48 protein-coding genes (1 of these 48 running past the window's edge) are annotated in these 57,671 nt (G+C 25.6%); 5 read left to right on the top strand and 43 right to left on the bottom strand.

Annotated elements, in window-relative coordinates:
• From J2Z53_RS03625 to J2Z53_RS03615, 3 genes are all read right to left on the bottom strand, one after another.
• A protein-coding gene (locus tag J2Z53_RS03625) for a L,D-transpeptidase family protein (protein WP_209795876.1) crosses the window boundary here: on the bottom strand, positions 1-808 show its 5' portion. The gene continues 110 nt to the left of window position 1, outside the view; the window shows 808 of its 918 coding nt (coding positions 1-808); the start codon lies at positions 806-808; the stop codon falls past the left edge of the window.
• A gap of 214 nt (positions 809-1,022) precedes the next feature.
• On the bottom strand, positions 1,023-2,012 hold the full coding sequence (locus J2Z53_RS03620; protein WP_209795875.1) for an FUSC family protein: 990 nt from the start codon (positions 2,010-2,012) through the stop codon (positions 1,023-1,025).
• An 85-nt stretch (positions 2,013-2,097) separates the two neighbouring features.
• Positions 2,098-3,045, bottom strand: coding sequence for a helix-turn-helix transcriptional regulator (locus J2Z53_RS03615; protein ID WP_209795874.1), 948 nt, complete (start codon positions 3,043-3,045; stop codon positions 2,098-2,100).
• Positions 3,046-3,183: 138 nt separating this feature from the next.
• Between J2Z53_RS03615 and J2Z53_RS03610 the strand changes: the two genes are divergently transcribed.
• Entirely contained in the window at positions 3,184-4,215 is a 1,032-nt protein-coding gene (locus J2Z53_RS03610) for a hypothetical protein (RefSeq protein WP_209795873.1), read from the top strand.
• 58 nt (positions 4,216-4,273) lie between these two features.
• Here the strand turns inward: J2Z53_RS03610 and J2Z53_RS03605 are convergent, their stop codons facing one another.
• From J2Z53_RS03605 to J2Z53_RS03505, 21 genes are all read right to left on the bottom strand, one after another.
• Positions 4,274-5,260, bottom strand: a complete 987-nt coding sequence (locus J2Z53_RS03605; RefSeq protein WP_209795872.1) for an LCP family protein — start codon at positions 5,258-5,260, stop codon at positions 4,274-4,276.
• Positions 5,261-5,651: 391 nt separating this feature from the next.
• Complete coding sequence (locus J2Z53_RS03600) at positions 5,652-7,070, bottom strand: lipopolysaccharide biosynthesis protein (protein WP_209795871.1); 1,419 nt, start codon at positions 7,068-7,070, stop codon at positions 5,652-5,654.
• Between the two features lie 675 nt (positions 7,071-7,745).
• Positions 7,746-8,801 (bottom strand): dTDP-glucose 4,6-dehydratase, encoded by a 1,056-nt coding sequence (gene rfbB / locus J2Z53_RS03595; RefSeq protein ID WP_209795870.1) that lies wholly within the window; start codon positions 8,799-8,801, stop codon positions 7,746-7,748.
• A gap of 13 nt (positions 8,802-8,814) precedes the next feature.
• Positions 8,815-9,699: a dTDP-4-dehydrorhamnose reductase gene (gene rfbD / locus J2Z53_RS03590; protein WP_209795869.1), complete on the bottom strand. Its 885-nt coding sequence runs from the start codon at positions 9,697-9,699 to the stop codon at positions 8,815-8,817.
• Between the two features lie 18 nt (positions 9,700-9,717).
• Positions 9,718-10,281: a dTDP-4-dehydrorhamnose 3,5-epimerase gene (gene rfbC, locus J2Z53_RS03585; RefSeq protein ID WP_209795868.1), complete on the bottom strand. Its 564-nt coding sequence runs from the start codon at positions 10,279-10,281 to the stop codon at positions 9,718-9,720.
• 59 nt (positions 10,282-10,340) lie between these two features.
• On the bottom strand, positions 10,341-10,634 hold the full coding sequence (locus tag J2Z53_RS03580; protein WP_209795867.1) for an LbetaH domain-containing protein: 294 nt from the start codon (positions 10,632-10,634) through the stop codon (positions 10,341-10,343).
• 1 nt (position 10,635) lies between these two features.
• Entirely contained in the window at positions 10,636-10,818 is a 183-nt protein-coding gene (locus J2Z53_RS03575; RefSeq protein WP_209795866.1) for a hypothetical protein, read from the bottom strand.
• Between the two features lie 3 nt (positions 10,819-10,821).
• Positions 10,822-11,007, bottom strand: a complete 186-nt coding sequence (locus J2Z53_RS03570; protein ID WP_209795865.1) for a hypothetical protein — start codon at positions 11,005-11,007, stop codon at positions 10,822-10,824.
• Between the two features lie 100 nt (positions 11,008-11,107).
• Positions 11,108-11,359, bottom strand: a complete 252-nt coding sequence (locus J2Z53_RS03565; RefSeq protein ID WP_209795864.1) for a hypothetical protein — start codon at positions 11,357-11,359, stop codon at positions 11,108-11,110.
• Positions 11,360-12,066: 707 nt separating this feature from the next.
• Positions 12,067-13,137 (bottom strand): glycosyltransferase family 4 protein, encoded by a 1,071-nt coding sequence (locus J2Z53_RS03560; RefSeq protein WP_209795863.1) that lies wholly within the window; start codon positions 13,135-13,137, stop codon positions 12,067-12,069.
• A 64-nt stretch (positions 13,138-13,201) separates the two neighbouring features.
• On the bottom strand, positions 13,202-14,161 hold the full coding sequence (locus J2Z53_RS03555; RefSeq protein ID WP_209795862.1) for an oligosaccharide repeat unit polymerase: 960 nt from the start codon (positions 14,159-14,161) through the stop codon (positions 13,202-13,204).
• A gap of 321 nt (positions 14,162-14,482) precedes the next feature.
• Positions 14,483-15,568: a glycosyltransferase family 4 protein gene (locus tag J2Z53_RS03550; RefSeq protein WP_209795861.1), complete on the bottom strand. Its 1,086-nt coding sequence runs from the start codon at positions 15,566-15,568 to the stop codon at positions 14,483-14,485.
• 44 nt (positions 15,569-15,612) lie between these two features.
• Positions 15,613-16,659, bottom strand: a complete 1,047-nt coding sequence (locus J2Z53_RS03545; RefSeq protein ID WP_209795860.1) for a mannose-1-phosphate guanylyltransferase — start codon at positions 16,657-16,659, stop codon at positions 15,613-15,615.
• A 49-nt stretch (positions 16,660-16,708) separates the two neighbouring features.
• A complete protein-coding gene (gene rfbA, locus J2Z53_RS03540; RefSeq protein WP_209795859.1) occupies positions 16,709-17,593 on the bottom strand; it encodes a glucose-1-phosphate thymidylyltransferase RfbA in 885 nt (294 codons plus the stop codon).
• Entirely contained in the window at positions 17,593-18,528 is a 936-nt protein-coding gene (locus J2Z53_RS03535) for a glycosyltransferase (RefSeq protein WP_209795858.1), read from the bottom strand. The genes rfbA and J2Z53_RS03535 overlap by 1 nt, the downstream gene beginning before the upstream one ends.
• Entirely contained in the window at positions 18,529-19,200 is a 672-nt protein-coding gene (locus tag J2Z53_RS03530; protein WP_234925766.1) for a sugar transferase, read from the bottom strand.
• Between the two features lie 37 nt (positions 19,201-19,237).
• Complete coding sequence (locus J2Z53_RS03525; RefSeq protein WP_234925765.1) at positions 19,238-19,999, bottom strand: tyrosine-protein phosphatase; 762 nt, start codon at positions 19,997-19,999, stop codon at positions 19,238-19,240.
• Positions 20,000-20,650 (bottom strand): CpsD/CapB family tyrosine-protein kinase, encoded by a 651-nt coding sequence (locus J2Z53_RS03520; RefSeq protein WP_209795857.1) that lies wholly within the window; start codon positions 20,648-20,650, stop codon positions 20,000-20,002. It abuts the gene before it with no gap.
• Positions 20,651-20,659: 9 nt separating this feature from the next.
• On the bottom strand, positions 20,660-21,370 hold the full coding sequence (locus J2Z53_RS03515; RefSeq protein WP_209795856.1) for a YveK family protein: 711 nt from the start codon (positions 21,368-21,370) through the stop codon (positions 20,660-20,662).
• Between the two features lie 477 nt (positions 21,371-21,847).
• The gene (wecB, locus tag J2Z53_RS03510) at positions 21,848-22,972 is read right to left on the bottom strand and encodes a non-hydrolyzing UDP-N-acetylglucosamine 2-epimerase (protein WP_209795855.1); all 1,125 of its coding nucleotides are present in this window, start codon (positions 22,970-22,972) and stop codon (positions 21,848-21,850) included.
• 22 nt (positions 22,973-22,994) lie between these two features.
• Positions 22,995-24,593, bottom strand: coding sequence for a peptide chain release factor 3 (locus J2Z53_RS03505; RefSeq protein WP_209795854.1), 1,599 nt, complete (start codon positions 24,591-24,593; stop codon positions 22,995-22,997).
• 412 nt (positions 24,594-25,005) lie between these two features.
• Here J2Z53_RS03505 and J2Z53_RS03500 point away from each other — a divergent pair, with 412 nt between their 5' ends.
• Positions 25,006-26,595 (top strand): sigma 54-interacting transcriptional regulator, encoded by a 1,590-nt coding sequence (locus J2Z53_RS03500; RefSeq protein ID WP_209795853.1) that lies wholly within the window; start codon positions 25,006-25,008, stop codon positions 26,593-26,595.
• Positions 26,596-26,626: 31 nt separating this feature from the next.
• Here J2Z53_RS03500 and J2Z53_RS03495 read toward each other — a convergent pair whose 3' ends face one another.
• The gene (locus J2Z53_RS03495; protein WP_209795852.1) at positions 26,627-28,015 is read right to left on the bottom strand and encodes an aspartate ammonia-lyase; all 1,389 of its coding nucleotides are present in this window, start codon (positions 28,013-28,015) and stop codon (positions 26,627-26,629) included.
• Positions 28,016-28,288: 273 nt separating this feature from the next.
• A complete protein-coding gene (locus tag J2Z53_RS03490) occupies positions 28,289-28,876 on the bottom strand; it encodes an AAA family ATPase (protein ID WP_209795851.1) in 588 nt (195 codons plus the stop codon).
• A 240-nt stretch (positions 28,877-29,116) separates the two neighbouring features.
• Here J2Z53_RS03490 and J2Z53_RS03485 point away from each other — a divergent pair, with 240 nt between their 5' ends.
• Positions 29,117-29,401, top strand: a complete 285-nt coding sequence (locus J2Z53_RS03485) for a hypothetical protein (RefSeq protein ID WP_234925764.1) — start codon at positions 29,117-29,119, stop codon at positions 29,399-29,401.
• Between the two features lie 209 nt (positions 29,402-29,610).
• On the opposite strand, the gene dltC is transcribed toward J2Z53_RS03485, so the two are convergent.
• From dltC to J2Z53_RS03440, 9 genes are all read right to left on the bottom strand, one after another.
• Positions 29,611-29,838 carry a D-alanine--poly(phosphoribitol) ligase subunit DltC gene (dltC, locus tag J2Z53_RS03480; RefSeq protein WP_209795850.1) on the bottom strand — a complete coding sequence of 76 codons (228 nt, stop codon included), beginning with the start codon at positions 29,836-29,838 and terminating at the stop codon, positions 29,611-29,613.
• Positions 29,839-29,959: 121 nt separating this feature from the next.
• Positions 29,960-31,141 carry a D-alanyl-lipoteichoic acid biosynthesis protein DltB gene (gene dltB, locus J2Z53_RS03475; RefSeq protein WP_209795849.1) on the bottom strand — a complete coding sequence of 394 codons (1,182 nt, stop codon included), beginning with the start codon at positions 31,139-31,141 and terminating at the stop codon, positions 29,960-29,962.
• The gene (dltA, locus tag J2Z53_RS03470) at positions 31,141-32,661 is read right to left on the bottom strand and encodes a D-alanine--poly(phosphoribitol) ligase subunit DltA (protein WP_209795848.1); all 1,521 of its coding nucleotides are present in this window, start codon (positions 32,659-32,661) and stop codon (positions 31,141-31,143) included. The genes dltB and dltA overlap by 1 nt, the downstream gene beginning before the upstream one ends.
• A 108-nt stretch (positions 32,662-32,769) precedes the next feature.
• Entirely contained in the window at positions 32,770-33,981 is a 1,212-nt protein-coding gene (dltD, locus tag J2Z53_RS03465; RefSeq protein WP_209795847.1) for a D-alanyl-lipoteichoic acid biosynthesis protein DltD, read from the bottom strand.
• A gap of 476 nt (positions 33,982-34,457) precedes the next feature.
• Positions 34,458-34,814, bottom strand: coding sequence for a DUF1667 domain-containing protein (locus J2Z53_RS03460; RefSeq protein WP_209795846.1), 357 nt, complete (start codon positions 34,812-34,814; stop codon positions 34,458-34,460).
• 65 nt (positions 34,815-34,879) lie between these two features.
• Positions 34,880-36,121: an NAD(P)/FAD-dependent oxidoreductase gene (locus tag J2Z53_RS03455; protein ID WP_209795845.1), complete on the bottom strand. Its 1,242-nt coding sequence runs from the start codon at positions 36,119-36,121 to the stop codon at positions 34,880-34,882.
• Positions 36,122-36,132: 11 nt separating this feature from the next.
• Entirely contained in the window at positions 36,133-37,563 is a 1,431-nt protein-coding gene (locus J2Z53_RS03450) for an NAD(P)/FAD-dependent oxidoreductase (RefSeq protein ID WP_209795844.1), read from the bottom strand.
• A gap of 340 nt (positions 37,564-37,903) precedes the next feature.
• Positions 37,904-39,397, bottom strand: a complete 1,494-nt coding sequence (gene glpK / locus J2Z53_RS03445) for a glycerol kinase GlpK (protein ID WP_209795843.1) — start codon at positions 39,395-39,397, stop codon at positions 37,904-37,906.
• 115 nt (positions 39,398-39,512) lie between these two features.
• Positions 39,513-40,070: a glycerol-3-phosphate responsive antiterminator gene (locus tag J2Z53_RS03440; RefSeq protein WP_209795842.1), complete on the bottom strand. Its 558-nt coding sequence runs from the start codon at positions 40,068-40,070 to the stop codon at positions 39,513-39,515.
• A gap of 671 nt (positions 40,071-40,741) precedes the next feature.
• Here J2Z53_RS03440 and J2Z53_RS03435 point away from each other — a divergent pair.
• Entirely contained in the window at positions 40,742-41,032 is a 291-nt protein-coding gene (locus J2Z53_RS03435; RefSeq protein WP_209795841.1) for a hypothetical protein, read from the top strand.
• Positions 41,033-41,107: 75 nt separating this feature from the next.
• On the opposite strand, the gene J2Z53_RS03430 is transcribed toward J2Z53_RS03435, so the two are convergent.
• The 7 genes from J2Z53_RS03430 to J2Z53_RS03400 form a co-directional block, all read right to left on the bottom strand.
• Positions 41,108-49,375, bottom strand: coding sequence for a GH36-type glycosyl hydrolase domain-containing protein (locus J2Z53_RS03430; protein ID WP_209795840.1), 8,268 nt, complete (start codon positions 49,373-49,375; stop codon positions 41,108-41,110).
• Between the two features lie 164 nt (positions 49,376-49,539).
• Positions 49,540-50,817, bottom strand: a complete 1,278-nt coding sequence (locus J2Z53_RS03425) for an L-cysteine desulfidase family protein (protein ID WP_209795839.1) — start codon at positions 50,815-50,817, stop codon at positions 49,540-49,542.
• Between the two features lie 49 nt (positions 50,818-50,866).
• Positions 50,867-51,796, bottom strand: a complete 930-nt coding sequence (locus J2Z53_RS03420) for a DMT family transporter (protein ID WP_209795838.1) — start codon at positions 51,794-51,796, stop codon at positions 50,867-50,869.
• 147 nt (positions 51,797-51,943) lie between these two features.
• Entirely contained in the window at positions 51,944-53,044 is a 1,101-nt protein-coding gene (locus tag J2Z53_RS03415; RefSeq protein ID WP_209795837.1) for a sensor histidine kinase, read from the bottom strand.
• Positions 53,034-53,711: a response regulator transcription factor gene (locus J2Z53_RS03410; RefSeq protein ID WP_209795836.1), complete on the bottom strand. Its 678-nt coding sequence runs from the start codon at positions 53,709-53,711 to the stop codon at positions 53,034-53,036. The genes J2Z53_RS03415 and J2Z53_RS03410 overlap by 11 nt, the downstream gene beginning before the upstream one ends.
• Positions 53,712-53,926: 215 nt before the next feature.
• Positions 53,927-54,436, bottom strand: a complete 510-nt coding sequence (locus tag J2Z53_RS03405; RefSeq protein ID WP_209795835.1) for a PepSY domain-containing protein — start codon at positions 54,434-54,436, stop codon at positions 53,927-53,929.
• A 301-nt stretch (positions 54,437-54,737) separates the two neighbouring features.
• The gene (locus tag J2Z53_RS03400) at positions 54,738-56,036 is read right to left on the bottom strand and encodes a M18 family aminopeptidase (protein ID WP_209795834.1); all 1,299 of its coding nucleotides are present in this window, start codon (positions 56,034-56,036) and stop codon (positions 54,738-54,740) included.
• A 247-nt stretch (positions 56,037-56,283) separates the two neighbouring features.
• Here J2Z53_RS03400 and J2Z53_RS03395 point away from each other — a divergent pair, with 247 nt between their 5' ends.
• On the top strand, positions 56,284-57,468 hold the full coding sequence (locus J2Z53_RS03395; RefSeq protein ID WP_209795833.1) for a cation diffusion facilitator family transporter: 1,185 nt from the start codon (positions 56,284-56,286) through the stop codon (positions 57,466-57,468).
• 104 nt (positions 57,469-57,572) lie between these two features.
• Here the strand turns inward: J2Z53_RS03395 and J2Z53_RS03390 are convergent.
• Positions 57,573-57,671 (bottom strand): hypothetical protein (locus J2Z53_RS03390; protein WP_407927652.1); only part of this gene is annotated, 99 nt, incomplete at its 5' end.

The raw sequence follows: 57,671 nt of genomic DNA, 5'->3' as shown, positions 1-57,671 counted from the left end.
TAAATATTGCTGATCCTCTACCACCATCATAATCAATTGCTATAGCATATTTATATGCAACATTTTCTTTAATTAATTTTTCTGCTGATTTCCAGTCCTTTTTAGTTCTATCAGCATCAACCCATTCATTATAATGACTTGAATGTGGATCATCTACCCAATAGTCACTACTTTTAACTCTCCTATATTCTAAGCTTGTACCTGGATTTGGATTTATACCAAAAGCAAAAAGCAATCCATAAGTTCCCCTTGGAGTAATTCCATCACCTTCTCCTCTTTTTCTACCTACTCCACTATATCCAACATAACCATCAGTTAAAAAATTCTTAGTCCATCCACCATTTTCCTTTGTATAAAGACCAATTGTGGCACTACTTCCACTAGATTTTACTACAATTAATTGATCAGTAGTTTTTGCTGCTGGTAAGTTGCTTACAAAACTATTATTTTCTACTTTCTTTGAACTTTCTTTGCTTCTATTATTTGAACTTGTTTTTTTAACTGTAGCTTTATTTTCACTTTTACTATTATTTTCTTTATTATTTTTATCCTTTGAATTATCCTTTACACTATCTTTTTTCTCATCTTTATTATTTTTAATTTCTTTATTATCTTTTTCCTTCTTATTTGAATTATCTTTTTTATTATTAATAGCTAAAGTATTTTTATCTATCTGCCTAGAATTAGATTTATTAGCTGATAAATTTTTTGCTTCATTATTTCTATTTATAAAATAATACCCTCCTGCTGAAATCATCACTACTAAAATTAAAGTTATTATACATATTAACTTTTTTCTTTTGTTCATAATATCGTCCCCTTTTATTTTTATATCTCATTAAAATTATAAAAAATCTTTTAAAACAGAATATAAACTTTAAGTAAACGTTTATTGTAAAATATAGATTTTTATAACAAATAATAACACCATATATTAAATAAAAAAGTATGAAAAAAAGCCTAAATATACTCAATATATTTTTAGGCTTTTTAATAATATTAAAAATAACTTTTAAAGTAAGTTAATCTTCAATTTTAATGTTTGATTTTTCAAATCTACTATATAATAACTTATTAACAACAACTGCAATTAAAACTCCAATTAAAACAAATGCAATTCTCATTGGAACAGAAACAGATGCATCAAACAGTATCATTGCAGCTGCTAAAGCATTTAATGTTACAAATATCATTTGAATTTTATATGGTTTAATAAATGTATATATATAGCTTAATACTAATAAAACTATACTATCCATTGATTTTGGTACTACAAAATAAAATAATATTATAAATAATATAGCACCTACTATAGTTCCAAGTATTCTTTCCCCTACTCTTTCTTTAGTTTGATCATAATGAGGTTGAGTTAATGATAAAACTGTTGCACTAATCCACATTCCTTTAACAAAACCAAATATTCCACCTATAAACATAGATATAGTTAATCCAATTGCCATTCTTAAAGCAAAATTGATTTGAAGAGGATCTTTATCTTTAGCTGAAAACATTTCTCTTATGCTTCTATGATCATCATGACAAATTTTTCTGTGACTAAAATAATAAATTACTCCAACAAGAATTCCTCCAATTAAAAGACTTAATATCCTAATTTCTAATTTTTCTGATGTTACAGGGTTTCCTTGAAGAAAAACATAACATAAAAGAAATGGTAGATATGCCTTTTCTTCAATTTTATTTGAAAATATATAAGCCATAATAAGTACTGATATAAAATTAATAGGTATTCCTAAAAATGGATTTATCATACTTAAATATGAAGTAAGTCCCATTCCAGTAAAAGCAACAATTATTGCAAGAATTGCATCTTTAAACTTTAAATTTAAATGCATAACATTAAACATAAGGATTGCAGTAATTATTGTTACTCCAACTAAAGTGTTTTCAGGTCCAAATATTTTAGAAAATAATGAAACAAATATTATTATTCCAATTATCATGATTAAGTTTCCAATAAGTTTTTTGCTGTCTATCTTTTTTGTAATATCCATAAAACATCATCTTCTCCTTTTTTAATGTAATACAGTATATATTACCACAAAATTTTTATTATCTATATAAAAAAGTATAATTTATCTAAAAATTATACTTTTCATTCATATTTTTTATTTCAGTAGCTATTTTTTCTACAAGTCTTTTTGGTTCTAACACTTTAACTTTGCTTCCTTGACTTAAAAGCCACATTATTATTCCATCCCCAATTACTTCAGTAGTAACTAAATATTTATTATCCCCTATAATTCTAACTTTTGATGTAGGAAGCCTGTCCTTAACAGCTTCAATATTTCCCCCTTCAAACTCAAATTGAACTCTGTTGTACTCTCCAGAATACATAAACTGTACTCTTTTCTTAAATTCTCCTTCTTTAAATCTATCCTTATAATTAACTTTATACTTTCTGCTTGTATCATTTATATCTTCTATTCTATCAACTCTTAATACTATAGTAGTATCACTATTTTCATAATTAGCCAATAAATAAAAATAAAACTCTGAAAATACTATTCCAAGAGGTGATAAACTTCTATTTACTCTTTTCCCATCACTTCTTTTATATTTAATATTAATTATTTTTTGTTCATTTATAAAGTAAGTCAAATCCCATATCTTATCTATAATATTACTTTTATGCTCCAATTCAACATAATTATAATTTTCATTTCTTATAAATTTATTTATAAATTTTCTATCTTCAGTTCCTACCCTCTTTAAAAGCTCATTTAAAATTAAATTCTTTTCTTCTAAATTAAAAGCTCTACTATCTAAAATTATTTTTAATAACAATAATACAACTTTAGAAATTCTCTTTTTATTTTCTAGCTCATATTTTTTTTCATTTTTTATTTTAATTACTTTTTTATTTTCAATTTTAAAATAATCTATATAATCATTTATAGTGTTTATATCTCTTCTTATAGTTCTCTCATCAACTTGAAAGCTTTCAGCTAAATTATTTCTATCTAATTGCTCTCCATCATTTAATTTATCATAAATTTTAAGTAATCTCATTACTTTACTATTCATAATTTTTGTCTCCTATTCTATTGTCAATGGTTTTTTGGTCAAATTTTGTCCAAAAAAAGGTTTATTATATAATTATAAACTTATTATACTATTTTATACAATATTATTTAACATTATTTAATTAAGGGGGAGTTTTAAGTGAAAAAAATAGGTATAGTTTTAATAAGTATATTCACTATATTAAGTCTGACTCTTATGGGCTGTGGATCTAAGGACCTATCATTAGGTACATTAATTAAAGACTTACAGAAAGGTAATGTAGAGGAAGCTAAAAATCTTCTAATTAAATCTGATACTAACGATGAATTTAAACTTTATAATTCTAATTTATCAAAGGATTTATTAAAAGAATATTATAAGAATGTAACTTTTAAGGTAGTAAAAATGAATAAAGAATCTAAAAGTGCTACTGCTAAGGTTAAATTTGAATATCCTAATATGAAAACCTTAGGTGAAGATGCATTTAAAGATACCTTTAACGGAAAAGAAATAGCATCTGTTAAGGATTCATCTAATACTATTATCAAAAATATTACAGAAAAACTAAGCAAAGGTTCTTTTAATAAGGAAAATAAAGAAATAGACATAAACTTTGAAAAAGGAACTGATAATTGGCTAATAAAAAATAATGCTGATTTAAATGACATATTATGTACTCAATTAAATTACATAACAGTTTTAACTGAAGGATCTAATTTTACAATGGAAAGTGTTACTGCTTTAAAGAACTTAGATGTTGATTGGTTCTCTAAACATAATCAAACTTTTAATCACAAATCAATTTCTGATATTAATAAAGTTAAACCATACTTAACAAAGATTTCTTCAAAGGATAAAATTAAATTTAATAGCTGTAGTATTGATGGTGATAAATTAAATGTTAATGTTACAGTAAGTACACCAAATATGCCAAAGCTATTAAGTGATAATTATGCTGATATTAATACTAAGTATGCTAATACTCCACTTGAAGCACAAACTGAAGAAAATGCAGCTAAAATACTTACTGATTATTTAAGTACTAGTAAATTCGAAATGCTTGAAAATAAGTTTGATATAGGAACTGTTTATAAACCTGATGATAATAAAATAGAATTAGCAAAGGATACTATATCTGGAGATACAATAGCAAATTACATGTTTGGTGATATGGATAACCTTGGAATGTAATCATAATATATAAAAAATAGCTAAAAGTAAATTTATACTTTACTTTTAGCTATTTTTATTAATTATCGTTACTATGTTTTGGTAATGGCTTATTATCATATATATAACTTTGAATTTCATTTAAAGTTTTCTTTTCGTTAAATACTAAATACCATACACCATTTATCATTTTACCTTGACAGTCTCCATTTAGAGGAAATCTTGCAAGTTCTAATTTTCCTTTTAATAATGGCATTGAATCCTTAGCTAAGCCTATCATATCTAATGATGACATATTTGTTTCTACATAAGGCAAAAATTCATTTATTAATGTTGGATATTCACTCTTTGGAGAATTATGCATTTTATTAAATATGGCTTCAATTACAGTTCTTTGTCTTTCTGTTCTTTTATAATCTCCACCAGCTGTATATCTTATTCTACTATAAGCAAGAGATTGAGTACCATTTAAATTTTGCATTCCGGTTCTAGTTACATGTGCAGAGTTAGTTTTGCTTACATGATTTATACTATCTATATAATTATTAATATACTTTAAATCAGCTTTAGTAATATCAATATTTACTCCGCCTATTTTATCAATTATTTTAGGAAGAGATGTAAAATTAACTGCCATAAAATCTTCTATATTAAGCTTAAAATTTTCGTTTAATGTTTTTATAGCAAGTTCTGGTCCACCATAAGCATATGCATGTGTAAGCTTTGTCTTACAATGGCCTGGTACATCAACATAAGAATCTCTCATAATTGATGTAAGTTTTATTTTATTATGCTTATTATCAATAGTTAAAATCATAACTGCATCAGAACGTCCTCTTGTTCCTTGTGGTTCATCAATACCATACAAAGCAATATTTTTTATTTCGCTTTTTGCTTTATCTTTTTCAATATTTTGATCTATTGAAAGATTATCTTTATTGACATCTATCTTTTGTACTTTACTAAGTTTAGAGTTTACATATAAGAATCCACCACCAAGTACAATAACTAAAATTGCAACTATGATTATAATAATAACTTTTAATTTACTTTTCTTCTTCTCCATAGTTTTCTTCCTTTCTTAATTTATTTTTCCAAAAAAATTTAATATCATGTAATATTTTACAACAAATTCATTTATAATTATAGTAAAAAGATTACATCAATATTAATATTGATGTAATCTTTTATTTTTAAATTAATTTATATTAGTAAATTTTCTTATATATTTATCAAAATTATATAACATAAAACACCACTAAAAGTATTTAGTAATATATCATTAACTTCAAAAAAACTACCTACATTTGTAATTAATATTAATTTAATATATTATATACATTCTATACTTATTGATATTAGTAAACACATTAAAAATATACTATAAGTTTAAGGAATGGAACTACTAATATAAGTTCACCTGCTATTTTATAAATAATTCCATTAAAATAATTTTATTATAAATATATCTTATTAATAAACTTTTTGATAAATTTATTAATTATGATATTTAATAATTCTTTAAACTCTTTATTTTGATGATATAAAATAAAAATAAGTATTGAATATATTAAACTAATTAATATTGAATCAAATATAAGATCTAAAAATATATTATTAATTATAATGCATCCACTTATAAAATTATAAATAAAATTTGAAAATCCAATTGCTAAAATATTTCTTATTAATATATTCAATGCTTGTTTAATATAATTAGATATTTTTATTTTAAATCCCTCCTTAAATAAAATATAAGGTTTCCATAATTCAACTATTATTATATTACTTATAATAGTTCCGATAAAAATTCCAACTATACCAGACTTCCAAGCTAATATAATTGAAAATATTAAATTTAAAATACTTTCAATTATAGGTGCAACCACATCCCAATATATTCCGAACCCATCTTTAAACCTATCTACAGTTCCTCTTGAAATTTGTATATATAAATTTATAACCAATACAAAAATAATATATTTAGGAAATAAATACTCTTTTCCAACCCAAAAAATAATAAATTTATTAATTAATTTATAAACACCAAAAGAAAAAAAACCTGCCAATAAATTATCTAATAAATATAGTTTTCTAAAAATCTTATAAGATCTTTCCTTACTTTCTTCTGCTATTAAATTTCCTATACCAGGCATAACACTTCCAATTACATTTCCTAGAAGTCCTGATAATGCATTTATTATCATAATATAATTTGTATATATACCAGTTTCTTTTAAAGTAGAAAAAATACTTATTAAAATAGCATCAGTTTGACATACAACAAATCCTGCAATTTTATGAAAAAATACATTACTTATATTTTTACCAATTTTAAAATTTTCTTTTTTTATAATCTTTATTGATTTATTGCTTTTATAATTTATACTATTTTTATATTCTAAATTAATTTTTTTATTTGCTAAAGCCATTCCTAAAACATTAAATGAAATCTCCAATAATATCCAATCAAGAAAACTTTCGGTAATATAAATTACTATACATTGAACAATCATTCTAATTATTTTTGTAATATTTAAATAATAAGCTATTTTATATTGCTTTTGATCTGCAATTATTAACGTTTGCTTATATGTAAATAAATATGAAATAGAACAATTTATAAGATATAAAAAATAATATAAATATGCTAATTTTATATTAACTTGTCCTTTTATTAAAAATGGTAAAAAAATTGATAAGAATGAACCTAATATTAGTATTATTTTAGTTATATTTTTATAATAATATTTAAATAATATCATTATATCATTTACTTTTTTATAGTTTTTTTTACTTAATGGTTCATATAATGAATATCCAACTGCGGCTCCTACTCCAAGTTCGGCTACATTTAGAAATCCAATTAAACTCATATATAAGCTATTTAATCCATTAATATCTGCACCTAATATTCTTATAAAAAAACTTCTTGATATAAACGAAAATACTATATTAAAAATATAAAATATAAAATTTATTTTAGCATTTTTTAAAAAATTATCCGTTCTTATGTTATCACATCCTAAATTAATTTTTCTTAAATAAAACTTGAATTTTAAAATACTATATCTGCTTTAATAAATAACTTCTAATCCACACTATAAAATTATCTATATTATAATAAAAAAAATATATAAGTTTGGATTTGTATCATAATAACTTATAAGTAATCTAACAACTAAAAATTATTATTTAATTTTATATATGCCAATAAAATTAAAATCCATTTATGAATTTATATCTAATAAATTATCTTAATTATAAATACGACTTTATTAATTAATGTAATATTATTGTATTTTTAAAGTTTCCAATTAATCTTTAAATCTATTTTTTTATTAATATATTTCTTCTATATAGTTTATTTTTTGTAAAATGTTATTGTTTTGTTATATACATTTTCTATATTATATTTACCTCTACTCTAATATCGCCTAAATTTTTCTACAACTATACTATTATTACTTTTATCTTATAATAATTCCATTAACAAATGAATTCTAATGTATTCAATTTTATCTATTAATAATATATTTATATTATTAACTTTACTTTTCTTTATACATATTTTTATAATACTTTTGATATTCACCAGATGTTATATTTTTCATCCAATCTTGATTATCCAAATACCATTTTATAGTTTTATTTATTCCAACCTCAAAAGTTGTTTCTGGATACCACCCAAGTTCTTCTTTTATTTTAGTTGGATCTATACCATATCTTCTATCATGTCCTTTTCTATCTTCAACATACTTAATTAAATTTTCTGTAACTTCTTTATCAACACTTTCATTAATATAATTAATAACTGTTTTTACTATTTGTATATTAGTTCTTTCATTGTGACCACCAACATTATAAACTTCCCCTAACTTACCGTTATTAATTACCATATCTATTGCTTTTGCATGATCTTCAACAAATAACCAATCTCTTATATTCATTCCATCTCCATAAATAGGCAAATCTTTATGATTTAAGCAATTATTTATTAAAAGTGGGATTAACTTTTCTGGAAATTGATATGGTCCATAATTATTTGAACATCTTGTTATATTAATTGGCATCTTATATGTATCATAATAAGCTTTAACCATAAAATCAGAACTTGCCTTACTTGCTGAATATGGGCTATGTGGATCTAATGGTGTTGTTTCAAAGAAGTATCCTTCTTCCCCAAGAGAACCATATACTTCATCTGTTGACACTTGAAGAAACTTAACTCCGTCTTTCCAGCCTTTTTCTATTTCCCATGCATTTTTTGCACAGTTTAGCAAATTTACTGTTCCTAAAACATTTGTTTTTACAAATATTTCCGGTTCAAGTATACTTCTATCCACATGTGATTCAGCTGCAAAGTTAACAACATAATCTACATTATATTTTTTAAAAATATTTGAGATTAAATCTTTATCACATATATCTCCTTGAATAAATATATACCTTTCATCATCCTCAACAGACTTAAGATTTTCTAAATTGCCTGCATATGTTAATTTATCTAAATTTATTATTTTTATATCTTCACATTTATTAAGCATATAAAGAATAAAATTTGATCCTATAAAACCTGCTCCACCTGTAACTAAATATGTTTTCATTATATCTCCACCTCTAATTATCAATTTTCTTAATAAAACTTTCTATAGCATCTTCCCAGTTTCTCATATTATCTCCAATCGTACATCTAAGCATCATATTATCTAATGAAGAATATTCTGGTCTTTTAGCTACTGTTTTAAATTCTTCTGAGGTACAAGGAACTATTTCACAATCGATATTTGAAAGTTCTATTATTTTCTTTGCAAAATCATACCAAGTACATTCTCCTTTTCCTGTACAATGGTATACTCCATATTCCTCTGTCTCTATAAGTTTTAATATATGATAAGCTAAATCATTTGCATTAGTTGGATTTCCAACTTGATCATTAACAACTGTTAATTTTTCTCTTTCTTGTCCAAGTCTTCTCATTGTATATACAAAATTATGTCCAACATATCCATAAAGCCATGCTGTTCTAACTATAAAATATTTTGAACATAATTCCCTAACAAATTTTTCTCCTTCAAGTTTTGTTTTGCCATATACACTATATGGTGAAGTTAAATCAAATTCTGTAAATGGAGTTTCTTGTGTTGATCCACTAAATACATAATCAGTTGAAACTTGTACTAATTTTGAATCATTTTCTTCTGCTGCAATAGCTAAGTTCCTTGAACCTAATGTATTAACTTTAAATGCAAACTCTTTATCTGTTTCACATCCATCAACATTAGTAGCTGCAGCACAGTTTATTATTACATCTGGATTTTCAACCTTTATAACTTCTTTAACTTGTGATAGATTTGTTATATCAAGCTTATCAACATCTAATGCTATAACTTCATACTTTTTAACATAACGTGATATATCTCCTATTTCTGACTTTCCTGAATTAATTGTTGAAATTAATTCATTACCAAGTTGACCTTTTGCACCTGTAATAAGTATTTTCATAATATATTCCTCCATTGCCTAATATACAAATGGTAAATCAAGTTCTTTTAATCTTTTTTGATTCTTATCTTTTTCTGATAATAAAATTTTATCAATTCCATCTAATGGCCATTCAACATCAATGTCTGGATCATTCCATAAAACTCCACCATCATATTCTGGTGCATAAAAATTTGTGCATTTATAATTAAAAGTGGCTTCATCTGAAATCACTAAAAATCCATGTGCAAATCCTTCTGGAACATAAAATTGCCTTTTATTCTCTGATGTTAAAAGCACCCCTTCCCACTGTCCATATGTTGGTGATCCTTTTCTTAAATCAACTGCTACATCATAAACGGCTCCACTTACAACCCTAACTAATTTACCTTGAGTATTCTTAGTTTGAAAATGAAGTCCTCTTAAAACTCCTTTACTTGACTTTGACTCATTATCTTGGACAAATTCCATAGTAAGTCCAGCCTCAAAGAAATCTTTCTTACTATATGTTTCCATAAAGTAGCCTCTTTCATCTCCAAAAATAGTTGGTTCTATAATATATAAATCTCTAATTTTTGTTTCAATAAAATTAAACTTTCCCATTCAACTAATCCTCCTTACTAAAAAATATCATAAGTATTTTAAAATATTTACTACTATTATTAAGTTTTATTAGAAAATATTAAACTTTGATTATTTTTAACTACAATATTACTAGGAATAGATTTATATATAATACATCCTTCCCCTATTACAACGTTATCTCCAATTACAACATCTTTTAATATAACTACATCTAATGCAATCCAGCAATTTCGTCCTATATTAATTTTACCTATATTAAATCCTTGATTAGATATTTTATCATCTAAGTTATCATACTTATGATTATAATTATAAAATTTTACATTTTCTCCAATTATGGTATCTTTTCCTATAGTTATTTCCCCAAACAATTTATAGAGCAATTATTAAAAAACAATTATCACCTATTTCTAAACTTCCATGACCTTCAATTATAATATTGAAATTTTTTCTAAAAGCTACTTTCTTTCCAAACTTTATTTTTGATTTAAAATTTATTCTGTAATAGCTTATTTTTAATATAATTCTTATTTTTGTTATAATTTTTTTAATCATATATCACCTAATGTTAATTCTTTCTTTAATTTTTTTGTATTTGCTTACTAGATATGACTTTAGTAAAGTTCTCTTATCCAAAACATCTAATTCCATATCTATGCTCCAATTTTCCGATAATCCATCAACTAATCCACCCCAATTTGCCATTACACTATCAATTGAATGTATTTCTTTTACTTTTGCCATACCTAATTTTGAGTTCCTTATATATTCCTCCTTTTAGCAACTCGTTATTTCTTTTATAAAAATTAAAATATGTAAGATTACATTTATTTTTTCTCCTAAATTATATATATTTTTTATATGTAATATCATTAAATATATTATTTATAGCATACCCCGGAGCAGTAATACTTGGTACTTCTAAAGCTGTTGACTCTAATATCACTGTCCCCATTACAATAACTATATTTGAATCTATAATAAAACTATGTAACTTTCCATATTCAATATCGCCTTTAAATATTATTTTATTATTTTTATATGCTTGTGTTTTTTTGCAAACTTTATTATATTTTTTTCTCTCATCCAGCTCCAATTATAATTAATTCGCAATTATTATTTACTTTTAAGATTTTTTCAAAATCTTCTATAATTCCATAAATATAACCCTTAAAATATACTAATAGATAATATTTTAAATTTTTCTTCTTTAATTTTAATCTTATTTTCATGACTATCATTAAAATTTACCTATCGATAAATGAATTATATTTCTATTATTAAGTGTCATATCATAAAATCCTTCCATGTACCTTTAATATTTCTTAATTAATATAAAAAATAAGATTCTTTGAACCAAGAAACTGTATTAATTTTTTAAAGTCTTGATTTTTAAATTAAACTTCTTTTCAATATGCACTAAGATTATATACTCCTGTAATAAATTTCGTATTCAATAATCTAAATAAAATAATCCTATATGTGAAAGTGTATAGGCCTATAACTTCTATTAGAAATATATCATGAACATTTTCTATATGCTGTATTATTTTATTTATAGTATTCATAAAATTAATAAATAATTATAAAATCCATCCTTAATTTAATGACATATTACTATTTTAGCACCTACTTATTCAAATAATTTATGTAAAATCCCACAACTGACTGTTATCAGAATGATTTTAAAATCATTTTTTACTAACCATTTAGTTTTTATGATTACTAAAGTTTTAATTCCTCTTGAATTAATATATGACTTAAAACCTACAGTTTTTTTCTATATTCATAAATACACCTTCTTTACATTCCGTTTATTATGTTATTAATTAAATTTTTTTTATTTTCATTAGAAAATTTACTTTCTACTATTTCTATTTCTCCAACCGATAATTTACTAAGCTCTTTCAAGTCTCTTGATGATATATCAATTATTTTATCAATTAATCCTTTTTTCTCAAATAACATTTCCTTATTATTAATCATCTCAGGTATTCCATCAATATTATTACCTATAACTATGGTACCCCTAGCCATAGCTTCAATAACAACAGTAGGAAGTGGATCTTGTCTACTAGGTACTATCAATAAATCTATTTTGTCATATATTTTTTTAATTTCATCAGGTTTTAAATTTTCATAAATAATTATATTGTTAGTATATATTTTTCTCAATTCATTTAATTTTTTATAGTATTTATAATCATATGAAGAATACGCTATGTGTACATTAAAGCCTAATTTGACTAAACTAGGTATACTGTTAAGTATTAAATCTATTCCCTTTCTTTTTATTAATGATCCAACAAATCCTATATTATTTATTCCATTGATCTTTTTATCTTTTTTTAAATATTCTTTATCCAATCCATTATACACAACCACGGATTTTTTAATTCCCCAACTTTCCTTGTTAGCCTTAGAAACATTTATGACTACATCATATTCATTTAAAGATTTAGATATAAAATTTCTTGTTATTATACTCTTAAAATTTCTTTTCATATCATGAATATGTGCTATGCTTTTTAAACTATTCTTTTTTATATACTTATTCATAAGCATAGCTTCTACTGTATTATTACAATATATAATATCTGGATTAACTTTACATATTATAGGTGTTATTTTTTCGTTAACTTCTTTTGAAATATAATCTGGCATAAATCTAATTAAATTTTTATTATAATTAATATTTAATGAAAAAACTCTATTTGAGCCATATTCTTCTATAAATTTATTCTTAACATTTTTATCTTTATAAATAATTATAAAAATTGGTTCTATATCTAAATTATCTTTAATGTATCTATTTAAAACTATTTCTGCACCTGAATATGCAATCCCCGATATAATAAAACATATTTTTTTCATATTACTCACTCTCTTATCTATATTATTTATATAATAATTAACATATAGTGTATATTTAATTGTCTTAGCTTAACTTTTTTTTAACAAATGGTATCATAAATATTATAGCTAATATATTTATTAATGAAACGGTAAAAGCTTGTATACCAATATTAATTAATTGTATTCCCATAAAATTCAAAAACAATAAAAATGTAATTATATTCTTATTCTTCAATAAACTTTTCTCTATACTAGCAAGAATTAATCCTTTTATAAAATATGAAATCATTATTATTACTATAGAATATCCTCCAAAATCTGCATATATCGACCCAAATTCTCCAAATGAAGGAGCTCCCTTCATTAGCATTGTTTGTTCTGGAAAAAACATATATGATATTCTAAATAATCCAAATATATCTGGCTTATTTGCACATAATATTCTAGGTAAAATTGAATATACATTATTCTCAAAAGTTATTAGCCCATTAAAGAAGCGATCTCCTATTTGACCTACTAGCATACTAAAATTTCTCACGTAATCACTATAACCAGACAAGCTTAGTATTACATTAAAAAAATCTTGTCCTTTTAAATATTGACTAGTTAAATAAAATATAACTACTATTATACTAGTCATTAATAACGCTATTTTAAACAATTTAAATATATTATATCTGTCTTTGTTTTTGCAATAAAAATAATAAAATATCAGTATACATATTGGTGATATCATATTTGCTTTAGACCCTGTAAAAAAACTAATTACAAATATCAAAACTATTTTGAATTTACTCTCATCTATAAATAAAGTTAAAATTAAATATAAATTTAAAAGAGCTACTAATATAAATGTTAGATATCCATATCCAACTCTAGTTTGCTCATAAAAATGTCTTGGATTAGAAAAAATACTAAATCCCATCTTAGATATTATTGTTGTTATTATTAAGATAATTAAAATTAATATAATTCTTCTAAACCCTATTTGTTTTCTTTTACTACATTCAAAGTTAATCTTTATCCTAGGCAAAAATTTCATACTTATTAAATAACCTATACAAAAAAAAATTAAGCTTGTGCCATAATAAATTAATATATATTTATAATCAAACTTTTGATTACTAAACATTTCATATATTATAGGTAATATACATATAAACACTATCACATTCGCAAACCTGTATAATATCCCATTTATATATGCATGTATATTTATACTTACAAAAATATACATGCATAAACTTAATATTAAAAGTCCTATTAAATACGCCATCTTTTTCCTACCTTTTTTTGTAATATTCTTATTATTAAACATTACATCATAATATTAATATATAGCTTTTATTTTATTATACGTAAATTAAATATTATCAAATATTTTTGATAACTGTTTTCCACACTTTTTCCAAGAAAACCTCTCTATATTTTTTAATCCCTTACCTATTAAGTTTCTTCTCTCAGTTTCATCTAAATTAAACATATACTCTAAGCTTCTTTTAATCTCATCTATATTATTTGAATCAAAATATACTGCAGCTTCTCCACCAACTTCCGGTAATGATGTCGAATTTGAAAGTAATACCGGTGTCTTATTTGCCATAGCTTCTAATACAGGTAGACCAAATCCTTCATATAAAGATGGAAATATAAAAAACTTTGATGCTTGATATAGCATTTCTTTTTCTTCTTCAGATACATATCCTAAAAATATTACTTTTTTATCTAAGCCATACTCACTAACAATCCTTTTTAGATACCTACCATATTCAACATTATAATTCCCTACTATTACAAGTTTACTTTTTGTTTCTATATCAGAATATGCTTTGATGACAGAATGTAAGTTCTTGTACTTGTAATTTATTCCTACCATTAATATATAATCATCTACATCAAATTGATTTTTTACAAATTCTATGCTTTTATCTATATCTACAAACTTTGGTTTATTATATCCGTTATACACAACTTCTATTTTCTCACTTGGAATTTTATAGTATTCGACCAAATCTTTTTTTGTATAATTAGAAACAGTAATTATCTTCTTACAATTTTTAATAACTTTTGGTAATATATACTTGTAATATATATATTGATGAATTCTACCTTGAGGATAGAATAGTGGTATCATATCATGAATAGTTATAATCTGATTTAAGTTTTTTCTTATAACTCCATGTTGAGTAGGAGAAAAAATAATATCACCATCTTCAAGTAAATTATTTATAACTTTATTGAATTTATAATTTCTTAAAAATATTCTTTTCAATTTATTTTTACTTTCTATATTTACTATAGTATTTTTTACAGAATAATTAAGTTTTTTATGAGATATAATAGTTTTTATTTTATTCTTATCTATGTTATCTAATACATTTTTTGTAAATACACCTAATCCGGTTGGATTTTCATCTAAAATCATCCCATTAAAAATTATATTCTTCATAATAATATCTCACTCAACTTTCTTAATTGTTATATTTATATTCTTTATAAAAACTTTTTATATTCTCTTAAATTTTCCATATAGTCTTTATTTACTATAAATATCGCATCATCTGTTTCAACAGTCATAGTATCTTCTATTCCTATCATCACAATCTTTTTATTATTATTTATCGCAATATTCGATTTCGACTCAATTACCTTAACATTTTTTGTAACTATATTATCATCTACATCTTTTTCTTTATATCTCTCAACTGATTTCCAAGTTCCAATATCATCCCAATTTATGTTACTTGGAATTACATATATATCATTTGATTTTTCAAGTATTGCATAGTCTACTGAAATTGCTTCAGTTCCTTTATAATTTTCATTTATAAATTCTTGAAGTTTTTCTTCTTTCACACTCTCAATTTCCTTTAATGCATCATATGTACTTGGAGTAAATTCTCTTATCTTAGTTAATATATTGTCTATAGTCCATATAAACATTCCACCATTCCAAAGATAAGAACCATCTGCTAAATATTTCTTGGCTAAGTCTAGACTTGGCTTTTCAACAAATTTTTCTACTTTTATTACTTCATTATTATTAACACGAACTTTACACTTAGTAAATTTAATATATCCATATCCTATTTCTGGTCTGTTTGGTATCATTCCGAAAGTAAGTATAGCACCATTATTATTTTTTAAGTATTCCTCACCATCTAATATTATTTCTCTAAATTTATTTTCATCCTTTATTAAATGATCTGAAGGTAATACAAGCATAGTTGATTCCTTATAATATCTTTTAATAACTAATGCAGATAAAGCTATACATGGCGTTGTATTTCTTCCTTGTGGTTCTATTATTATATTTCTTTCTGGAAGTTCTGGTAATTGATTTTTAACTAATCCAACATATTTTTCAACAGTACATATAAAAATCCTTTCTATTGGTATTATTGGTTTTATTCTATTAATAGTCATCTGTATCATAGTATTGTCACCAATAAGATTTAAAAATTGTTTTGGTCTTTCTTCAGTTGATAAAGGCCAAAATCTTGTACCCTTACCACCTGCCATAATTAAAGCACATAACATAATATAATCACCTCATAAGCAACTTTTTATATTTAGTTGCTGCAACTTCTTAATATGATCTGTTTTCAACTTCTTCAACAATATCAACTAAATATTTTCCATATCCTGTTTTCATTAAAGGTTTTGCAAGTTCTATTACTTTATCACAACTTATCCAACCTTTTCTATATGCAATTTCTTCAAGACAAGCAATATATGTTCCTTGAGTATTTTGAACAGCTTCAACGAAATTTGATGCCTGAAGCATTGATACATGAGTTCCGGTATCAAGCCACGCCATTCCTCTACCAAGCACTGTTACACTTAGGTTTCCTTCTTCCATATAAGCTTTATTAAGATCAGTTATCTCAAGCTCACCTCTTGATGATGGCTTTAATTTTTTTGCTTTTTCTATTACTGAATTATCATAGAAATAAAGACCTGGAACTGCATATTTTGATTTTGGTTTTTCTGGTTTTTCTTCAAGGGATAAAACTTTTCCGCATTTATCAAATTCAACAACACCAAAATCTCTTGGATCTTGAACATAATATCCAAATATCATTGCGCCATCTTTGAGATTAGCTGCATTAATTAACTTTTCTGAAAAACTTTGTCCATAAAATATATTATCTCCAAGTATCATAGCAACGCTATCATCACCTATAAATTCTTCACCAATTATAAATGCTTCTGCAAGTCCATTTGGTTGTTCTTGAACCTCATATTCAATATTTAATCCAATTTCCGAACCATCTTTAAATAGTTCTTTAAAGTTAACTATATCTCTAGGTGTTGATATAATTAAAATATCTTTTATTCCAGCAAGCATAAGTACTGACATCGGATAATATATCATTGGTTTATCATATATTGGAACCATTTGTTTTGAAATTGCTTTTGTCACTGGATAAAGTCTTGTTCCGCTTCCTCCTGCTAATAGAATACCTTTCATTATTTGCTCCCCCTTATATTATCTTTTTCTTTCCAATATGCTTTATTCAATGTAAATTTATTTATTAACTTATAATTTAAAAATTCATAATTTTTCCCAATATTACTTCCTATAAACCTTGCTCCAAAGTCAGGTAATATCCTTAATAAAACGCTTAAATTTTTATCCTGAATCGCTCTTTTAGTTATATACTTGGCCATTGCTATGCCATTTCCATTACCACTATAGTGATTAAATTGATTATTAGTTTTAAAAAATACTCCAGTATCAAAATACCTTCTAAACAAATCTTTCAATTTAAAATTATGAGAATGATATATTTCAGAATCTGAACAATATTTTATTCTAAATCCATTTGAAATTATCTTTTCAGCTAAATACATATCTTCATTTATTAATAATTTTTTTCCATCATATGCATTTAACTTCTTATAAATATTTGTTTTTATAGCCGAAGATGCATCTGAATAAAAGAATGTATATAAACCTAATCTACTAATATCATTTTTTGATACAATTCTTGATTTATCTTTGTAATTAAATTCTCTTGTATATTTTTCTATATTCTTATACTTACAAATTTGTCTGCTAAAACTGGCTTCACATTCATTATTCTTAATTGGTTTTATTAAATTTATTAACCATTTATTATTCTTAGGAATAATATCTTGCGATATAAATACTAATATATCATTTGCATATTTGAGAGCCATTTTTTCTCTTGTTAAACTATGAGAAAAATCTTCTTTTTTTACTAATTGATACTTTAAATTATTGTTTAATAAATATTGCAAAGTATCATCATTAGATTCTGTTAATGCATACACTATTTTTATATTATCGTCTTTATCTATTTTTTGATTTAGTATACTTTCATTTAATTTTTCTATATATTTTTCTGCATTATATAAAGGGCAAATAACTGTTATATCCATTTATATAGCTCCCTCTTTCTTTATAACTGATACTACCGTTTTAAATATTATCTTAATATCCATAGAAATAGATCTATTATCTATATAGTACATATCCATTTTTACTCTTTCATCATAACTTGTATTACTTCGACCATTTGCTTGCCAATAACCTGTAAGTCCTGGCTTTACACTAAACAATTTTTCAGAATAAACTCCATACTTATGGATTTCCTTCTCAACTATTGGTCTAGGACCAACAATACTCATATTACCTTTTAAAATATTAAACAATTGTGGCAATTCATCCAAGCTTGTTTTTCTTAAAAAATTACCCACTTTAGTTATTCTAGGATCATTATCCAATTTAAAGTTTGTATAATATTCTTTTTTTTGTTCTTCAGTAAATTTTTCGAAAACCTCTGCTGAATTACTTACCATTGTTCTAAATTTATAAACATTTATTTTTTCTCCATTCTTTCCTATTCTAATATGTCCAAAAATCGCCTTTCCTTTACTATCTATCTTTACTGCAATTGCAACAATAATAAATAAAGGACTTAATGCTATAATTCCTAAAAGTGATCCAATTATATCAATCGTTCTCTTGACTATGTTATAAACAACATAACTTTTTTGTTCCTGCAAAGTATTTTCATCGACTATTCCATTATTAACTTCTGATTTCTCCAAGCATTATTCCTCCTATCCTTACCTTGCTTCATTTATTTTAGAAGAACCCTCTTTTTTTAACTCTATTCCCTTCAAAGAAAATCTCTTCATTTTTTAAAAGTTTTTCTGTATTTTCTACAAATATTTCTTCTATTCTTCTGTTCTTCTTAAATACTTCCCTGCATTCATCTAATATTCCAGTTCTTCTTCTATTGTTATCATGAGCATCACTTCCAACAAAACCATATACACTATGTTTTATAAGAATTTCTGAAGTTTTCTTAACATCCCTTCCAAAGTCTCCCCTTATACTTCCTACATTAAGCTGAAAAAGACAACCTTCATCTATAAGTTCATTTAATCTTTCAGGATTTTTAATTACATCAAGATATCTTTCTGGATGTGCTATTATTGGTTTTATTCCTTTAAGATTAAGTTCATAAATATAATCTACTGCTTCTTTGGGAATCTTTCTCATTGGAAATTCCAAAAGCATATATCTACTATCATTTATAGTTCCAATAAGTCCTTTTTCTAAATCTTCAAGTATTCTTTCTGAAAAGTAAACTTCTTGTCCATAATGAACATTTATATTTAACCCCTCTGCATTAACAAAAGATTTTAAATAATTAACTATCATCTTAACCTCATTAAAAGGCGTTTCAAAATAGCCTCTCCTAAAATGAGGAGTTGCTACTATATCTTTAGTCCCAAGACTTTCTGCTCTTTTTATCATATCTAATGCTATATTCAAATGTTTTGGCCCATCATCTATTCCAGCTATTATATGTGAATGAATATCTATTATATTTTTCTTCATTTAATTTCCATAATAATAGTAGTATTTACCCTTACTACTTTCTCCTCCATTAAGTACTGTTCCAAGAATATTTGCTCCAACCTTCTCTAAAGCTTTCTTTCCATCAATGACTACTTCTTTCTTTGTTTTTTCAGCTCTAACTACAAGAATAGATCCATCAACCTTTGTCGAAAGTATTTGAGCATCTGTTACTGCATGAACTGGAGGAGTGTCTAAAATTACTACATCATAAATTTCAGAAAGCTCATCAAGTAATCTTTCCATAGATTTTGATCCAAGCATTTCTGATGGATTTGGTGGAACCTTTCCTGAAGGTAATATATGAAGATTATCTGTATACTTAATAATTGCCTTTGATATTTTGTTATTATCTAAAACTACATCTGAAAGACCTAAGTTATTTGAGATTCTAAACTTCTTATGTAAACTTGGTTTTCTTAAATCACAATCTATAATAAGAGTTTTCTTTTCATCCTGAGAATATGCAAGAGCAAGATTACCTGAAGTAGTTGATTTACCTTCTCCTGGTTCTGAACTTGTAACTAATATTTTTTTTATTTCTTTATCAAAGGATGAATATTGAATATTTGTTCTTAATACTCTATAAGCCTCTGCCGCAACTGATTTTGGTTGTTTTTCAACTATAAACATATTCTCACCTTACTTTCCATGTTTTCTTCTTCTTTCTATTCCCTCTTCTGAGCTAAGCTCAGGGATTGTCCCTAAAACAGGAAGATCTAAAGCCTTTTCAACTTCTTCCTTTGATTTAAATGTATTATCCATAAATTCTAAAAGTAATGATAATCCAACACTAACCATTAATCCAAGAACAAAAGCTATTAAAATATTAAGAGTTTTATTTGGACTTACTGGTTTATCTGGATAAGCTGCCTTTTCAACTATTTGAATATTTCCACTTGGAATAAGCTTCTTAGCTTCCTTTATAAATTCATCTGTAAGGTTTTTAACTATAGAAACATCTTCACTAGGATCCTTTCCTGTGTAAGAAATTTCCAATATTTGAGTATCCTGTCTTGGTGTTATCTTTAAATTCTTTTTAATATCTCTTACTTTTTCGTTTATATTTGCTTTATTCAAAGACTTTTTAATTAAATCATCTGTTTGTGCAACCTCTGCATAGGTAGTTAATAATTTTTGATACATCATTACATCATTACTATTATATTCTTGAGCTTTTTTATTTTCCTTACCTATAAAAAGTTTTGTTGTAACTTCATATTTAGGTGATATAACAAAAAAACTAATAATTCCAACAATTATTGTAAAAGCTAATGTAATCCCCACAATTATTTTCCATCTCTTTTTAATAGCATCTAGTATTTCGCTAATGTTTATGTTCTCTTCATTCATATACTATCTCCCATCCTAATGTCTTTTAAATTTCCTTAAATTTTTCATAATTCCTAAAATTTAATGTTTTTTTAATAAATACTAAACAATTATAACATAAACTATAATTCTTTTCCTTCTTATTCCATAATCCTTATAATCTGTTTTCTTTTTTTTAATATTTTATACATATTGTATTAATATTTTTGGAAATTAACTGTCTTTATTATATATATTACTATATATATAATTTTTTTCAATATTTTTAATTCTACAAATTCTCATATATATTCACAAAACTTAATATATTATTTTGTAAATATTAACTAAAATTATAATTATTAAAAAAATTATAATTTTATATTTTATAATTCACATTTTCTCTAAAAATATTTTTATTTACATTAATTTTAAAAATATAAAAAAAGCCTAAGAATATAACCATAAAGCTAGTTATTTATATATTCTTAGACTTTCAATATTTATATTTTTATGAAATTATTTATTAAAATATTTATCTATTTCATCTAAAATTCTTTTACATGCATTTCCATCTCCATACGGATTTTCAGCATGTGCCATTTCTTTATAAGCTTTTTCATCTGTTAAAAGTTTTTTTGCTTCATTATATATGTTTTCTGTTTCAACTCCTGCAAGCTTTATTGTTCCAGCTTCTACTGCTTCTGGTCTTTCTGTTTCTGTTCTAAGTACCATAACAGGCTTTCCAAGAGTTGGTGCCTCTTCTTGAATTCCACCTGAATCTGTCATTATAAGCTTAACTCTTGACATAAGATTTGCAAACTCTACATATTCTAATGGTTCTATAAGGTGAACTCTTCCTTTATACTTATCAAAATAATTATGTGCAAGTTCCCTTATTGCTGGATTTTTGTGCATTGGGAATATTACTTCAATGCTTTCATCTTCTTCAACTAACTTTATCATAGCCTTAAAGATATTTTCCATTGGCTCTCCCCAATTTTCTCTTCTATGGGTTGTAAGTAATATTACATTTTTATTTGTGTAATTTATATCATTTAAAACTTCTTGTTCGAATTTTAAATTTTCATCTATTACACTTAAAAGAGCATCTATTACAGTGTTTCCTGTTATAAATATTTTTTCTTTACTTACCCCTTCTCTTAAAAGATTTGATTCATTAGTTTTTGTTGGAGCAAAATTTAATGTTGCTATACATCCAGTTAATTTTCTATTTGCTTCTTCTGGAAATGGTGAATATATATCATAAGTTCTAAGTCCTGCTTCAACATGACCTACTGGAACTTTATTATAAAATGCAGCTAATGCTCCATTTAATGTAGTTGAAGTATCTCCATGTACTAATACAATATCAGGTTTTGCTTCCTTTATTACTTCATCTACTCCTTTTAAAACTTTGTTTGATATATCTACTATTGTTTGACCATGTGCCATTATATTTAAATCATAATCTTGTTTTACATTAAATATTTCAAGTACTGTATCTAACATTTCTCTATGTTGTGCTGTTACACATACTATTGATTCAAATCTATCATCTCTTTCAAGAGCTTTAACTAAAGGACACATCTTTATTCCTTCAGGTCTAGTTCCAAAAACTGATAGCACTTTTATCTTTTTCATTAATATCTACCCCTTTTAATAATTAATTCTCTGATTTACCTACATCTGATAATACAAGACCTTTATTATGTTCTAAAGCCCAGCTTATGCCCCAAGTATTTTGGAATATTAAAAGGTTTCTATCCTTTAGATCTTTAACCTTTTTAGTATCTGATGTAAGATTTAATTTATCTACATCAATATTTCCGTCATTTTCAATCCATCTAACAAATCTATATGGAAGTCTTTCCATTTTTATATCAACGTTATATTCATTTTTTAATCTATATTCTAAAACTTCAAATTGAAGCACACCAACAACTCCAACTATTATTTCTTCCATACCTATATGAAGTTCTTTAAATACTTGAATTGCTCCTTCTTGAGCTATTTGAGTAACACCTTTTATAAATTGTTTTCTCTTCATTGTATCTATTGGTCTAACTCTTGCATAATGTTCTGGTGCAAAGGCTGGTATTCCTTCAAATTTAAACTTTTTACTTGGTGTACAAATAGTATCTCCAATTGAAAATACTCCTGGATCAAATACCCCAATTATATCTCCTGCATATGCTTCTTCAACTATTTCTCTATCTTGAGCCATAAATTGTTGTGGTTCTGAAAGTTTAATTTTTTTGTTTTGTTGCATATGATAATAATCTTTGCCTTTTTCAAACTTACCTGAACATATTCTCATAAAAGCAATTCTATCTCTATGAGCTTTATTCATGTTTGCTTGTATCTTAAATACAAATGCTGAAAAATTATCATCAAAAGGATCTATTTTTCCTATACTTGAATTTCTTCCAGTAGGTGCTGTTGTCATTTCTAAGAAATGCTCTAAAAATGGTTCAACGCCAAAGTTTGTAAGAGCTGATCCAAAAAATACTGGAGTTAATTGTCCTTCTCTTACTTTCTCTACATCAAATTCATCTCCTGCAATATCTAGAAGTTCTATATCTTCCATAAGTTTTTCATGAAGATCTTCTCCTAATATTTCTTTAAATTTAGGATCATCAACTTCTCCTTCAATTGCCTTAACTTCCTTTTGACCATGTTCTCCACCTGTAAAGGCTATAATTCTTTTATTATCTCTTTCATATACTCCCTTAAAATCTTTTCCTGAACCTATTGGCCAGTTCATTGGATAAGTTTTTATAGAAAGTTCATTTTCAATGTCTTCTAATAATTCAAATGGATCTCTTGACTCTCTATCCATCTTATTTACAAAAGTAAATGTTGGTATTTCTCTTAAAGCACATACATTAAATAATTTTTTAGTTTGCGCCTCAACTCCCTTTGCAGCATCTACAACCATTACTGCAGAATCTGCTGCCATAAGAGTTCTATATGTATCCTCTGAGAAGTCTTGGTGTCCTGGTGTATCTAATATATTTATACAATGTCCATCATAGTTAAATTGCATAACTGATGATGTAACCGAAATACCTCTTTGCTTTTCTATTTCCATCCAGTCTGATACTGCATGCTTTGATGCCTTTCTAGCCTTTACTGAACCTGCAAGTCTTATGGCACCTCCATATAGTAAGAATTTTTCTGTTAATGTTGTCTTACCTGCATCTGGGTGAGATATTATTGCAAAGGTTCTTCTTTTTTCTATTTCCTTTCTTAAATCAGCCAAGAATATTTCCTCCTTAATTTATGTTAATTCAAATTGTATTCTTTATTATAATCCACTCTCGATTATAACATAAAAGTTTCTATTTTCTATAGTTATACTAACTATATTTAAAAAATTTTATTCTTATTCTCTTTTTTTCTATGATATTTTCCTTTTTAATAATTATACCATGCTTTAAACTAGTATTTATTTTAGATAGAACTTAAAGACAACCTTAAATAAGTCTAAAGGGCTATATAAAATAAATACTACATTAGAAGTATTTTTATAATATTTCATGGTATCATTTTCATATGCTGTTGAATTTATTATTAGTGTGCTTTAAAATAATACATAAAGATAGTAATTTTTAACTATTTCAACACACTAATCTTGTATTTTGTGCACACTTGTATTTTAAGGAGGGACAGCTTTGAAAAGAATTGACTTAGTTTACTCTACAGTTGAAAAATTAGATACAGGAAAAGGGGTTACTACAAATGAAGTCTCTGAAAATTTACATATAGAAAGATCTAATATTAGTAAAAACCTAAATAGTCTTGTTAAAAATAAAAAACTTTATAAAAATTCAACACGTCCAGTAAAATATTTTCTTAAAAATCCTAATGATATAAATTTTGATAATAAATCATCATTAGATAAAATATCTTATCTTTTTCCATCCCTTACAGATGCATGCAAACTTGCTAAAACTGCAATTCTTTATCCTCCAAATGGAATGGATTCTTTAATTATAGGAGAAACAGGTTCTGGTAAATCAATGTTTGCAAAACTTATGCATGAATATGCTGTATCCTTCTTTAATAAAAAAGATATTCCTTTTATCCACTTTAATTGTTCTGATTACTCAAATAATCCACAACTTTTAAGTTCTCAACTATTTGGAGTAAAAAAAGGAACCTTTACAGGAGCTACTGAAGATAGACAAGGATTAATTGAAAAAGCTAATGGTGGAATATTATTTTTAGATGAAATACATAACCTTCCAAGTGAAGGACAAGAAATGTTATTTTTATTTATGGATACTGGATATTTTAGAAGATTTGGTGAAGTTTCTAAAAAAATAAAATCTTCTGTAAGAATTATATGTGCTACAAATGAAGATATAAATGAAACTCTTCTTAGTACATTTTTAAGAAGAATATCAATTAAAATAAAGATTCCAAGTCTTCGTGAAAGAGGCTTAGAAGAAAGACTGACTTTAATTGAAACCTTTTTAAAAAATGAAAGTATAAATTTAAATAAATCTATTTATATTTCTTATAATACTATGCTTTGTTTTTTATCTTATGATTGTATATATAATGTTGGACAATTAAAAAATGATATAAAATTATGTGTTGCTAATGCTTATACTGAATATTTTATAAATAATAAAAAAAATATAAAAATAAACAGTCCTGACCTTCCAAAAGAAATTAGTAAATCTTTATCTCTCCCCTTAACTAAAGAAAAAAGTCTTTTGGAAAAACTAAAACCTGACGGAAATTATTTTGTATATAATAAAGATACTAAAATAGAAAGCCATTCTTTTCAAAACAAAAGATTATTAATGCTTAAATCTTATAGAAATTTGCTTATTGAAGTTAATCGGTTAGTTATAAATAAAACTTCTAGTGCTTTTGAGTTTAATGAATTACTAATAAAATATTTAGAGTGCATAAATAACTATGCTAATGAATATAAATATAAACTTCCTTATGCAACCTTTACTGAAATTAATGAAAAACTTTATGCCTTTGACAATAATATAAAAAAGTTTTTTAACATAGCTTTATACGAAAATATATTTAATATTCACTTAGATTTAATTTATGACAGAATAAACTTTATAAATATAGATATAAATAAACTTGAAAATAAATTAAAATTATTATTTCCAGAAGAAATTAAATTAGCTTCTGATTACAGAAAAATTATTGAAGATAATTTAAATATATATCTTCCATTTTCTGAATTTATATTCATTATTTTAATAGCAATATTTATTAAAAATAATTAAAAGGGGGTGTATTTTACACCCCTTTATAAATTTATTTATTTACATTAGCCATTTTTGCAATATCAAGTATTTTACTCATTTCATCTTCTGTAATATTTAACTCTTCTTTTATAACATCTTTTACATTTTTATCATTTTTAAGAGCTAATTTTGCAATATGAGCTGCTTTATCATATCCTATTATTGGTGCAAATGCTGTAACTATTCCTATACTTCTTTCAACTAATCTCTTACATAGGTTTCCATTTGCTTCTATTCCATTTATACAATTTACAGTAGCTGTATGTATTCCATTTGCAAGTATTTTAATTGATTGGAACATATTTGCAAACATTATTGGATAGAATGCATTTAATTCTAATTGTCCTGATTGAGCTGCTAAAGTTATTGTAGTGTCATTACCCATTATTTGGAATGAAATTTCTTTTAATAGTTCTGCCATAACTGGGTTTACCTTTCCTGGCATTATTGAAGAACCATTTTGTCTTGCAGGTAAAGTTATTTCTCCAAATCCTGTTCTTGGTCCTGATGACATTAAAATTAAATCTCCTGCTATTTTACTTACATTAATTGCACAAACCTTTAAATCTCCTGAAAGTGCAGCTATTATATCTGCATTTTGAGTTGAATCTACTAAATCATCTGATTGTTTTATATTTAATCCAGTTAAATTTCTTAAAGTAATAGCAATTTTCTTTTCATATTCAGGATTAGCATTTATTCCAGTTCCTATAGCAGTTCCTCCTATATTAACTACTAATAAATCATCTAATCTTTCTTTTAATCTATTTATATCCCTTCTAATTGCTCTTGCATATGAAGTAAACTCTGCTCCTAAACTAATTGGTACAGCATCTTGCATTTCAGTTCTTCCCATTTTTATAACATGTTCAAATTCCTTACCTTTATTTAATAGAGCTTCTTCAAAATTCTTTAATTGTTCTAAGCATTGTTTTAATAATATATGACAATTTATTAATCCGGCTGTTGGAATTACATCATTTGTTGATTGTCCCATATTTACGTGATCATTTGGATGAACAGGGTGTCTAAGTCCCTTTTCACATCCTAACATTTCATTTGCTATATTTGCAACAACTTCATTCATATTCATATTCATTGAAGTTCCTGCTCCCCCTTGTACTGGGTCTAATATAAATTGATCTATATATTTACCTTCAATAATTTCATCACAAGCTTTAACAATTGCATCTTTAAGTTTTTCGTCTAATTCTCCAACTTCATAATTTGTTATTGCACAAGCTTTTTTAACTATTGCTAGGGTTTTTATAAAATCCTTATCTAAAGTTAAGCCACTTATTCTAAAGTTTTCATAACCTCTTAATGTTTGAATGCCATAGTAAGCATCCTTTGGTACCTTTTTGCTTCCTACTGAATCCATTTCTTCTCTAAATTCCATGTCTAAAACCTCCAAATAAATTTTATTTACCCCAATCATTTATATTAACTAGCAATTGTTATGCCATACTTTGTGATTTTCTAAAGCCTTTAATTTAGTATGTATAATTTAATATATAAATTTTTGAATACAGTAATATTTATTTTAAAACTTTTTGACACACTTAATTATATAAATTGTCACACTATTTAAGAAAACATTTACATTAAGGCACAAACTAACTTTTAATTAATAAATATATACACAAAATAAAAAAAGGGATATAATCCCTTTTTATTTTTCTGGCATTGCTGCCTTTATTTCAATATCATTTATTCCTATGAATTTAAGTATTTTCTCTGATCTTTCTTTAGTTGAACCTTTTACTATTTTAAATTTAACATTTTCAGATTCTAAAAATCCTAAAATAGCTTTATCAATAGATTGTGCCATTTCTTCATCTTGCCATCTTACACCATCCTTTGCATAACCAAATTCTCTTGGTACAAAGAATATATAATCATACTTTTGTAAATCCCTCAATGCTAAAGCATATAAATCTTTAAGAATTTCTATTTCTTTTACTGTTCTTTCTTTATCACCTAACATAAATCTTCCATATATGTAAGGTACAAAAGTAGCATAATCTGTTATTGCATAATCAAACTCATTTAATCCTTCTTCTAATTGTGCTTGTCCTAAATATATACCATATTGTTCTGCAATTGTTTCTATCATACCTTTATCTCTTAAGTAATCCGTACTGTATTCAGTTGCAACTCCAACATTTAAATCTCTTATTTTTAGATCAACATATAATTGCTGTATTAATGTAGTTTTTCCACATCTTGGACCACCTAGCACTGCTATTCTTATTGGCATATAATCTCTCCTCTTTCATCTAATATCTTAATTTCTTAGAAATTAGAATCCCATGTTTTTTTGTTTTTAATTTAAGAAAACACAATAATTATATCAGCTTAAATATTAATTTTCAATTATTTTAAAAATCTATATATTTATAGTGGTATTTTATATATTTTTAAATTTTCTTATAAAAATATATTTTTTATGTATTAAATAATAAGATTTACAAAAGCTATATTTAAGGAGGAGATATTAATGAAAAAACATAAAAATAAAATATCACAAACTAAAAAACTTAAAGATGAAATAGAATCTAAATGTTATCTTCCTGAAAAAAGAACTGATTATCATCCAAAGGATAGTGAATTAACTAGTACAGCTCCAAATGGAGATACTACATTACTTCCAAATCCAGCAACAGATCCTATTGTTTGCAATAATATTTCTTATATGGAATTTGATTATACTCAAAGTATGGCAAATGAAATTGATGATCTTGAGTCAATAAAAGAAATAATAAAAAATGATAAAAAAAATTAAAATATCTAACCCTTATAAACTAAAGTAACCAAAATAAGGATCTCTCATATAAAATTATGAAACATATGCGTCTAATTTCATAATCTAGAGAGGTCCTTAATTTGTTTTTTCCTTATAGAAGTAAAATTAATTTACTTAATTTAAAATATGAATATCTTTATAAAAAAATAATGGAAAGTAAAATTACCTCCCATTATTTTAAACTTATACTATCTAGTTTCTAAGAATGCTACTAAGTTATTAACTGTAGCCATATCTGTTCTTTCTAAATCAGTTGGTTGAAGCTTTATTCCTAATTTTTCTTCTATTTGTAATAATACTTCTATTATTGCAAGTGAATCTAAAAGTCCTGCTTCAAATAAATTTAAATCTAAATCATCTCTTATTTCATCGCATCCTGTTACTTCTTCAAAAATTTCAATTACTTTTTCTTGCATTTTCTCTTCTCCCTTATCTCTTTCTTTAATTTAATATCTTAAGTATATACTATATATATTAAACTAAATTTGTATTTTTTATATAAATTTTATATAAATTTATTCTTAAAAATCTTTATTTCTATCTTATTTTACTAAAATATCCTGAGAATATTAAAAGTCCAAAACATGCTATATGGAATGTTAATACGATCTGTACAACTACAAACCATTTTTCCTTCTTATGAGCTTTATAGAACTTGGATTTTCTTTGATATATATCAGTTAATACTAATACGCCACCTTGATATAAACCATAAACGATATAATACCAAGTTAGTCCATGCCAAAATCCCATAGTAATCATTGTAATCATTTGGGCTACATGAGCTGCTGTTGTTCTCTTTTTAAATCTTTTCTTTCTCATAGATGATATAACAAATCTTGAAAATATATAATCTCCAAACCATCTTGATAGAGATATATGCCATCTAGTCCAGAATTCCTTCATATCTTTACTTATAAATGGTTTATTGAAATTATCTGGTGCTTTTATTCCAAATATGTAACTTGTACCTACTGCAAATAAACTATATCCACCAAAGTCAAAGAATAAATATAAACTATATGCATACATATAACTTAAAGCTCTCATTACAGTAAAATGATCAGTGTGTATTTTTGTAAGCCATAAAGTATTTATAAGGAAGGCTATAACAAATTTATAACCAATCCCTAAAAATATCTTTTTAATTCCTGGCATTAAATATTCATCTAAATATTCTTGTCTTGTTATTTCTTTATCTAAATCTTTTTCAAATCTTCTTGATCTATCAATTGGTCCTGAACTTAATGTTGGGAAGAATAATACGAAATAAAGAAATGTTGATAACTTTACTTCTTTTATTGCTTCATCATATATTTCAATAACCATTTGAATTACTCTGAAGTTAAGATAAGATATTCCTATAAATCCTATAACCCCAATTTTTGCATGAGGTATTATTTTACCAAATTCAGGTGAAATCTTATTTAATATAACAGGTAACATTGATCCAAAAAGGAATAATCTATAAATAAATTTGCTATCTGTCTTTCTTCTTACATGCAAATATCCATATACTATTATTAATTCCCATATAATAAATGCACATAAAAACTTAAATTGCAAGTGTGTGCCAACTATAAGGAATATCATGAATAATGTTGCAATCATTCCATAAAACTTTATCTTCTTGCCTAATAAACCTAAAACTACTGCTGGTATGGCTGTTAGAAACAATATATACAAATAAAGATAATCTCCATATTGTGAAAAAGTCATTACATTTCCTCCATAAGTTTCTTTCTATCTATTTTACCATTTATATTAGTTGGAAACTCTTCTATTATCTTTATATTTCTTGGAATCATGTAATTTGGTATAAACTTTTCTAAACCTTTTTTAATCATCATTCCATTTTTTAAATTACTTAAATCATTTTTTTCTTTTAATTGTACAATTCCTTGAAGATATGCAATCTTTTCATCTTTGTAAACTGGAAGGACAACTGCATTTTTAACATTATCAACTTTTCTTAAGTTGTTTTCTATATCTTCAATTTCTATTCTAAAACCATTAAGCTTTATTTGGAAATCCTTTCTTCCACAGTAATATATTCTACCGTCCATTAAGTATGCCATATCACCTGTTCTATAGGCTCTAAACTTTTCACCATTAAAGTCATCATAATAGAATGCTTCATTTGTTTTTACTTCATTTTTAAAGTATCCCTTTGAAACAGATTTTCCTATTATTATAACTTCACCTTTTTCTCCTTCTTTAACATCGTTGCCATTCTCATCAACAATTCTAATTTTTGTTGTTTCCATTACAACTCCAACTGGAAGGCTCTTTTCATCGTCAAGCATTTCTTGTGTTATATCATTAGCACTTATTCCAACTGTAGCTTCTGTTGGTCCATAACCATTTATTATTCTTGTATTTTCAAATCTCTCCATAAGTTCCTTTGAAAGGCTCTTTGGAAGAACTTCTCCTATAAATATCATTGACTCAAGATTTTTAAGCATCTTGCTATCAAAATCCTTCTCTGTAATACATACCCCTGCAAAAGATGGTGTTGAAACCCATATATTCATATTTGACTCTTTTAATTGAGAGAATAATTCTTTATAGTTTGCAAGAGTCTTCTTTGAAAGTGAGAATAATGTAGCACCATGAGTTAATCCTGGATAAATTGTTGTAACTGAAAGGTCAAATGAATATGCTGCTTGGTTCATTATAACTTTTTCGCTTCCATCAATATTTAAGTATTCACTTATCCACTCAACAAAATTATCTATATTGTTACTACTTATTTGAACTCCCTTTGGCTTTCCTGTACTTCCTGAAGTAAATAATATATAAGCATTTTCATCTTCTTTTACCCATGATTCTTCTGCTATTACTTCATCTTTATAATCTTCAATTATTTTAAGTAATTCATCTTCATTAATTACTTTTACATTTTCTCCAAATGCATCTTTTTCTAAATCACTAAAGTTGAATATTACTTGTGGTTTAACTTCTTCTTTTACATTTAAAACTCTATCTAATGGGAAACTTATATCTAAAGGTACATAAGCTCTTCCTGATTTTAAAGCCCCAATCATACATGCCATTATTAAATTATCTTTATTACCATATATAACTATAGGAGTGTTATCCTTATGAGTTTCTTTTAAATATGCTCCTATACTTTCTGAAAATCTATCTAAATCTTTATATGATAATTCTTGTCCATCACATTTTAGAGCTATTCTATTAGTCTTTGCGTATTTTTTAATTCCTCTAATTATTTCCATAGTAATTTCCTCCAAAGTTAAAATTCATTATATATAAATGGTATTTGTTTAAATGGTGCAAAAGTAAACAATAATATAGCTGCTATTATAACAACTGTTAACACTATGCTACTTATTAAATACTTGTGCTTCATTATATTGTTTGTACAATCTTTCACTTACGTCCAACCATCCTTTCGTTCCTAAATGCATTATGTCTCTTAGATAATAATCTGTATTTTCTTCATTCTTTAAATTCATAACATTAAAGCCTTTTTCTTTTGCTAATTTTGCAATAGTATCATAAAATTTATATCTTTCTTCTTTTGATATTCCTTTATAATCAAAATACCATGGAGAAACTGGCATTATTACTACAGTTGGCTTAACTCCTAGGTTTTCACATACTCTTAAGAAATACTTATAATCATTTAATTCTTCTGATTTTAGTAAATCAACCTTTGAGTATACATTTTTTAGTTTCTTCCACCTTGGTTTTAAAGTTTTATTATAATAATTATTGTCAATTTTAAATTTATTGTTTTTTACTCTCTTCTTAGCATCTTTTATAGCTATTTCATTTTCTTTTTTCCAATCTATTGGCTTTCCTAATTTATCATAGTTTTCTGACTTGTTAGGTAATTTTTCAAGTCTCCTATATAGCATACCCTTTTCCTTTAATATAACCATCTTTTCTCTAAATTTAAAATATGGTTTTAAAAGTACTTTTTCAACTTTCGCTAAAGTGGTATGTGAATTGTAAAGTCTAGCATATAATCTTTCACTAGCATATTCATCACTTCCCTTTAAAAGAGTATTGAGTCTCTTACATAGATGTTCTTTATTTTTCTTAGATATTTTAGGGTTGTTTAAAAATGTATACATTTGTACAGGAGAAAACCTTACTTGAAATGTATTTTTAACAATACCCTTTTTTTCAGTAAACCACTGCAAAGATACTAATAAAACAACTTTTTTATTTCTTATATTTGGATCTGTACTTCCTAATATAATTGCATCTTGTAATTCCTTTGTTCCAGCCCTACCTATTATAAATACCTTATCTTTACTTCTATTTGTATTAAAGTAACGTGAAGGATGCTGTTTAGTTGCATGTCTTAATTCTGATGAACCTAACATCATTATATCTCCACCTTCAAGGAAATGGTTGTTAATTAATACCCCTTTATCTTTTATGTTAGATTCAAATTCATCCATAAGAGGTACTAAGTTTTTACTTTTATATAAAGAATCAATCTTATGGTCTAAAAACTTATTTAAACCGAAAGCAAAACCTACCCCTATAATTAGTGGTATTATAAAATATAATACTTTTTTCATACCGTGCTCCTCTCTAAATATCTAAATAAAATTCATTTAACATAATATTACTATTACAAAAGATAATCAATCATATAAAATAAACTTTTTTTAATAAATAATGAATAAGAACTTAAGAAAATATAAAATTTTATTTTATAAATATAAATAACTTTACATACTTTCCATTTAAAGCTATAAATTTATATTAATATGAATTTATCTCTTATAAAAGTTTAACAAAATATTAATTAAATACTTTATTATAATTCTATAAAATAGTTATAGTTAGAACTTCTGTATATAAAGTTCTAACTACTTTCATATACGATATACTAACCATATTATATTATAATTTAAAAATACTTCATATACAATTACAAAATTAGAACAAAAAAATTAAAATTATTATTAATTTAAAAAATTCTCAAAAATTAAGAGCAATTTAGGATTATATTACATCCTAAATTGCTCTTATTATATAATAAATTAGTGTTTTACATGCCTTTTTCTATATTTCTGCTAGCTATAACATCTATTCCTGTTCCTAATACATTCTCTATTATTACATCTCCCATTTGAATTGGAGCTTCTACTTCTGTTTGATTTATTATATCAACACATTCAAAGTTTAAATGTTTTGGGATAGCACCATTTGTTTTTACTGGTACTACAGGAAGTTCTCCACCTTTTACCTTTACTGTTGATGTAACAACTCTAACTGGATTTGTAACTTCATTTATTCCATATACTTCTCCTCTTTTACAGGTATTACCTGTAACTGTCTTATTTTCTACATCCACTTTAAGATGACATCCCATTGGACAATTTATACAAATTAATTCTTTAATCATTATCCTATTCACCGTCCTAAACTATATAATTATTTTAATTATCTTTTGATCTTATACCTATTAAATTATTCTAAAGAAATTGTTATATCTCCCTTAACACCTTCTAAAAGCTTCTTAGGTAAAATTATTTTTTCCATTTCAGCTGGTGCTAAATGACTTCTCTTAAATGAAGCAATTTCTCTATCTCCTTCTCTAACTACTAAAACTTTGTCATGATAAATATTATTTACTCTCATAAATACTGTCATACTTCCATCAATAGCTTCTACATTAACTCTTTGAGGAACAGTGTAATTTATATTTTGACCATTTATTATTTTTATTTGTTCTCCTTTTGGAAGTTCGCCTTTAATATATTTAGCAGCTGACTTTCCTGCATGCTTTGATTCTTGAGTAACAAAATCAACTAGGTCATGAACATGTACAACATTACCACATGCAAATATTCCATCTATTGATGTTTCCATACTTTCTGATACAATAAGTCCATTTGTTCTCATATCTTTTTCTATTCCAGCCTTTGATGATAATTCATTTTCTGGAATTAATCCAACTGAAAGAAGTAATGTGTCAACATCAAATTCTTTCTCTGTACCCTTTATAGGTCTTCTATTTTCATCTACTTGAGCTATAATAACTTTTTCTAATCTTTCTTTTCCTATAATATCTACTACAGTATGAGATAAATATAAAGGTATATCATAATCTTCAAGGCATTGAACAATATTTCTGTTTAATCCATTTGAATATGGCATAAGCTCAACAACACCTTCAACCTTCGCTCCTTCAAGTGTCATTCTTCTTGCCATTATAAGTCCTATATCACCTGATCCTAATATAAGCACTTTCTTACCTGGCATATATCCTTCCATATTAATATATCGTTGAGCTGCTCCTGCTGTAAATACTCCAGATGGTCTATCTCCAGGAATATTTATAGCTCCTCTTGTTCTTTCTCTACATCCCATTGATAATATTATAGCTTTTCCTTGTAATACAATATATCCTTCTTCTGGATTAATAGCATGTACATTTTTATTATCATCTATTTCAAGTACCATTGTGCCAAGTTTAACTTCTACATTTGTATCTTTAAGCATGTTTATAAATCTTTGAGCATATTCAGGTCCCGTTAATTCTTCTTTAAAAGTGTGTAGTCCAAAACCATTATGGATACATTGATTTAATATACCACCTAATTCATTATCTCTCTCTATAATTAATATCTTCTTTATTCCATTACTATAAGCTTCATAAGCTGCTGCAAGTCCTGCAGGACCTCCTCCAACTACTATTAAATCGTACATTACTATCCCTCCTATTTTGTTTTTCCTACTAATATATATGATCCATCTTTTTCAAGATTAATATCTTCCATATTTAATTTTAATTCTCTTGCTATAATCTCTTGTACCTTTGGTCCACAGAATCCACCTTGACATCTTCCCATTCCTGGTCTACATCTTCTCTTAACACCATCTAATGTCATATTTCCAAAACATCTCTTTATAGATGCAACTATTTCTCCTTCTGTTATGCTTTCACATCTGCAGATTATTCTTCCGTATCGTGGATCCTTTTTAATTACTTCAGCCTTTTCTTCAGGTGATAATTCCATAAATCTTATTTCTCTTCTAATTGGATTAAAGTTTTTGTTTTCTTCTAAATCTAATCCACAATCCTTTAAAATAAGAACAACATCTTCTGCTATTGCTGGAGCTGATGAAAGTCCTGGAGATTTTATTCCTGCAACATCAATAAAGTTTTTAACATCTTCTGCTTCTTCTACTATAAAGTCTCCTCTATCTGATGTAGCTCTAAGTCCTGCAAAGTTTCTAATTGATTCTCTAAAGTTAACTTTGTTAGTAGTTTTTAGTGATTTTTCTCTTATAAATGCTAATCTTTCTCCTTCAGTCTTAACATCTTCTTTATCATCTAAATCTTCTGCATCTGGTCCAACTAATAAGTTGCCATGAACAGTTGGAGTTACTAAAATTCCCTTACCAAGTTTTGATGGACATTGGAATATTGTATGACTTACTACATTTCCTTGAGTTTTATCCATTACAAAATATTCACCTTTTCTTGGTGTTATTTTAAAGCTTTTCTTGCAAATTAAGTTGTGAACATCATCAGCATGTACTCCTGCTGCATTAATTACATATTTAGATTCAATTATTTTTCCATTTTTAGTAGTAATTTTAAATATATTATTTTCTTTCTTTATATCTGAAACTTCAGAGTTTAATAAAATTTCTCCTCCATTTGCTACTCCATTTTCCATTAAGGCAATTGTATATTCAAATGGACCAACTATTCCTCCTGTTGGTGCATATAAAGCTCCAACAACTTCATCATTAAGATTTGGTTCTTTTTCTAAAACTTCTTCTTTACTTAAAATCTTAAGTCCTTTAACTCCTATTTTATTACCATTTTCATAAAGTTTTTTGATTGTTTCCATATCCTCATCTGAAAAACCAATTATTAATGAACCATTTCTTTTAAATGGTACATCAAGATCTTTACAAAGATCTTCAAACATTTCATTTCCTTTTACATTGTACTTAGCCATTAAAGTTCCAACCTTTGGATCGTAACCTGCGTGAATAATAGCTGAATTTGCCTTTGATGTTCCCATTGAAACATCATTTTCTTTTTCTAATACTACTACCTTTAAATTGTATTTTGTAAGTTCTCTAAATATTGAAGCTCCTATGACCCCTGCTCCTATAATTGCAACATCATACATACTATAAAACCTCCTAGATTTATTTAAAATTGTTAATTAATATATTTTCATTTCATTAACTTAGCGATAGCGACTTCTCTAAGAAAATTTAACTAAAAAAAATATTTTTAGTTTATGTAACATTTGTAGTGAATCACATAATATTTGTTTTTATTCACGACAAAAAAGCCAAGCAAAAACTAAGGATTATTCATCCTTAATTTGTGTGCTTGACTCTAATTCTCTTAACACCAATATTTATTTTATATTAATATTCTATCATTTTTTATCTTTTTTGTCAATAATTTTTAAAAATTACTTTTATTGTTTAAAATTATTAATTAATTGCATAAAAATTTTACTATTCTACCCAATTGCCAACTCTTTCAACTGCCTTTTCCCAACCTTTACATAGTCTTTCTCTTTCTTCTTCTTTAAATGTTGGTTTAAATGTTTCACTTGCATACCAAGATTTTGATATTTCCTCTTTATCCTTCCAATATCCTACAGCAAGTCCTGCTAAATATGCAGCTCCAAGAGCTGTTGTTTCTGTAATTATTGGTCTTGTAACATTTGTATTCATTATATCTGCTTGGAATTGCATTAAGAATCCATTCTTACTTGCTCCTCCATCAACTTTTAAATTTTCTATTTTATATCCTGCATCTTCTTCCATTGCATGTAAAACATCCTTTGATTGATATGCAATTGATTCTAAAGCTGCTCTTATTATATGATTCCTATTTGATCCTCTAGTTAATCCAAATATTGCTCCTCTAGCATACATATCCCAATGTGGAGCTCCAAGTCCAACAAAAGCTGGGACAACATAAACTCCCCCATTATCATTTACTTTCTTTGCAAAATATTCTGTATCCTGTGCATCATTTACAAGCATAAGCTCATCTCTAATCCATTGAATTACAGCCCCACCTACAAATACTGAACCTTCTAAAGCATATTGTACTTTTCCATTAAGTCCTATTGCTATTGTAGTTAAAAGTCCATTTTTACTTTCAACCTTTTTTTCTCCTGTATTCATAAGTAAGAAACATCCTGTACCATAAGTATTTTTAGCTGAACCTTTAGTAAAACAAGCTTGTCCAAATAAAGCAGCTTGTTGGTCTCCAGCAATACCTGCTATTGGAACTCTAAAGCCTCCTCTTCCACCAAGGTTTGTATATCCATAAATTTCTGAGGAGTTTTTAACTTCTGGTAATATTGATTTTGGAATATCTAAAGCTTTTAAAATTTTTTCATCCCATTCTAATGTGTTTATATTAAAAAGCATTGTTCTTGAAGCATTTGTATAATCTGTTACATGAACTTTTCCATCAGTAAGCTTCCAAATAAGCCATGTATCCACTGTACCAAAAAGCAAATCTCCATTTTCTGCCTTTTCCCTTGCACCTTCTACATTATCTAATATCCATTTAATTTTAGTTCCTGAAAAATAAGCATCCAATATTAATCCTGTTGATTCTTTTATATAATCTTTTAGACCTTGTTTTTCTAACTGATCACATATATCAGCCGTTCTTCTACATTGCCAAACAATTGCATTGTATATTGGCTCTCCAGTATTTTTATCCCAAACAATTGTAGTTTCTCTTTGATTTGTAATACCTATTGCCGCAATTTCTTCTTGAGTTATATTGCTTTTTGCCATAGCTTCCTGAAGAACACCATATTGAGTTGCCCAAATTTCCATTGGATTATGTTCAACCCATCCTTCCTTTGGATAAAATTGAGTTATCTCTTTTTGGCTAACTCCTATTATGTTTTGCTCATTATCAAATATAATTGCTCTTGAACTAGTAGTTCCTTGATCTAAGGCTATAATATACTTTCTCATTTTACACACACCTTTTCCTAATAATTACAAACTCCTGATTATATTAATGTCTTATGAATATTTCTTATTGCTATTAATTAAATGTGAAGTCGCTATCGATTAATTAACGAATAAATTAAATATTCCATATTTCTTTTTTTGTTGTGGAAACAGATGTTGCTCCTGAATTTAAAGCCATCATAACCTCTTCCTTTGTTTTTATTAAGCCACCACAAATAATTGGCTTGTTTGATGTTTGTGATAATTCTTCAACAACCTTTGGTATTACACCTGGTAAAATCTCAATTGCATCTATTTCTGATAGTAAATGTCCTTTTGCTTTATTAAGTGATAATGTATCAAATACAAAACTTCTTAAAATACCAATAAATCCTTCTTCTCTAGCTATTTTTATTGTTTGAAATTTTGTACTTATTATCCCTTTAAATTTTGTTTCTTGTTTTAAATACTTAATAGCTGCCTCTTTTTGATTTAGACCATCAATTAAATCAATATGGACAATACCTATCTTGTTATTGTCATTTATTATATTACTGATTTTCTTAACACTAAGTATATCTCCAAAAAGGACAAATATAACTTGTGTGTCGGAGTTAATTGCTGTATTTAACTCTTCAAAGTCTTTTACTGCTGCTATAATTGGATTATCTGCTAATACTTCGTCAAATTTCATTTTTACTCCTTTAAATTACACTTTACTGTAAATGTTTACTTTTATTTTATTATTACATCTATAAAATTTTCTGTCAATTTAGATAATAATTTAACATTGATAAAAAGCTTTTATATACCTTAATTATTTTTTAACTTATAAGAAGGCTATTTTCTAGTATTTTTATAATTAATACTATATTATATTTTGATATTTTTTTAACTATATCATCTTATATTTTTTAAATTTACAATATAATTATGTTTTTTTATTAAATAAACTATAATTCAATTTGTAATATTTACAGTTTATTAATATTTAATTTAAAATTCTATTAAGATTTATTGATTATTTTTCAAATTTTTATTTATATTAACTTTTTGTTTATTAAATGTTAATTAATTATTTTCATTTGTATAATAAAATTAACTAAAGTAATTTTATTATGTTTGAAGGGTGATTTTTTGAAATATATTCTTACTATTATTTTCTTTATACTTTATCTTTATGTTGCTTATAGATTTATAATTACATATAAAACTTTTAAAGGGAAAAATTTTATAATAGTAAATTCTTTTTATAAATTTTCCTGTAAAAAATATTTAAAAATATTTTTTACACTTGAGTTTTTAATATTTATTGCATCTTTTATTCTTGGAATATTTCTTATATTTTCATATAGAAATTTTCCTATGTATTTATATGTTATTCCTTTTATTTTTTCTACTTATAATGAATTAATAATAATAACTGATGAATATATTTCAACTATATTTAAAACTATATCTACAAGTGATATTGACTGTATAAGAATTGAAAATGATCCTATTACATCATCTCACAGCAAAGCACAACTTATTTTATTTATAAAAAATAAAAATGAAAAAGTTAAAATCAATATTCCAAATAGAAACATTGAAACTGTTAAAAATTCTTTAAGAGAAGTTGGTTATGAAGTTCATATAACTACCAAAATTTCATAATGTAAAATAAAAACATATTTTTTTAGGCTATGTTTTACTAAAATAAAACATAGCCTTTAACTTTAATATCTCTTTTTAAGTGTAATATACTATTATATTAGTTTTTCCTAAATTTCTAGGTATTATATTTCCTTTAATTTCTTTTTCATTTATAATTATTTTCTTTTCATTTCCTCTTTTTACTTTAATATTGTATTCTTCTTTATCATTATTTATGTTTATCTCAAACTCATTCCAGTCTTTAGGTACACAAGGATCTATTATATATCCTTCTCCTTTATAATGTTTTAATCCCAATATATTTTCTAATCCAACTTTATACATCCACCCTGCAGTTCCAGTATACCAACTCCATCCACCTCTTCCACCATGAGGATCTCTTATATAAACATCTGCAGCCATTACATATGGCTCTAGCTTATATCTTCTACATTCTAATTCTGTAATTGTATGATTTATTGGATTTATCATATCAAAATATTTTAATGCTTTATCTCCCATATTAAGTTTAGTAAATGCTAATATTACCCAAGTTGCTGCATGAGTATACTGTCCTCCATTTTCTCTAACTCCTGCAACATATCCTTTAATATATCCAGGCTCTTCTTGTGATTTATCAAAAGGAGGTGATAAAAGTTTTATTAAATTCAAATCTTCATCTATTAATTTTTTTTCTACTGCTTCCATAGCTTTATTAGCTCTATCTATTTTTCCACCTTCTGATATTAATGACCAACTTTGAGCTAGCGAATCTATTTTACATTCATCATTTTCTATTGAACCAAGTGGAGTTCCATCATCAAAGTAAGCTCTTCTATACCATTCCCCATCCCATGCATTTTTTTCAATATTTTCTCTTATAAATTCTTTCATCTTAAAATATCTGTTTTTCTTTTCTTCATCTTTCATATAAGCACAAATATCTTCAAATTCTTTAAGTATTTTATAAAGAAACCATCCAAGCCACACACTTTCTCCTTTTCCTTTATTACCTACAGTGCTCATTCCATCATTCCAATCTCCACTTCCCATTAATGGAATATTATGCTCTCCAAATCTTAATCCTCTCTCTATAGCTTTTATGCAGTGTTCAAATATAGTTCCTTCTATATTTGATTTATTTACTATTGTATATCTTTCATCTTCTCCATCTTTTAAAGGTTCATCTTCTAAATAAGATGCTTTTTCATTTAAAATATCATAATCTCCAGTAAACTTTATATATTCTGCTGTAACATAAGGAAGCCATAACAAGTCATCTGAAAATCTTGTTCTTATTCCACTATTTATTATTGGATGCCACCAATGTTGAACATCTCCTTCTAAATATTGTCTTGAAGCACTTCTTAATATTTGATCCTTTGTTATTTTAGGATCAATTAAACCAAGAGACATTGAATCTTGAAGCTGATCTCTAAATCCATAAGCTCCTCCTGATTGATAAAAAGCTGTCCTTGCTAAATACCTACAACTATAATTTTGATATAAAAGCCATCCATTTAATAAGTAGTCCATCGACTTATTTCCTGTTTTTACTCTTATATTTCCTAGGAAATCACTCCAATAATTCTTCACGTTTTTTAATTCTTCGTAAGCTTTTGATATATTACTATATTTTTTTATAATTTTTTCTATATTTTCTTCTGAAGAATCTTCTCCTAAAAGTATTATTAATTCTTTTTTCTCTCCTTTTTTAAGAGTTATATCACACTTTGAAACTAAACAAGGATCAAAAGTACTTCCAGCTCTTCCACTTAAGTTATTATATTTTAATCCAGTAGGTTCTTCTAATGTTTCTCCAACACCTATAAACTCTCTCCTATCACAAGTGAAACTTGTTTTCTTTCCTCCAATTATTGTTGAATAAGCTTTCAGCTTTCCAAAATATTCAGAATAAGGGTTCTCCCCATAAATATAATTACCTTTATTATATGTAGTTATATATTTGGCTGTTTGATAATTTAAAACTCCAAGAACTAATTGAGCATAATAATATACTGATATTTCTCTATCTTTATCTTCTAAGTTTTCTAATAGAATTCTTTGAATTTTAACCTTTTCTTTCATTGGAATAAATATTGTCATATTACTTTTAATATTATATGCAGTATGTTGAAAGGATGAATATCCAAATCCATGGCGTATTATATACTCTCCTTTATCTCTAACTGGCTCTGGAGTTATTGAAAAATAATTTTTACTTTTATTATCCTTAATATATAATGCTTCGCCTAATGGATCTTCAATCCAATTATTACTCCATGGTGTTATTTTATTTTCTCTACTATTTTCACACCAAGTATGTGCTGAACCAACTTCTGAAATATGGAATCCAAAGTTATCATTTGAAATTACATTTATCCATGGTGCTGGAGTATTTTTATAATTATCAAGAATGATTACATAACTTCCATCTTTCTTATCAAAACCTCCATAACCATTAAAGAAATCTAATGAATTTTTTAAATCTTCTATTTTATTAATATTATTATGAACATCATCTTTAAAATTATTATGTATTTCTAAGTCTATTTGTTTATTTATAATATTGTTTTCTAAATTTATTTGATTTAATATTGGACCGTTACTACTATCTATACAAAGAGAAGAAATACCAATTAAAAAGTCTTTTATATCTTCTCCCATTGTTGATTTATTATAAAGGAATATACCTCCTTTTTTGTTGATAGAATTATCACCACTTAAAATATTAATATATTGAAGTATGTCTTTTTGTAGTGGTTGCTCATATGTTATATCTTCATCATTGTATATTATAAGATCAAATTTTAAACCTTTATTTTTTAAGTAGCTATGCATCTTTATCATAGATCTAACAATTTCAATATCTTTATCATCTTTTATTAGAACCATTACAATTTGTAAATCCCCAGAAATTCCATAAGCCCACAAGTCTTTTTGATGTTTACTTATACCTTTTATATAATTTTCTCTATTCTTTCTTTCATTATTTAAAAATAATATATAAGAAGCTAAACTTTGATATATATTTGCTTCAGCGGATTTAATACCAAAATTTCTAAGTTCTACTTGCATTGATTTATTATAAATCTTAAAAGCTAACTCTAATTTTTCTGAATTATTATATTCATTTGAAAAATTTATTACTTCTTCCCTACTGTCAGTTGTTCCTGTTATAAAATATATTGTTTTCTCTTCCTTTGCATTTAACTTTAATCTTGCTCTAATACTCATAATTGGATCTAAAACTATTCCAACAGTATTTTTTAATGAATTATCATCATCCATTGCTAATGGTGATTTTAAATTTCTATTTCTTCCTATAAAATTAACCCTTGAAGTTTCATAATTTATTTCCTCCTCTAAAGGCTCTTTAGTTATTACTTTGTGAAATATATAAGGTACTTCTCCATCTTTAACTCTTGCTCTTCTTTTTCCAATTAATGTTTTACTATCATAATCAAATTCAGTTTCTATAAAAAGATTTGAAAAGCTTGGATGGGCTGCATCTCCTTCAAAAGTATTTAATATTATTTCCATATAACTTGTTATCTCTAAAGTTATTTCTTTTTCTTCATTATTTTTTAGTGTTAATTTTCTAATATCCAAATCATCTTCTGGAGAAACAAAAACTTTCATCCTACTACTTATAGAATCTTTTCTATTGTAAAATTCACCTTTATCAACAGAAAATTCCACCTTATAATCTTCTCCTTCTATTTTGCAAGGCTCATATGTCGCACTCCAATAATCATTAGAATTTAAATTTTTAATGTAAAAAAATAAACCACTACTATCTGAAGTACTATCTCCTTTCCATCTATATAGAAAATTATCTTCTCTTTTTGAATAACCACTACCTGTTAATGTTAGCATTGTTGAAAATGTTCCATTTGATAATAGCAATACTTCTGGATTTTCTCTTAAAGCACCTTTATAAATTCTTTTTGAAAATTCTTCTTTTTTAAGCTTATTTTCTTCATTTTTAAATTCTTCTTCTCTTTCAAAGGTTATGAAATTTGGAATTTTCTCTTTAAGTAATATTTCTGTTGCCTTAACCTCTGGTATTCTGTGAAATCTTTCTTGTATAATGTTTTTATTTAAAATATTATCTAAAGCTAAAAATCCCATACCTAGGTGATGTACCATATAACATTGTACCTTTTTACCTTTTCTACTAACTTTTAAATCTAAGTTTTCATCATTTATATCATTTTTATCATTGTCCTTTAAGTCATTATTATTATTTTCTAAATAACTATCAAAAATTACTTCTTCACTTAGTGTTTTGTTTACTCTATTAGGAGTAAAATCAATTGACTCTATAAACCCATATCTTCCAAAGGCTCCTTCATCTTGTAGTAGTTTTAAATTTTTAATACACTTATCTTTATTCCATGAAAGAACCATTAATGTTGAATAGGGTGATATTACTAACTCATTTTCAAGTCCTCTTTTTAATCCAAGCTTTGATATTCCAAAAGCCTTATATTGATAGTTTTTATCAATATCAAATCTATAAAAAGCTGATTCAGATATTCCCCATGGAACCTTTTTCTTCCTTGCAAAATTAATTTGAGCTTTTATTACAGATTTATAAGTTAAATCTAACAAAGTGTTATTATAACTTTTCATAATTAAATTAGGCATAAAGTATTCAAACATAGTTCCGCTCCATGAAACTAAAGCTTTTCCTCTAAATGCATTAGTCATAGCCCTTCCTAACTTAAACCAATGACTTGTTTCTACTTCATTTCTTGCTATTGCCAAAAAAGAAGCTGTTCTTGCCTCTGATGCCAAAAGGTCATAATAAGAAGTTCCAAGTGAATCTTCCTCCAAATTATATCCAATAGAAAATAATCCTCTTTCCTTTTTATATAGAATTTTAAAGTTCATGTCTTTCATTATATTTTCTATATCTTCTATTATTTTGTTTATTCTATTTTCCACAGATAAATTGCAATCTATATCACTTATCTTATTTTCAATTTCATTTTGTAATTTATTTATCCAATAATTAAACTCATTATTATCTTCCTTATCTATTTTTAACTCTATTAATTCTTTTAACTTGTTTCTAAGAATAGTTACATAATTTTCCTTTGTAAGACCTTCTAAATCCTCTTCTGAAATATTAAATTCTAAATTTAATATTCCATAAATATCTTCTAATGCCTTAATCTCTTCTTTTCTTATTATTTTATTATTTTTATATTCATTAAGTGCTTCTTTAACTATCCACAAATATCCTAATAGATTCCCACTATCAACTGTTGATACATATCTTGGCCATAATGCATTTAAACTTTTTGTATCATACCAATTTAAATAGTGTCCTTCATACCTTTCTAGTTTATTCATAACTTTTAATGTTAGCTCAATTCTCTCTACTACCTTTTTTAAAGAAATATATCCTAAATCATAAGCTACTATATTTGATATTAATCCCATCCCTATATTAGTTGGGGATGTTCTATGTGCAACTCCCTTATAAGGTTTTTCTTGATAATTATCTGGCGCTAAATAATTATTTTCTTCATTTACAAAATCTTCGTAATAAGCCCAAGTTCTCCTACTTATTTCTCTTAAATATTTTCTTTCTAAATTATTTAAAGTAATACTCTCTTCTTTATTAATTTTACTAATTTTATAAGCTATAAAAGGAGAAAGCATCCAAATTATAGAAAGAATGCTAATTAAAAAACCAAAGGTTAATGAAGAATTAAAACTTAAAATAATAAATAATGCACCTATAAAAACTGATGCCCACATCTTTTTGTAATGATATCCTAATGTATTTTTAACTGTTTTTTCAGTTTCCTCAGCAGTTTGCCATTCTAACAAATTATTTTTTGAAATAAATAGTCTAAATAAAGCTTTTGATATTGAAACTATCATATTATAAGCTTGATATGGAATAAAACTTATAATAAAGAAAATTTGTTTTATATTTTTAATTGTTCCTATTAATTTATTTTTAGGAGTAACAACAAAATCTGTAATAGTAAATAAAAATGGAACTATTACTGCTAAAAATGTTATTACCGTTAATTCAATTCCTCTATTTAAATAAATTAAAGAAACTCCAAGTCCTATTAAAATAGATGGTGCTAATAAACTCCTTCTTAAATTATCGAAAATCTTCCACTTAGATAATAAAGATAATTTTGAAGAAAAAATCCAAGGTAAAAGCTGCCAGTCTCCTCTAACCCATCTACTTAGCCTTTTTGAACTTGCCATATATGTAGAAGGATAATTATCAATAAATTCACAATCAGTAACTAATGCACTTTTAACATAACAGCCTTCTAACAAATCATGACTTAAAACTCTATTTTCTGGAATTTCATCCTTTAAAACTCTATAAAATATATCTATATCAATTATCCCCTTACCAGTAAAGGAACCCTCTCCAAATAAATCTTCATAAGTATCTGAATAAGCTATTGAATATCCATCAACTCCACCTTCTCCTCCAAATAGATTTGAAAATTTACTTTTATTTTTACTTTCTAAGGATATTGAAACTTTAGGTTGCATAACTCCATATCCTCTTTTTACTCTATTATCTTTATATACTGCTTTATTTAAAGGATGGCACATTGCACCTATAAGTTTTTTAATTACTCCCCTTGTAACAAAAGTATCTGTATCTAAAGTTATTATGTATTTTGCATCTTTAATATTTTCTATTGAACTGCTTATTACATTAAATGTATGTTTACTATTTTCTCCTTTTAATAGAGCAATAAATTCCATTATTTTGCCCCTTTTTCTTTCTCTCCCCATAAATACACCTTCATGTGGATTGTAAATTCTCTCTCTATTAAAAAAGAAGAACTTATCCTTTTCTCCTTTACAATACTTATTATTTAATTTTTTAATTTCTTTTATTATTGAATTATTTATTTCATTATCTTTATCTTTAACTTTTTCATTACTATCTTGAAAATCTGCAAGTATTGCAAAATAAAGATTCTCTTCTTTATTTGATAAATAGATTACCTCTAATTTATCTACAAGTTCTTTACCACTTTCTACTGAGTTTATTATTGTTGGAACTATAACTATACTTTTTTGATTTTCTTCTATTCCATCTTTTAAATCTATCTTAGGGATATGCCTTATTGGAACCTTCTTTCCTACTATCCAGTTTATACATGTAACAACTATCTCACTTGCTGGAATAATTAGCATTACACCAGCTACAATATATTGATATCTATTGTATTCAGCTCCTAATAAATGACCTAAAATTAATACAATATCAATAGTTAAAAATGTACCTAATATATTTATAAAACAAAATTTAATAGGACTAAATTTATTTTTTATTTCAACTCCATGTTCTAATAATCCATTTAATTTATTAATGCCATCATCAATTAAATAGTATCCTACATGAGTTTTATATCCAGTTTTTCCATTTTCCCTTTCTCTATTTGCTAAAAATACTAGTTTTTCAGCTATTATTATTTCATTAATTTGATTTTTTCTTGATATTAATTCTATTTTATGACGATAATAATCCTTAGATTTAAAATCCATTTTCTCATAAGTTTTAGAAGGATCCTTTAAAAGAATTTTTTCTACCATAGATGTTTCATTAAAAAATCTTATCCAATTTATATTATCTATATTTCTAAGAGAATTTATAAAAGTCTCTATCTTTTCTTCCAATAATTCTTCTTTAAATGTATTTTGTATTTTATAATTTTCTTTTCTTTTGATATTTTCTATTAAACTATATATATCTTTATCATAAATAGAACTACTCTTTAATACTTTATAAAATTCCTCAATAAAAATACTTGATTTATCTTTAGTTTTATTTTGTAAAAAATCTTTTATTTTCTCCTTTTTACTTAAAGATATTATTTTATAGGCTAAATTCCTACCTTCTATTTTGCTTTTATGTATATCCTTTATTTCATCTAATATAATTGCAATATTTGTTATAATATTTACTCTAAGCATTAATGGAAATGCCCAAAGTTCTCCCATATTTAATTTATCGTTTTCCTTTAATATAAATTTAATTGAATCTTTTTCACTAACTTTTCCTTTAGTTTCTTCTAACATTTTCTTTGCTAATAAAAGTATTCTAGGAGATTTTTTATTTTGTACTTCCTCTATAAAAAGATTATCAAAGTATTCCTTTGGCATATTTTTCTTCACTGATTTATATTCTTTTTCAATTAGATAAATATTATCTAAAAGCCAATTTCCAGCTGGAATTATATTCTCTCCTTTATTTGATAAATCTTTAATATATTTATACGTATCTTTTATTTTAATAAAACTAAGCTTTAGCTCATTAAAGATATCTTTTCTACAGCTTAATGAATTACTCTTTTTCAATGTACTCTTCTCCTTTGCAAAGTTTTACTTGTAAGAATAGTTTTTACCAAAAGATTAAAAATAATTACCTGTATTTAAAATTATCTCTAAATGATTGCAAAAAAATAAAACCTAGCAAAGACTTTAAATTTAGTCTTTGCTAAGTTTTAATGTAAGTTTTAATTTTATTTTTTAAGCATTATGTTTAGTATTGTACTATCTGTATTATTTAGTCCATCCTTTACCAATACTTCAATATTCTTAATTGTTTCTTCTGCATCATCAAATACTATTCCGTCCTTTGATGATGGAGAAATTCCATTCATTGCAAGTGTTGCACATTGTATTGCTGCATTTGTTGCAGTTGCTATTTTTAATGCACAAGTACTCTTTGCTCCATCACATATAATTCCTGCAATATCAGAAATCATATTATTTATTGCTCTCTTTATGTTTTCAAGATTTCCTCCAAGTAAATAAGTTATACCACAACAAGCACCTGTTGCACCTGCTATACTTGCACCACAAAGTGGAGAAAGTCTTCCCATATATTCTTTTAAGTGTATAGTTATAAGATTACTTATAACTAATGCTCTTGCAAGATCTTCTTCTGATTTTTCTAATATTTTAGCTGTTTCAATTACTGGCATTGAGCAAGCTATTCCTTGATTACCTGAACCTGCTGTTGTCATTATTGGCATTGAGCATCCATCCATCCTTGCATCAGAGGCCGCTGCTGTTGCTGCAATAACTCTATTTGCCATATTATTAGTAAATAGATTAAAACCTTTATTTTCTATTATTTTACTTCCAACTTCTAAACCATATCCACCTTTAAGCCCTTCATCAGATACCTTTCTATTCATATCAGCACCTTGAAGAATAAATTTTATATCATCAAAAGGAATTTCTTTAGCAAAATTATATATTTCTTCAATAGATAATCCGCTACTTTCCTCTTTTTCTGTATTTTCATTATTTGATAAAGAACTTAAATTATCTAATATTTTTTCCCCATTTTTATCTATTAAAACAACATTAGTATGATCCTTTGCAATTATTACCTTAGAATATTCTGTTTTTCCCTTTGCAATAACTTCTATATATAATTTTTCATTAGTGTCCTTTTGAAATACTTTTATAATTTTATTTTCAATTAGTTCATTTGCCTTTTCCAATTCACTTTCTGAAAAATTTGATAAAACTTCTAATTTTTTATAAGATTTTTTTATAACCGCTCCAAGTGCAGCTGCTATATCAACCCCTACTTTTCCTGTTCCTGGTATCCCAACTCCAAGAGCATTTTTTATTATATTCATACTTAATAGTATATCTATACTTTCTAAGGGCTCGTTTAAATTTTCTACTGCCATTGAAGTTGCATAAGCAACTGCTATTGGTTCTGTACATCCTTCTGCTGGAACTATTTCTTTTTTTAATATTTTTATAAATTCTTTCCTCATATTTTTTCCTCTCTTCTCTAAAAAATTATGCCCCAAAAATTTATACCTTTTATTGTTGTAAATTAATTTTTCTATTAATTTTAGAATTTATTGCTTCCTGAGTTGTTTCATTACTTGATTTATCTCTAGCTAAAATAATTGTTGATGTAAGTATTAAAGCACCACCTAAAAATAATGAAAAAGTTATAGCTTCTCCAAATACAAATGCACCCATTATTATACTTACTATTGGTTCAAATGTTCCAAGTATTGATGCAGATGATGGACCTATTAATTCTATTCCTTTTAATAAAAGTACCATAGCAATTATTGTAGAAATTACAGCTATAAAAATATATGCTATTACTAACTCTAAACTTATTTTTGTTATTAATGAACCTGTTGATTCTCCATATATAAACATACCAATTGAAGCTCCAAAAGTTACATACATTGTTATTACTATATTATCTAAATTTTCTAATTCTTTAAGAGATAAAAGTATTATATTAATTCCATAAGAAAGTCCTGAAAATACTGCTAAAAATAATCCTAAAGTACTTAGTGTATTATTTTCAAAGGCTATTAAAGCATAAACACCTACTCCAGCAAAAATTAATGATAATACTTTATTCCTGCTCATATTCTTTTTAAAAAATAAATATTCTAATATACAAACAAAAGCTGGATATACAAAATGTAATGTAGTTGCTAATCCTACATTTAAATAATTATAAGACATAAAAAGTGTTTGAGTTGTTATTGTATATCCTATTAATCCAATAATTGAAAGTATTATAAATTGCTTTTTATTAACCTTTATTGATACCTTATTAATTACTAAGTATATTAATAAAATTAAAGCTGCAATTGTAAATCTGAAAAATAATACTGTGTTTGAATTTGATCCATGTAAATAAGCAAATTTAGCAAATATAGGCATTAAACCAAAAGCTGCTGATGCTAAAATTGCATATATAATTCCCTTATATGATTTCATAATCCATACCCCCCAGTTGCTCTATTTCATAAGTTGATTTTTTAAAGAAATTCCTTTCCCAATTACTCATTCTAAAACCCTTATTTTACATTGTCAATGAATTATGAAATTATTTTCAAATAAATATTTTTTTGTATATTTTAAATATTAAAATGGACTATTTTTAGGAATAACAACCCTAAAACTTGTTCCAACTGCAACTTTGCTTTTTACTCCTATATCTCCTCCATATATTATAGCTAATCTTTTGGCTATAGATAATCCAAGTCCATTCCCTCCAGTTTTGCTATTTCTAGATTTATCAACTCTATAAAATCTATCAAATAATAAAGGAATATCTTCTTCTGGTATCCCAATACCATTGTCTGTTACAGTTACTATTTTATATTCATAACTTTCAGCAAAACTAATGTTTATTTCTTTATTTTCTCCTGAATATTTAATTGCATTGTCTAAAAGAATTATTAAAATCTGCTTTAAATGTATATCCTTCATTGGAAATTCTTTTATTTTATTGTAGTTACAAGTAATATTATAGTTTTTATTTAAAATAGAAAAATCATTTAAAATTCCTTCAACTACTTCCTTATTATAACAATTTACACTAATTTTTTCATTAACTTTATCTAAATTAGATATGTCTAACAATGTCTTAACTAAATTTATAAGTCTATCTACTTCCTCAGTACTTGCTTTTATTGATTTATCTAAAACTTCTCTATCATCTTTTCCCCATCTATTTAAAAGAGATAAATGTCCCTTTATTATTGTAAGCGGGGTTTTAAGCTCATGAGATGCATCTTGAACAAATCTTCTTTCTCTATTAAATGAACTTTCTAAGTCATCCATTAATGAATTAAATAAAACACAAAGCTTTGAAATTTCATCATTACTTTTACTCACTTTAACTCTTCTATCAAGCCTTCCTTCTCTTTTAATTTCTTCCATTGTATTTGTAAGTTCACTTATATTTTTTAGTAATATTTTTGATATAAATAAAGCACCTAATATACTTATAATTAAAATAAGAATTGAAACAACTATAATTAAATATCCATAGGATTCAAATATATCTTCAAATATATGAAGATTTATTCCATACTTCTTTTTATGGTCTAAAAACCAGTCAAAAAATAAAAAAGTTTGTGCAAGAGTAATAAACATTAAAAATACTATAAATACTATTACAGATCCAATTGTTATTTTCCAAAATATTGGTAAATTATTATATCGCTCTTTAATTCTCATCTCTCATTACATACCCAACTCCTCTTACAGTTTGAATATATTTCTCCTTTTCATTTTTATCTAGTTTATTTCTAATATATCTAACATAAACATCCACTATATTGGTTTCTGCCTCTGAATTATATCCCCATACATTGTCTAGCAATATTTCTCTAGTTAAAACTCTATTTTTATTTCTCATAAATGTAAGTAATAATTGAAATTCTGTATTAGTTAATTCAATAATCTCTCCATCTTTTTTAACTATTCTTCCTTCAATATCTAGCTCTATATCTTTAAATTTTAATTTCTCTTTTTTAATAGCTTTATCACTTCTTCTAAAAATAACTTCCATCCTTGCAAGTAATTCCTCAATGGCAAAAGGCTTTGATACATAATCATCAGCACCTGTTTGAAGTCCTGTTACTTTATCCATTACACTATCCCTTGCAGTTAACATAATTATTGGAGTATCCTTTTCCTTTCTAATTCTTCTGCAAACTTCTAGCCCATTTATTCCAGGTAACATTAAATCTAAAAGTATTAAATCAAAATCCTTCTCTAAAGCTAAAGCAACTGCACTTCTTCCATCATTTGCAACTTCTACTTCATAGCCCTCATATTTTAATTCCATTTGTATAAAAGAAACCATATTTTCTTCGTCTTCAACTATAAGAACCTTCTTCAAAATTATTTTCCCTCCAATCATTATTTAATTAATATATAATCTTAAATATTTTTATATTGTATATCATAAATCAATACTGAAATAAAAAATAATATTAATTAATATCTTTAATTATAATTTTAATACTATATATAATTTAAAACATACTTATTAATAAAAAATTTAATAATATAAATTGCAAAATAAGAGAGGGGACCTTTCCACTCTCTTATTTGTTAATCATTATGATGGTCATCATCTTTTTTGTGATTATTTAAAGGATTATCTATCTCTACTATAGCTCCTGTCTTTCCATCAACAGTAACCTTTTGTAATACATTTTCTTTATCTTTTATTTTAAATTCATATTCTACAATTCCATCATCTACATCTTCTTTTCCTTTTACTACAGTTCCATTAATTTTTTTTAATGCAATTTCCTTTGCTTGATCTAATGAATAATTTGGTTTTTCTGCAAATTTCATTTCAACTTTTTTCTTTGCTTGTTCTATAGGATTATCGCCTCTATCTTCCATATAATCATAAATTGTAGCTCCTGCTGCAATTATTCCACCTAGTAACACAGCTAAAATAGAAAAACCTATTATTTTTCTTTTACTAAATCTATTACCTTTATTTTTTATTTCTTTATTTACATTTTCACTTGTTTCCTCTGTTTTCATCTCTTTTACCTCTACAATTTCTGTATCCTTGTTATTATCATTTACATTATTATTTTTATCCATTATAAAATTCCTCCTAAAAATCATTTATTTAATTTATGATTTAATAATAACAGTGGAAAATTAAAATATTCTTTAATAAAAATGAGAATTTTCTAATCTAAGGATTTTTTTAATCTTTTAACTTATACTTTTTATTATTTTTTTAAAAACATAAAGTATAAATTTCTTTATAATATTTTTAATTTGTTGCTATTTAAGTATTTATAATTAAAAAAGAGGCTACTACAAAATAATTGCAGTAACCCCTTTTTATATGGCTATGTTTTAAAAATAAACAGGTAAAAAACATAACCTTTAAATATTAATTTAAGCTAAAGAATTTAGTAAATGCTTCTATTGTATAGAAATTATCCTTAACTGTTGCAAGTTCTCTTACTGAGTGCATTCCTAAAATTGGTGCTCCCATATCAACAACTGGAATACAAAGGTCTGCTGCTGACATTGGTCCTATAGTTGTTCCACCTCTTACATCTGATCTATTAACGAATTTTTGCATAGGTACATTTGCTTCTTTACATACTGATTCAAATACTCCAGCTGCTACACCTTCTGTTGAATAACTTCCTGATGCTGCAATCTTAAGAACTGGACCATTTCCAAGTACTGGTCTATTGCTTGGATCATGCTTCTCTGGTAAATTTGGATGTACAGCATGAGCTAAATCAGCTGAAATCATTAATGAATTTGAAAGTGCTCTAAAGAACTCTTCTGTATTTTTTGAAAGTGCTATTGAAATTCTTTCTAATGTTCTTCTTATAAAGTTTGATTGAGCACCTTGTGCAGTTAAGCTTCCAATTTCTTCATTATCGATACAAATCATAACTTTAGTTGAATCTATATCTGTGCTATTCATTAATGCTTTAATTCCAGCAAAAACCATCCATTGGTCATCTAATTTCCCAGATGATATAAATTCATCATTTATTCCCATTATGCATCCTTTTTCATATTCATATAAGAATAAATCAAAATCTAATATATCTTCTTTATTAACTCCTAATTCCTTAGTTAAAAGACTTATTAAATATCCTTCTTTTTCTAACTTTTCATTAACAAATCCTACTAATGGTAAAGTATCTTTTTGTTTATTAAAAGCATATCCATCATTAACTGACCTGTTCATATGTATAGCTAAACTTGGTATTATTAAAACAGGCTTATTTACATTAACTAATCTAACTTCTGGTTTTAATGGTGATTTTCCCTTTAATATAACTCTACCAGCTATTCCAAGTGGTCTATCAAACCATGTATATAATATTGGTCCTCCATAAACCTCTGTATTTAATCTTACATAATGATCTTCTGATTTCATCTCTGCATTTGGTTTTATTTTAAATCCAGGTGCATCTGTATGAGATCCTATAATTCTAAATCCATCCTTTTCAATATCTCCATTACCTACTTTAAATGCTATTACAGCTGAATCATTTTTTACTAAATAATATTTTTTTCCCTTTTCTAAACTCCATGAATCCTTTTCAAAAAGTTCTGTAAATCCATTATTATCTAACATATCTTTTACTGATGAAGCAGCATGATATGCTGTTGGACTGTTGTATAAAAAGTCTATTAATTCTGTGGCTAATTTCTTTTCCATATTTAATCCTCCTTAATAATTTTTAAATTTTCTATTAATTACATTCTATCATATTTAAGTACATATTATATATTAATAATGCCATTTAATACTTTATTCAAACTATAGTTATATAATATAATAAATAATAAATTTATAAAAATTATTTATTATTTATTTTAAATTTATGTTTAATTAAATAGATTTGATTAATACTTATCAGTAAGATAGAATAAAATATATTATTCAAATCGGAGGGGAAATTTCAATGTTTTCAAAATTTTTAGTAAAAACCTTCATAAAAAATAGTGAGGATACAAAAGATGTAAATGTACGTAACAGTTATGGCTTTTTAGGTGGAGTAATTGGTATAATTGTTAATTTCATTTTATTTATAATAAAATTTTCTGTTGGAATGCTAGTTTCTAGTATTGCAGTTACTGCCGATGCCTTTAATAACCTTTCTGATGCAGGTTCATCAGTAATTACAATTGCAGGATTTAAAATGGCTAACATGCCTGCAGATGAAAAACATCCATTTGGTCATGGAAGAATGGAATACTTATCTGCCCTTGCTGTTGCTTTTATGGTAATGCTTGTAGGACTTCAATTTGTTAAGTCATCCTTTGAAAAAATATTACATCCTGAAATAATAAATTTTGAATGGATACCTTTCCTTCTACTTATTGTTTCAATATTTCTTAAATTATGGCTTGCAATGTTCAATAAATTCATTGGTAAAAAAATAGATTCAGGTGCATTAAAGGCTTCTTCTGTTGATGCATTAGGAGATGTATTTAGCTCAAGTTGTGTTGCAATATCTATTTTAGCAGCTAAATTTATAAGTGTTCCTATTGATGGATATATAGGTATAATTGTAGCTTTTATAATAGTTTATTCTGGATTTACTCTTGTTAGAGAAACTATTAATCCGCTCCTTGGAGAAGCCCCAGACCCTAAACTTGTTAAAAGTATAGAAGATATGATGTTATCCTATGATCACATTATAGGTGTTCACGATCTTATAGTTCATAATTATGGTCCTGGAAGATGTATGGCTTCAGCACATGCTGAAATTCCTTCTGATATTAATATTATGGAAATTCATAATATTATAGATAAAGCAGAACGAGATATTTCAAAAAAACTAAATATATATTTAGTTATTCATATGGATCCTATCTGTTTATCTGATGATGAAATTAATGATGCATATAAGGAAGTATCTAAAATCATTAAATATAATCCATTAATAAAATCATTTCATGATTTTAGAATTGTTGGAGAAGGTAATGAAAAAAATCTTATATTTGATATTGTTGTTAATTCAAAATATTTAAATAAAATTTCTAGTGAAGAAAAACTTAAAAATGAAATAATTGAATCTATAAAAGAAATCCATCCTCAATACAATTGTATAATCACTATAGATCATGATTATAGTGAAGTTTAATTTATATATTTAAAAATTACTAATTAAAATATATCTTAAATAAAAAAGCAAAGTAATAATTAATTATTACCTTGCTTTTTTTATAATATATTAAAATTCTTTTATTACTTTCCTGCAGTTGCAACCATTACAGCTTTAATAGTATGCATTCTATTTTCAGCTTCATCAAATACTACTGAATTTCTACTTCTAAATACTTCGTC

The organism is Clostridium moniliforme (genome assembly GCF_017873235.1).
Classification (GTDB): Bacteria; Bacillota; Clostridia; order Clostridiales; family Clostridiaceae; genus Clostridium; species Clostridium moniliforme.
Note: the sequence above shows the minus strand (reverse complement) of the source record. Positions and strands in the feature narration are given on the sequence as shown.

Excerpts from the sequence above, each read along its gene's own strand:
- J2Z53_RS03620 (WP_209795875.1), bottom strand. The coding sequence starts at position 2,012 with ATGGATATTACAAAAAAGATAGACAGCAAAAAACTTATTGGAAACTTA.
- J2Z53_RS03615 (WP_209795874.1), bottom strand. The coding sequence starts at position 3,045 with ATGAATAGTAAAGTAATGAGATTACTTAAAATTTATGATAAATTAAAT.
- J2Z53_RS03605 (WP_209795872.1), bottom strand. The coding sequence starts at position 5,260 with ATGGAGAAGAAGAAAAGTAAATTAAAAGTTATTATTATAATCATAGTT.
- J2Z53_RS03600 (WP_209795871.1), bottom strand. The coding sequence starts at position 7,070 with ATGAGTTTAATTGGATTTCTAAATGTAGCCGAACTTGGAGTAGGAGCC.
- rfbB (WP_209795870.1), bottom strand. The coding sequence starts at position 8,801 with ATGAAAACATATTTAGTTACAGGTGGAGCAGGTTTTATAGGATCAAAT.
- rfbD (WP_209795869.1), bottom strand. The coding sequence starts at position 9,699 with ATGAAAATACTTATTACAGGTGCAAAAGGTCAACTTGGTAATGAATTA.
- rfbC (WP_209795868.1), bottom strand. The coding sequence starts at position 10,281 with ATGGGAAAGTTTAATTTTATTGAAACAAAAATTAGAGATTTATATATT.
- J2Z53_RS03575 (WP_209795866.1), bottom strand. The coding sequence starts at position 10,818 with ATGATTAAAAAAATTATAACAAAAATAAGAATTATATTAAAAATAAGC.
- J2Z53_RS03570 (WP_209795865.1), bottom strand. The coding sequence starts at position 11,007 with ATGGCAAAAGTAAAAGAAATACATTCAATTGATAGTGTAATGGCAAAT.
- J2Z53_RS03560 (WP_209795863.1), bottom strand. The coding sequence starts at position 13,137 with ATGAAAAAAATATGTTTTATTATATCGGGGATTGCATATTCAGGTGCA.
- J2Z53_RS03555 (WP_209795862.1), bottom strand. The coding sequence starts at position 14,161 with ATGAAATTTTTGCCTAGGATAAAGATTAACTTTGAATGTAGTAAAAGA.
- J2Z53_RS03550 (WP_209795861.1), bottom strand. The coding sequence starts at position 15,568 with ATGAAGAATATAATTTTTAATGGGATGATTTTAGATGAAAATCCAACC.
- J2Z53_RS03545 (WP_209795860.1), bottom strand. The coding sequence starts at position 16,659 with ATGTTATGTGCTTTAATTATGGCAGGTGGTAAGGGTACAAGATTTTGG.
- rfbA (WP_209795859.1), bottom strand. The coding sequence starts at position 17,593 with ATGAAAGGTATTCTATTAGCAGGAGGAAGCGGAACAAGACTTTATCCA.
- J2Z53_RS03535 (WP_209795858.1), bottom strand. The coding sequence starts at position 18,528 with ATGGATATAACAGTTATTTGCCCTTTATATAATGCAGAAAAATATATA.
- J2Z53_RS03525 (WP_234925765.1), bottom strand. The coding sequence starts at position 19,999 with ATGAAGAAAAATATAATAGATATTCATTCACATATAATAGCTGGAATA.
- J2Z53_RS03520 (WP_209795857.1), bottom strand. The coding sequence starts at position 20,650 with ATGTTTATAGTTGAAAAACAACCAAAATCAGTTGCGGCAGAGGCTTAT.
- J2Z53_RS03515 (WP_209795856.1), bottom strand. The coding sequence starts at position 21,370 with ATGAATGAAGAGAACATAAACATTAGCGAAATACTAGATGCTATTAAA.
- wecB (WP_209795855.1), bottom strand. The coding sequence starts at position 22,972 with ATGAAAAAGATAAAAGTGCTATCAGTTTTTGGAACTAGACCTGAAGGA.
- J2Z53_RS03495 (WP_209795852.1), bottom strand. The coding sequence starts at position 28,015 with ATGGAATTTAGAGAAGAAATGGATTCAGTAGGAAGCAAAAAGGTACCA.
- J2Z53_RS03490 (WP_209795851.1), bottom strand. The coding sequence starts at position 28,876 with ATGCCAATAAGAATAGCAGTGCTAGGTGGTCCAAGATGTGGAAAAACT.
- J2Z53_RS03485 (WP_234925764.1), top strand. The coding sequence starts at position 29,117 with ATGAAAAAACATAAAAATAAAATATCACAAACTAAAAAACTTAAAGAT.
- dltC (WP_209795850.1), bottom strand. The coding sequence starts at position 29,838 with ATGCAAGAAAAAGTAATTGAAATTTTTGAAGAAGTAACAGGATGCGAT.
- dltB (WP_209795849.1), bottom strand. The coding sequence starts at position 31,141 with ATGACTTTTTCACAATATGGAGATTATCTTTATTTGTATATATTGTTT.
- dltA (WP_209795848.1), bottom strand. The coding sequence starts at position 32,661 with ATGGAAATAATTAGAGGAATTAAAAAATACGCAAAGACTAATAGAATA.
- dltD (WP_209795847.1), bottom strand. The coding sequence starts at position 33,981 with ATGAAAAAAGTATTATATTTTATAATACCACTAATTATAGGGGTAGGT.
- J2Z53_RS03460 (WP_209795846.1), bottom strand. The coding sequence starts at position 34,814 with ATGATTAAAGAATTAATTTGTATAAATTGTCCAATGGGATGTCATCTT.
- J2Z53_RS03455 (WP_209795845.1), bottom strand. The coding sequence starts at position 36,121 with ATGTACGATTTAATAGTAGTTGGAGGAGGTCCTGCAGGACTTGCAGCA.
- J2Z53_RS03450 (WP_209795844.1), bottom strand. The coding sequence starts at position 37,563 with ATGTATGATGTTGCAATTATAGGAGCAGGGGTCATAGGAGCTTCAATA.
- glpK (WP_209795843.1), bottom strand. The coding sequence starts at position 39,397 with ATGAGAAAGTATATTATAGCCTTAGATCAAGGAACTACTAGTTCAAGA.
- J2Z53_RS03440 (WP_209795842.1), bottom strand. The coding sequence starts at position 40,070 with ATGAAATTTGACGAAGTATTAGCAGATAATCCAATTATAGCAGCAGTA.
- J2Z53_RS03435 (WP_209795841.1), top strand. The coding sequence starts at position 40,742 with ATGTATTTATATGTTATTCCTTTTATTTTTTCTACTTATAATGAATTA.
- J2Z53_RS03425 (WP_209795839.1), bottom strand. The coding sequence starts at position 50,817 with ATGAGGAAAGAATTTATAAAAATATTAAAAAAAGAAATAGTTCCAGCA.
- J2Z53_RS03420 (WP_209795838.1), bottom strand. The coding sequence starts at position 51,796 with ATGAAATCATATAAGGGAATTATATATGCAATTTTAGCATCAGCAGCT.
- J2Z53_RS03415 (WP_209795837.1), bottom strand. The coding sequence starts at position 53,044 with ATGAGAATTAAAGAGCGATATAATAATTTACCAATATTTTGGAAAATA.
- J2Z53_RS03405 (WP_209795835.1), bottom strand. The coding sequence starts at position 54,436 with ATGGATAAAAATAATAATGTAAATGATAATAACAAGGATACAGAAATT.
- J2Z53_RS03400 (WP_209795834.1), bottom strand. The coding sequence starts at position 56,036 with ATGGAAAAGAAATTAGCCACAGAATTAATAGACTTTTTATACAACAGT.
- J2Z53_RS03395 (WP_209795833.1), top strand. The coding sequence starts at position 56,284 with ATGTTTTCAAAATTTTTAGTAAAAACCTTCATAAAAAATAGTGAGGAT.